General features: G+C 67.9%; 27 protein-coding genes (2 of these 27 cut by a window edge). 19 read left to right on the plus strand and 8 right to left on the minus strand.

Annotated elements, in window-relative coordinates; all coding sequences use genetic code 11:
* Nucleotides 1-1417, minus strand: partial view of an ABC transporter substrate-binding protein gene (locus FHR38_RS12795; RefSeq protein WP_312882080.1) — the 5' portion only. Its footprint begins 209 nt before the window's first position; the window shows 1417 of its 1626 coding nt (coding positions 1-1417); the start codon lies at nt 1415-1417; the stop codon falls past the left edge of the window.
* A 141-nt stretch (nt 1418-1558) separates the two neighbouring features.
* On the opposite strand from FHR38_RS12795, the gene FHR38_RS12800 reads away from it, so the two are divergent.
* Nucleotides 1559-2290, plus strand: a complete 732-nt coding sequence (locus tag FHR38_RS12800; RefSeq protein WP_184534881.1) for a FadR/GntR family transcriptional regulator — start codon at nt 1559-1561, stop codon at nt 2288-2290.
* 170 nt (nt 2291-2460) lie between these two features.
* Here FHR38_RS12800 and FHR38_RS12805 read toward each other — a convergent pair whose 3' ends face one another.
* Together FHR38_RS12805 and FHR38_RS12810 are read right to left on the minus strand one after the other, a co-directional pair.
* On the minus strand, nt 2461-4719 hold the full coding sequence (locus tag FHR38_RS12805) for a hypothetical protein (protein WP_184534882.1): 2259 nt from the start codon (nt 4717-4719) through the stop codon (nt 2461-2463).
* 340 nt (nt 4720-5059) lie between these two features.
* Complete coding sequence (locus FHR38_RS12810; RefSeq protein ID WP_184534883.1) at nt 5060-6688, minus strand: hypothetical protein; 1629 nt, start codon at nt 6686-6688, stop codon at nt 5060-5062.
* A gap of 258 nt (nt 6689-6946) precedes the next feature.
* Between FHR38_RS12810 and FHR38_RS12815 the strand changes: the two genes are divergently transcribed.
* The 4 genes from FHR38_RS12815 (at nt 6947) to FHR38_RS33755 (ending at nt 11498) form a co-directional block, all read left to right on the plus strand.
* On the plus strand, nt 6947-7891 hold the full coding sequence (locus FHR38_RS12815; RefSeq protein WP_184534884.1) for a hypothetical protein: 945 nt from the start codon (nt 6947-6949) through the stop codon (nt 7889-7891).
* 89 nt (nt 7892-7980) lie between these two features.
* Nucleotides 7981-8538 carry a sigma-70 family RNA polymerase sigma factor gene (locus tag FHR38_RS12820; RefSeq protein WP_184534885.1) on the plus strand — a complete coding sequence of 186 codons (558 nt, stop codon included), beginning with the start codon at nt 7981-7983 and terminating at the stop codon, nt 8536-8538.
* 228 nt (nt 8539-8766) lie between these two features.
* Nucleotides 8767-10371, plus strand: coding sequence for a S8 family serine peptidase (locus FHR38_RS12825; RefSeq protein ID WP_184534886.1), 1605 nt, complete (start codon nt 8767-8769; stop codon nt 10369-10371).
* A gap of 188 nt (nt 10372-10559) precedes the next feature.
* On the plus strand, nt 10560-11498 hold the full coding sequence (locus FHR38_RS33755; protein ID WP_184534887.1) for a zf-HC2 domain-containing protein: 939 nt from the start codon (nt 10560-10562) through the stop codon (nt 11496-11498).
* Nucleotides 11499-11814: 316 nt separating this feature from the next.
* On the opposite strand, the gene FHR38_RS12835 is transcribed toward FHR38_RS33755, so the two are convergent.
* Nucleotides 11815-12918: a CE1758 family FMN-dependent luciferase-like monooxygenase gene (locus tag FHR38_RS12835; RefSeq protein WP_184534888.1), complete on the minus strand. Its 1104-nt coding sequence runs from the start codon at nt 12916-12918 to the stop codon at nt 11815-11817.
* Between the two features lie 324 nt (nt 12919-13242).
* On the opposite strand from FHR38_RS12835, the gene FHR38_RS12840 reads away from it, so the two are divergent.
* Genes FHR38_RS12840 through FHR38_RS12860 form a run of 5 tightly spaced genes read left to right on the plus strand, consistent with a single transcriptional unit; the run spans nt 13243 to nt 24228 of the window.
* Nucleotides 13243-15234 carry a S8 family serine peptidase gene (locus tag FHR38_RS12840; RefSeq protein WP_184534889.1) on the plus strand — a complete coding sequence of 664 codons (1992 nt, stop codon included), beginning with the start codon at nt 13243-13245 and terminating at the stop codon, nt 15232-15234.
* On the plus strand, nt 15227-16021 hold the full coding sequence (locus FHR38_RS12845; protein WP_184534890.1) for a hypothetical protein: 795 nt from the start codon (nt 15227-15229) through the stop codon (nt 16019-16021). Before FHR38_RS12840 ends, FHR38_RS12845 begins: the two co-directional genes overlap by 8 nt.
* Nucleotides 16011-18785 (plus strand): right-handed parallel beta-helix repeat-containing protein, encoded by a 2775-nt coding sequence (locus FHR38_RS12850; RefSeq protein ID WP_184534891.1) that lies wholly within the window; start codon nt 16011-16013, stop codon nt 18783-18785. The genes FHR38_RS12845 and FHR38_RS12850 overlap by 11 nt, the downstream gene beginning before the upstream one ends.
* Nucleotides 18786-18794: 9 nt before the next feature.
* Entirely contained in the window at nt 18795-22817 is a 4023-nt protein-coding gene (gene eccCb, locus FHR38_RS12855) for a type VII secretion protein EccCb (protein ID WP_184534892.1), read from the plus strand.
* A 31-nt stretch (nt 22818-22848) separates the two neighbouring features.
* Nucleotides 22849-24228, plus strand: coding sequence for an EsaB/YukD family protein (locus FHR38_RS12860; protein WP_184534893.1), 1380 nt, complete (start codon nt 22849-22851; stop codon nt 24226-24228).
* A 55-nt stretch (nt 24229-24283) separates the two neighbouring features.
* Here the strand turns inward: FHR38_RS12860 and FHR38_RS12865 are convergent, their stop codons facing one another.
* A complete protein-coding gene (locus FHR38_RS12865; RefSeq protein WP_184534894.1) occupies nt 24284-24847 on the minus strand; it encodes a response regulator transcription factor in 564 nt (187 codons plus the stop codon).
* A 259-nt stretch (nt 24848-25106) separates the two neighbouring features.
* On the opposite strand from FHR38_RS12865, the gene FHR38_RS33205 reads away from it, so the two are divergent.
* From FHR38_RS33205 to FHR38_RS12880, 3 genes are all read left to right on the plus strand, one after another.
* Nucleotides 25107-29888, plus strand: coding sequence for a WXG100 family type VII secretion target (locus FHR38_RS33205; RefSeq protein ID WP_184534895.1), 4782 nt, complete (start codon nt 25107-25109; stop codon nt 29886-29888).
* Nucleotides 29889-30053: 165 nt separating this feature from the next.
* Complete coding sequence (locus FHR38_RS12875; RefSeq protein ID WP_184534896.1) at nt 30054-30374, plus strand: WXG100 family type VII secretion target; 321 nt, start codon at nt 30054-30056, stop codon at nt 30372-30374.
* Between the two features lie 30 nt (nt 30375-30404).
* Complete coding sequence (locus tag FHR38_RS12880) at nt 30405-30725, plus strand: WXG100 family type VII secretion target (protein WP_184534897.1); 321 nt, start codon at nt 30405-30407, stop codon at nt 30723-30725.
* An 82-nt stretch (nt 30726-30807) separates the two neighbouring features.
* Here FHR38_RS12880 and FHR38_RS12885 read toward each other — a convergent pair whose 3' ends face one another.
* Complete coding sequence (locus FHR38_RS12885; RefSeq protein ID WP_184534898.1) at nt 30808-31461, minus strand: hypothetical protein; 654 nt, start codon at nt 31459-31461, stop codon at nt 30808-30810.
* Nucleotides 31462-31670: 209 nt separating this feature from the next.
* On the opposite strand from FHR38_RS12885, the gene FHR38_RS12890 reads away from it, so the two are divergent.
* Nucleotides 31671-32009, plus strand: coding sequence for a WXG100 family type VII secretion target (locus tag FHR38_RS12890; protein WP_184534899.1), 339 nt, complete (start codon nt 31671-31673; stop codon nt 32007-32009).
* An 82-nt stretch (nt 32010-32091) separates the two neighbouring features.
* On the opposite strand, the gene FHR38_RS12895 is transcribed toward FHR38_RS12890, so the two are convergent.
* Nucleotides 32092-32739 (minus strand): hypothetical protein, encoded by a 648-nt coding sequence (locus FHR38_RS12895; protein ID WP_184534900.1) that lies wholly within the window; start codon nt 32737-32739, stop codon nt 32092-32094.
* A 233-nt stretch (nt 32740-32972) separates the two neighbouring features.
* On the opposite strand from FHR38_RS12895, the gene FHR38_RS12900 reads away from it, so the two are divergent.
* The 5 genes from FHR38_RS12900 to FHR38_RS12920 all read left to right on the plus strand — a co-directional run bounded on the left by FHR38_RS12900 (nt 32973) and on the right by FHR38_RS12920 (nt 49138).
* The gene (locus tag FHR38_RS12900; RefSeq protein ID WP_184534901.1) at nt 32973-33470 is read left to right on the plus strand and encodes a hypothetical protein; all 498 of its coding nucleotides are present in this window, start codon (nt 32973-32975) and stop codon (nt 33468-33470) included.
* Nucleotides 33471-33476: 6 nt separating this feature from the next.
* Entirely contained in the window at nt 33477-45254 is an 11778-nt protein-coding gene (locus tag FHR38_RS12905; protein WP_184534902.1) for a WXG100-like domain-containing protein, read from the plus strand.
* Between the two features lie 71 nt (nt 45255-45325).
* Nucleotides 45326-45649, plus strand: a complete 324-nt coding sequence (locus FHR38_RS12910; RefSeq protein WP_184534903.1) for a YbaB/EbfC family nucleoid-associated protein — start codon at nt 45326-45328, stop codon at nt 45647-45649.
* 92 nt (nt 45650-45741) lie between these two features.
* Complete coding sequence (locus FHR38_RS12915; RefSeq protein WP_184534904.1) at nt 45742-46878, plus strand: hypothetical protein; 1137 nt, start codon at nt 45742-45744, stop codon at nt 46876-46878.
* Between the two features lies 1 nt (nt 46879).
* Nucleotides 46880-49138, plus strand: coding sequence for a hypothetical protein (locus FHR38_RS12920; RefSeq protein WP_184534905.1), 2259 nt, complete (start codon nt 46880-46882; stop codon nt 49136-49138).
* 100 nt (nt 49139-49238) lie between these two features.
* On the opposite strand, the gene FHR38_RS12925 is transcribed toward FHR38_RS12920, so the two are convergent.
* Nucleotides 49239-57671: the 3' portion of a hypothetical protein gene (locus tag FHR38_RS12925; RefSeq protein WP_184534906.1), read on the minus strand. It continues 570 nt past the right edge of the window; only the last 8433 of its 9003 coding nucleotides appear in the window; its start codon lies beyond the right edge, outside the window — the gene reads right to left on this strand; the stop codon is at nt 49239-49241.

The following is a 57671-nucleotide window of genomic DNA, read 5'->3' on the forward strand; positions in this document are numbered from 1 at the left end:
CGGCCATGGCCTTGCGATCCGTGTCGGACCAGCGGTAACGCTGCCCCGGCCAGGTCTCGCCGTAGTAGAACCAGCGCATCAGCAGGTCGGTGTCGGTGCCGAAGACGCTCGGGTCACCGGTGGCCATCAGCACCCGGAAGGTGTCCTTCGGGACGAGGTCGCCGTAGATGGCCGAGGAGGGCACCGTGTTGAGGGTGGCGTTGACGCCGATCTTCTTCCACTGCTCGATGACCAGCGGAGCGACGTCCTTGACGACCGAGTTGTCCGTGGTGTCGAGCTGGAAGGACAGGTTCGTGACCCCGGCCTCCTGGAGCAGGGCCTTGGCCTTCTCGATGTTGTGGTCGTAGACCGTCGCGGCCTTCTGGTAGTCCTTGTTGCCCTCGTCGAGGTAGCTGGTCGCCGCGCTGCCGTACCCGTTGAGGGCCGTCTTGATGACCGCGTCCTTGTCGATGGCGTAGTGCAGGGCCTGGCGTACCCGCTTGTCGCTGAACGGCTTGGCCTCGGTGTTGAACATGAGGAAGACCTGGTTGAAGGCCTGCTTCACGTCGACGGTGTACTTGCCCTTGAGCGAGTCGACGTTGAGGTACGGCACCGACTCGATGGCCTGGACCCGGCCACCCTGGAGGTCCGACACCCGAGCCGCCGCCTCCGAGGTGGTGTTCCACGTCATCGTGTCGACCTTGGCCGGGCGGGGGCCGTTGTAGTTCGGGTTCCGGCTCAGCTTGATGCCGGACTCCTTCGACGCGCTGTCCAGCTTGAAGGGGCCGGAGCCGATCGGTGCGGTGTCGAAGGCCTTCGCGGCGGCGGCGTCGCCGGTCTTCGCCTTAGGGACGATCTTGATGACCGAGATCCGCTCCTTGAACAGGGCGAACGCGTACTTCAGCTTGAACTCGGTCGTCGTCGTGTCCGTGGCGGTGACCGAGTCGATGAACGGGATGAAGCCCTGCATCAGTGGCGGCGCGGCGGAGTCTGCCGGCTTCAGCACCCGGGTGAAGGACCAGGCGACGTCCTCGGCTGTGACCGGGGTGCCGTCGGAGAACTTGGCACCGTCACGCAGGGTCACCGTGTACGTGAGCCCGTCCGAGCTGGCGACCGGGTCGGCCTTGGCCAGCGCGAGGTACGACTCGCGGGTGATCGGGTCCAGGTCGACGAGACCCTCGGAGATGTGCTGGTTGACCGCGGTCGCCACCGCCGACGAGGCGTTCGCCGGGTCGAAGCCGCTGGAGAGGGTGAAGGCCAGCGTCGCCTCGATCGACGTCTTCCCGTCGCCGCCGCCGACGGCGTTGGTCGAGGCCGGGCCGCCACTGCACGCCGCCAGCCCCAGCGCCAGGGCCGACGCGGTAGCCATCATGGTCAGCGAACGGACCCGGCGCGGCGCGCCGATGCGTCTCCCTGACCGCTTGTGGGTGGTGCTCACGTAACTGCCTCCATAGGCTCTTCATGCGCTCCGCGTGACCGCTCAGCGCTGCGGGGGTTTCGAGTGTATGGGGTACGACGTCTGATGTCTGATGTCAGTAGGCTGAGCGTTGCAGATCTGTGAACGAAGGGCAAGGGCCAGATGACGACGATTGACGCGAGTCCGCTACGCGGGCAGGCGCGCCCGGGTCCCCGCCGGCAGGAGGTCGTGGCACGGATCAAGGAGTACGTCCTGCGCAATCGCCTCAAACCGGGTGACCTGCTGCCCACCGAGGTGGAACTCTGCGAAGCCGTCGGAGCCAGTCGCTCCAGCGTCCGGGAAGCGGTGAAGATCCTCTCTGCCCTCGACATCGTCGAGGTACGCCACGGGCACGGCACGTTCGTCGGCCGGATGTCCCTCAACGCGCTCGTGGAAAGCCTGGCCTTCCGTGGGCTACTGAGCGGTGAGGAGGACCACCACGTGTTGGGGCAGGTCGTGGACGTCCGGCAGACACTCGAACAGGGGCTGGCCGCCGAGATCATCGAGGTCCTCGACGCCGACCACCGATCGGACCTCGCCGCACTCGCCGACCAGATGGCCGAGTTGGCGGCTCGGGGTGAGGACTTCCTCGCAGTCGACCGGGCATTCCACCTGAAACTAATGGAGCCGTTGGGCAACGACCTGATCCTCCAGCTGACCGAGGCGTTCTGGCAGGTGCAGGCGATCGTCGCCCCCACGCTGCGCACGGACCCCGAGGACCGGGCCATCACCGTCCAGCGACACCGGGCAATCGTGGACGCCGTCACCGGCGGGGACCCGGCAGTCCTGCGGGCCGCCCTGGCCGAGCACTACGCGCCCGTACGGGCGAGCCTCGCCCGCGCCGTCCGGGGGTGATGACAACCATCACATCGACAGCACCACGCCCGGACATCGGTGACGGTCCCACAGACATCGGTCACGACACCGGCCACTCGGCACCTGCCGACGATCATGTAGCTCAGCGGGATCGGAGCTGGCCGCAGCGACGTTGACCGGTCAGTTTCGAAGTCGGGCCGAGTCGGCCATCACCGGCGTCCCGGCTCGATCAGACTCGACAGCGGCAGGTCGATGTGCTTGGCCCGTTCCCGCCAGGTGCCCTCGTCGGCGAAGAGCACCCGGTTGACGGTGGTCCGCTCGAAGGAGCGCCGGGGCAGCAGCATCGACACGCCGTTCGCCAGCAGCTCAGGAAGCCGGGACCGCACCGAGGTGAAGCCGGCCAGCCCGGCTGCGCTCGCGGCCACGTCGATGGCCCGGTTCGTGCCGACGTGCAGTTGCACCAGACGCTGTCCCGGCACCACGGGTGGCCGGCGCTGATGGAGCGTTAGGTAGTCGCCGTCCAACGCGGCCGGCGACTCCGGAATCACCGCCCAGGCCCGGGCACCCCGGGCGGTACGCGGCCAACGCACCACCTCGTTCGGCAGGCCGTCCGTGCCGTGCCGCGCCCCGGTGCAGCGCAGCGTCAGCGGTGTGCCCGGCAGTTCGGCGTACTGCTGCGGATGGCCCGCCTCGTCGACCAGGTAGCCCGCTTGTAGACGCGCCTGGTCGAGCCAGCCGGCCGGCAGTAGAAAAGTCTCGGACGAGGTGACCAGATGCCGCAGGTCGGCCGGAATATCGACATCGGCCTGGCTGAGGTCCACCGCGCCGCCGGCCTCGACCCGTAGGCAGATCAGGTGGCGCAGTGGATGGCTGCGGGCCAGCCGCTCACCGTCCAGGATCCCGAGAAGGAACAGGTCAGCAGCCGGTGCACCCTCCGCCGCGACCCGCTGCGGGGACCACTCGCTGATAATCCACAGCCGGATTGGTTCGGCGTTCACGCCCGGACGCTCGGGCAGCCAGCGCACACCGTGCGGCCGGGTGTTCCGGGCCGGGCTGACCAGTGCCGGACGGGGACTCGCCGGGGGCAGCACTGTGGTGTCCGGTGGGGGTAGCGACGTGGTCGGTACGGCTGGTGGTGTCGGTACCGGCAGCAACGTGGGGGCGTCTGGACGCCTCGGGATCAGCCAGCCGTCGTCGTTGCGCCAACGAGGTTTCTCATCGCCCGGCGCGATCCTTGCCCATCGTGCCGGGCGATGGTGCTCGTCGACCGCGCGCGCCAGGCCGTCCTGGGGCATCACCGTGCTACCGGGGGTCAGTGTCCAGATCTCGACGTTCAGCTCGTCGGCGAGCACGGTCAGGTGTTCCCGAAGTCCAGCAGCCCGTTCGGGGGCGACCTGGGTCAGCAACATCAGGTCCTCGCCCTGCCAGCCGGCCCGGTCGAGGTGGCCCCGGAACTCTGTCGGGCCGACGGCGAGGTAGCTGTCGTCGGTGTAACGCAGGGCCAGCCGCCCGTCCTCCAGGACGGTGAGGTCCAGCAGGAACATTCCCGGCTCGCTGGAGAGTTGCGCGTACCGGTCACGCAGCGCGTTCTCGCGGGTCCGGTCGACACTGATCAGCCTTACCTCCCCGGCGGTCTCGGTCACCGGGCCGCCCTGGGGCACCAGCCGCCCGTCCCGGTCGCTGACGAAGCGCGCCGACTCGGTCATGCCCGGCGGGCGGTACTCCCGCCACTGGTCGCCCCGACCATCCCGGTCCCGGACGCCGAGATCGAGACAACCCTTCAGCAGTACGGCCATGCCGCCCGGCGCGGGGGTCCAGATGCTGGCCCCGGTCGCCAGGGCCAATTCCTGCAACTGTTCGTCGAGCTTGGGCTGTTCGGCGGGATCATCCGGCCAACGAAGCCACAGCCGCAGATCACCACCGTAGAGGTCGATCGAGGAGAGTGCCGCCGCCACATCACGCCCGCCGCGGACGGTCTGGGATGGCCCGGTCGTGTCAGCGTCGTACACGGAAAGCAGGAAGCCACCGGACCTGCTGGCCAGGGCCGCGGTCACCAGCTCGGGATGACCCACGCCGAGCCGGGCGGCGGCGGCCCGTCGGACGACGAAGTCCTCCCGGTTGGCGAACTCCAGCCCATCAGGCAGCGGGAGGGTCACCACTCCGGTGCGGTTCAGGACCAGCCCGCCGACCAGGTCGAACCACCCGGGCAGCGAGGTACGCAGCGCGCTTGGCTGGATCAGCATCCAGTCCACGACGTTGCCGCTGGCTCGGTCGACCGGCATGACCTCCACGGCTTCGTCGCGCGCCGCACCGGCCGGGCCTCGCAAGGTGGCGCCTAACGGTGTCACCAGAATGTCGCAGCCCAGCTGGTCCGCGACGAGACCAAGCAGTGGCGCGTTGCGGGCACCGTCGTCGACGAGGATGCGCAGATCGCGGCCGATGGCACCGGAGGCCTGTGCGAGTTCCACCAGTTCATCCACGCCGAGTGCGACACCGGCTTGGGCCGGGCTGGCCAGGCCACCGTCTGCGGCGCGAACAAGCCGAAGGTCACACAGCCCTTCGACGGGCAGTGGAGCATCCCGCGCGAACTCCTGATGCGCGGACCCCTGATGCGCGGACCCCTGATGCGCGGACCCCTGATCGCCGGCTGGCTCGTTCGAGGCGACCCCGGACGCACGGCTGGCTCGCAACGTTCCTCGCATTCCATCCGTCGGCTCCGGCCACCCACGGCCGATGGAACAATTCTGCGCGTACCTCTCGGCCCCGGCTACCTCTGTCGACGAATCCGCCCCAGGGGTGCGACCGGTGTCACTGTTCCACGGATGCCGTTGCTGCCGCCGACGCCGCCGCTGCCGGCTCGCCTAGCCGGAGCGACCACCGTGCGGCGGGGCCGTCTCCGATGACCACCGGGACGAGATGCTCCTGGGACGGTCGCGCCGACCGGCGCACCCGCCGCAGTGCGGCCACCTCGGCGGGCGCACACACCAGTACCCGAATGCCGGCCACCGGGCGGTCCGCCGCCAGGTCCGCCACCGCTGCGATTCGGCGTACTCCGGCGGGGAGCGTCTCCCCCAGCACATCGCCGGCCACCACCACATCCGCTCCGGACCGGCGCAGTTGGGTAAGCAGCGCAGCACCCTGCCGGCGTACGGCGGCCGGATCGCCGCCGATGGTCAGCGCGTCGGGGGCCAGCGCCAGGTCGACCCACAGCCGGCGCTCCTGGTGCTCACCGAGTACCAGGGGAACACCGGACGGCGGCGGCTCATCCTGCGGACCGAGCCACCCGTACGCCGATCCCCATCGGAGGGCTCGGGTGCCGATCAGTCGTACGGTTGCCCGTTCGGAGCCGCAGGTCAGCTCGGCATCGAGGATCGGAAACCAGTTGGGGCTCGACGGTGCTTCATGCCCACCCGCACTGGCGTCCCGGCCCGCCGCGAGCGCGGGCAGCGAGATCGCGATCGTGGGGGACGCAACCCGCAGAGCGGCGTAGGCGGCTTTCTCAGTAACCGCTTTCTCAGTCGCTGCCGAACCATCTGCCGCCTTCTCAGTCGCCGCTTTCTCAGTCGCTGCCTTCTCGGTCGCTGCCTTCTCGGTCGCTGCTTTCTCAGTCGCTGCTTTCTCAGTCGCTCCCGAACCCGCTGCTGGTGCGGCCGGGGCCACCGCTGTTGCGGGCACCGTCATCGCCGATCCTGCCGCAGATGTCGATGTCCCAGGAGGAGCCGGCACCGGTCCCTTGCGCCCGGCGCTGGTGGTGGCGGTGGCCGTGGCGGCGGTGCTGACGGTGGCCGTGGACAAGGTCTCGGATACCGCCTGCTTGGCCCCGACGATGGTGGGGGTTGCCGTTGCCGCCGGGGCGGATTCGTGCGCCGATCCAGGTTGCTGGGCCGGCACCGTGGCCAACCGGTGGCTGCGTCGTGAGCGCAGCGTCAGCGGACCGCCGAGCAGCATCAGGACGGCCAGCGCGAGCACCGCGAGCCAGAGCTCAGCCGACGTCCAGAGCCGCGACAGCGCTGCTGTCGAGCCGCCGTCGTCAGCCAACCCTCCGGACGGACGCAGACTGCTGGTTGTGGCGTCCGTGGACGGGGACGGTTGCACCGAGGTTGGCGACACGGTTGGTAACGGCCCACTTACCACGCCGGATCCCTTGGCGTCCTTCGGCAGCGCGAGAAGCCATCCCGGCTCCACAGTGGTTGGGCTGGTCATGCGCTGGCCGTCCGGCTGTAGTCGGCCCTCGTTGAGTTCGAAAATCTCCATGTAGCGCCTACCGTCGCCCAGGGTGGTGGCGGCGATGGCGAAGAGATACTCCCGCTGGCCGTTGACCGGCGGGCCGACCACGTAGTACTTGCCCGTCCCCTCCTCGGCGGCTTGCGCCGGCGCGGGCGCAGCCACCAGGAACAGGGCGGCGACGAGGCCGAGCACCGCCATGAGTCGTGTCATCGTGTGATCGTCCTTCACCGAGGGAACCGAGGGCTTGCCGACGCCGCACTGAGAAGTTCGATCTGGGTTTCAATCCGGCGGGCGTGAACCAGGGTCCGGACCTCCTCGTTCAAGTGGTGTTCTCGCGAGCGATGGAGGCGAAATGAGGCAAGTCTTCCCCGTCTCCGCGCCGCGTTGTCGAGACCGCCGACGCTGCCGATTGAGGGACATCGGAATGTTGACACGTCACACCAGGCGACCGCCCGGGTTACGCCCGGAATGAGTCTTCCCACCTGCGGCGACCCACCCATGCGGACCATGGTCGGCTTCCTCGTGCTCGACCGACTCTCCGACAGCGAACGTAGCACCGTCGAGTTCCACTTGGACAGTTGCCAGTCCTGCCGGACGGAACGGGATGCCGCAGACCGCGTCGTCGCGGCACTGAGCCTGTTGACCCCCGAGGACGCTCGAGCGCTCATTGACGAGTTCGCCGTCGACCCGGCTGCCGCACCGTCCACCGCCGTGATGACGGACCACCTGTTCACCGCTCCAGGAGCGGAACCCGCCGTGCCCACCCAGGCCACCGCCGCGCCGTCGCCAGCGGTGACTCCCGATGGCCGCAGGCCGCGCCGCTCACCGGCGGTCGACCGGGCGGAGGACCGAAAGCCGCACGGCGCCGACCGCCACCGCTCGCCGCGCGTCGCAGTGGGCTTCCTGCCACCCCGGCCGACTACTGGCCCACTCTCCCGGGGCCCGCACACCCATCGATCCCGGCGGAGCCGCCGTACGGTACGAGCGGCACTCGCGGCCATCGGCATGGCGATCGTCATTGGCGCTGGCTTCCTCTTCGTACCGACCGACTCGATCAGGCACCCGGCCCCGAGTCCCGTAGTGGCGGTCGCCTCCACTCAGGACGTGCTATCCGGAATCCAACTGACGGCAGTCATATATGGCGGCGAGGAAGGAGCCCGCGTCCGACTCACCGTGACTGGGCTTGGCATATACACTCCCTGCCAACTGTTTGCCGTCACCACCGGCGATGTGGAACTGGCCCTCGGCGAGCTGACTGGCGGAGACGACATTGCACAGTATGTGGGCATCGTCACCATCCCGGTCGACCGTCTCCGGTCGTTCAGTGTCAGGCAACTGGACGGCACCGTCGTGGTGGAGGCTGACGTCGTACATGGCTCACCCAGCGCATCCAGAGACCCGGCACCCGAGTGAGCCGCACCGACATGCGAAGATCAACTTGCACTTCGGAAAAGTCCTGTCGACTGGTGAATTTCGCCGCCAGAACGGCCATCATCGTTTCCATGGATCCGGCCACGGGGTACACGGTGCCTGAGGAGTTGTCGCCCACTCCCACCGATGAGCAGGCCCTGCGGCTCGCCTACCAACAACACGGTCCGGTCCTACTCAACTACCTGCTGCGACTGACCAAGGGAAACCGCGGCATGGCAGAGGACATCGTGCAGGAAACACTGGTCCGAGCCTGGAGCCACCCGGAGGCACGCACCAACGACGGCCAGTGGAGCCGAGCCTGGTTGTTCACCGTGGCCCGACGCATCGCCATCGACCACATCAGAGCGGCGCAGCGGCGGCCCGTCGAGATGCCCGACGAGCGAATCGATGACCATCAGAGCTTGGACGACGACATCGAGCGGCTGCTCAACGCCCAGGAGGTCCGCGAGGCGGTGGCCAGGCTGCCCGAGCGCCTGCGCAGCGCTCTGATTGAGATCTACTTCCAGGAGCACTCGGCCGCCGAGGCGGCGGAGAATCTGTCCGTTCCGATCGGCACGGTGAAGTCGCGCACCTTCTACGCGCTACGCGCCCTACACAAGGCGCTGATCGAACGGGGCTTTACGTTTTGACCGGCACCGGTCACCCGACAAGTGGCGCGGCCATCTGCGCCACCCCCGACGCGGTCGTGAACTCGGCACCCGACGTCGTCCTTCGCGGCACCCCCGGGTCGGGAGGAAGCAACCAACCATGACTAGGGCATCGACGATGACGGCTGGCAACACTTCACAACGCACTCGCGAAGGCCTGACGAGGCTTGTGTACGACTACGCGGAGGACCAGAAGTGGTCGGTGATCCGATGAGTGCCAGAATCCGGCGTACGGTGCGGGTACGACATGGCATCCTTGCTGCCCTGCTGGTGGCGTTGGGAATAGTCACGGCAGCCCCCACCCCGGCTGTCGCAGCCGACGAGTACCTCAAGTACTACACCGTCAAGGCTGAGTATCAGGGTGCTCCGGAGAACCTTCGCGCAATCGCGATGCGGCTCCTGGGCAGCGCGAACCGGGGCATGGAGATCTTCAACCTCAACGTCGGACGCACCCAGCCCGACGGTGCGGCCCTGTCCGATCCGACGGTGCTACGCCCCGGCTGGCACCTCGTCCTCCCCTGGGACGCCGTCGGCACCGAAGTGCAGTACGGCCTCCTGCCGAAGACCACGCCGGGGTCGGCCCCCGGCGGCACACCGGCGCCTGGCACGAGCGCCTCCGCGAGTCCTGGCCAACAACCCGGGACGACCGGTGGAAGCCCAACGCCCTCCGGTGGGTCGACGCCAAGCGGGCGCAACTGCGTCAAGGCGACTGCGGCCAGTGATTCGTCCAACTGGGCAATGGTGCGGCTCGCTCCCGAGCAGGCATGGACGCGCAGCCGTGGCCGGGGGCAACTGGTCGCGATCATCGACTCCGGGGTCGACGGCACCCTCGAACAACTGCGCGGCCGGGTCTCGGTCGGTGCGAACATCGTGACCGGCGGCCACGGCAACGCCGACTGTCTGGGATCCGGCACGGCGATGGCAGGGCTCATCGCAGCTCAGTCGGCCGGCAACGGTGGCCCCGCCGGTGTTGCGCCTGAGGCGGTCGTCATGCCGGTACGTGTGGCGACGGACTCTCCCAAGGTGAGTGCGGCCAACCAGGCCACCGCGATCGAGGTGGCGGTCTCCGCGGGTGCGACCGTACTCGCTCTCGGGGCGTACCTCGACCCCGACGACCCCACCGTCGCGCAAGCGATCAAGTTCGCGGTCGACCAGGGCGTCGTCGTGGTGGCCGGAGCACCGGTGACCGGCACGACGAATGAGCGGGCGGGCCTCCCCGACGAGGTGATCCGGGTGGCCGGGGTAGGAGTTGACGGCAGGCCTGCCGACAACTACGTGACCGGAGCGATCGACGTCGTAGCGCCGGGGGTCAACGTGACCAGCGTCGGCATCGCTGGCACCAAGGGGTTCGTCGGCAGCGGAACCCAGTACGCGGTCGCGCTGGTGGCAGGCGAGGCGGCTCTGGTGCGCTCCGCGTACCCGGATCTCAGCCCCGCCCAAGTCGCGAGCCGCATCGAGATGACCGCCGATTCCATGGGCGAAGCCCAGCCGGACGGACGGTACGGATACGGAATGATCAATCCGGCGACGTCGGTGACGAGGGAGCTACCCGCAGAGGCGCAGTCGACCACCTCGGGGGGTCAGTCTTCGACGGACCCCGATGGTTCCACCGATAGCAAGCGTCTGCTGTTCCTGTTTCCGATATTCGCTGTGCTCGCCCTGGCCGCCCTGCTTGCCTTCCGGTTGCGGCGAGTACTGCACGGAAAACGCGGTGGCGACGACCAGGTACCTGACGAAACTGAAGACACACCCGCTCCGGTCTCCGCCGGGCAGCAGCCATCTGATTCGGACGAGGAGGGTAAATCGCGCTCATGATCGGCATGTCGACCGGCTTGATCGAGCTGAAGCGAACCTTCGAGAACCGACCGTGGCGAGCCGACTGCGCTTCGCGGGATCTCGCGGTCCCCAGCTCATGACTTGGACCAATAGACTACGCGCATCCGTCCTGACGACACGCGGGATAGTCGCACGGCGGGCGGGGCGGATTTGAGGACTGGTGTGTCGTGGATGACTCCGAGGACAACGAGCAGCATGTCCGGTCCTCACTCGGCCTGTATCTGGCGGGCGCGGTATCTGGCGACGAACAGACGCGCATCGAGGCACACCTGACCGACTGCGAAGAGTGTCTGGGCGAGGCCGACGAGCTTAGCCAGGTGGTGGCCGCACTGGCGCTGCTGACCGAAACGGATCGGCGGGAGTTGGTCGCGCAGTTCGGTACGCACAAGTCGCGGGAGGCACCGGCGGGCCCGGCAGGTCCTCCGTCCAGTAGCCCGCAGCCCGGGGTTGGGTCGTCCCCATCCTCGCCGCAGCCATCGACCGGCTCAGGCCACCACCCGACCAGCTCAGGCCACCACCCGACCAGCTCAGGCCACCACCCGACCAGCTCAGGTCCCCGCCCGACCAGCTCAGGCCACCGCCCGACCAGCTCAGGTCCCCGACGGCAACCGGCGGCGCGAACCGGTCCGCCCCGGGGTCCCAGCTCAACCGGCCGCAGACGATCCCGCTATTTGCTCGTCCTCGCGGGAGTGGCGATACTTCTACTGCTGTCGATCGGCATATGGGGTCGGTCCGCCCTCGACAAACCGCCACCCTTGCCCAACGAAGTCACGCTTGTCGCTGACGCCGCCGACCGGTCTACTGGTGCCTCGCTGTCGGTGGTCGTCGTCGACGACGGGCAGAGCGACCGGGCCGCTGTCCGTGCCACCGTCATGGGTCTGCGGCCGGGACAGCTTTACCGGCTCTACGCGACCGACCGGGACGGTCGGATATGGGAGTTGGCCGTGCTGACGGGTAGTGACGGACCGCAGGAGGTCGAAGCCAACTGCCCGGTTCCGCTCGACGCACTGGCTCGATTCAGCGTTAGCGGGCACGACGGTGCGCTCGCCGTGCAGGCCGATGTCGTCGACCCCGCATCGCCGTCACCAGCAGAGGCCCCCCGCTGAGCGGACCCGGTACGGGCTGGGTCTGCAGCGACACCTGATTGGCGGCTGCCCACCCGTCGGGTCGTGATCGTAGCGCTGGCTACACCAGCAGTTTCCAGTACAGGGATCGATAGTTCGCCCTTTTGGGGACATGCTGGGACACGTCCGTTTCCTCACCGCGCTGCTTGGCGGCGAGCTACTCAAGCCCGAACAGCTGAAACAGATGCAGACGGCCGAACGCGTTACTGAAGGCCGATCATCCAGCAGGGGAACCAACTGTAGGGACCATGGGGCTCAGAACACTTTCCGTTCTGGGCCCCATCAGGCCGTACCCTGCTCAGCCGGTGTTTCCTCGGGTGCGCGACGGCGCCCCGATGATGGCGGTGACCGCCGGGTGCCGCGGGGTGTCCGGAACGTGTGCCGGGCGACTGGTTGCGAACTCGGCCCGCAGCACTGGAAGTACCTCCGCGCCGAGCAGTTCGAGCTGCTCCAGCACCGTGCCCAACGGCAGGCCGGCATGGTCGATCAGTAACAGCTGACGCTGGTAGTCGCCGACGTACTCCCGGAAGCCGAGCACCCGGTCGATGATCTGCTGCGGGCTGCCCACCGTCAGCGGCGTGGTGGAGCAGTATTCCTCAAGGGACGGGCCGCGACCGTACACGGGTGCTCGGTCGAAGTAGGGCCGGAACTCACGGATCGCGTCCTGCGAGTTGCGGCGGACGAAGACCTGCCCACCCAGGCCGACAATCGCCTGGTCGGCATCGCCGTGGCCGTGAGCCGCGAAGCGCTCCCGATACAGTGCGACCATCCGACGGGTGTGCTCCGGTGGCCAGAAGATGTGGTTGGCGAAGAACCCATCCCCGTACATCGCCGCCTGCTCTGCGGTTTCCGGACTGGTCACCGCTCCATGCCAGACGAAGGGCGGCACCCCGTGCAGAGGACGCGGCACGGAGGTGAAGTCGGTCAGCGGAGTGCGATACTCACCGGACCACGTCACCGACTCCTCGCGCCAGAGCCGGCGCAGCAGGGCATAGTTCTCGGCGGCCAGCGGTTGGCTGTCCTCGGGCCTCTTGCCGAACCGGGGAAAGACCGCGCCAGAGTTTCCGCGCCCCATCATGAGGTCGACCCGGCCGCCCGCGAGGTGTTGCAGGACGGCGTACTCCTCGGCCACCCGGACCGGGTCATTGGTGGTGATCAGGGTGGTGGCCGTACTCAGCGTCAGCCGGTGGGTCCGGGCGGCGATGGCCGCCAACAGAACCGCCGGAGCTGACGACACAAATGGCGGATTGTGGTGCTCGCCGGTGGCGAACACGTCGAAGCCGGTCTCCTCGGCGCGGACCGCGATCGCGGTAATGGCGGCGATCCGCTCGTGTTCGGCGGGCCCGCGTCCAGTGGTCGGATCAGGTGTGATGTCACCGACGCTGTAAACCCCAAATTCCATGTGCCCTCCCGGGACGAACTCCGCCTCAGCGATAGAACGGCCGGCGGGGTGCGCCGGTTCAGCGGATCCGATGTGCTCCTCGGCAGAGTTCGGAGCGGGCATGGCACCGGAATTGGCGGGACGAAGCGTGAACCAAGCCGTCGTCCGCCCCGTCTCTAGCGAGACGGCCGTTGGCGACCATAAAGGTGAGAGACGCGTATGTCCTGGATCAGACGAACGACACGACGTGTCGCCCTCGCCGCTGGGGTAGCCGCGGCACTGCTGGGCCTGTCTGTCCCATCGGCATCCGGGAAAGCCGGCGGAGAGTACGTCAAGTACTACGCCGTGACCTCGAGCGACCGGAATCTCACCGGGATCGCGGATCGTTTGCTCGGCGACGGTTCCCGGTCCGGAGAACTGTTCAACCTCAACGCCGGCCGTAGACAACCGGACGGCATGGCGCTGACAAACCCGGCACGACTGAACGCCGGCTGGCTGCTGGTGCTGCCGTGGGACGCCGTCGGTGCCGGCGTCCAGTACGGTCTCCTGCCCGACCAGCCCCCGGTGACCGCGAAGCCCAGCACGACGCCAAAGGCCAGCACGTCACCGAAGACCGGTACGACCAAGCCCGACCCATCCCAGTCCAGCACCCCGCCAAAGACCGACAACCCGGCCAAGGCGGGAGGGTGCACTACCGCTGCGGCGTCTACTTCCGGTTCGAACTGGGCCAGCCTGCGGCTCGCCGCTGAACAGGCGTGGCCGCAGAGCCGGGGAGCGGGCCAGCTCATCGCGGTGATCGATTCCGGCGTCGACGGTGCCCTACCGCAACTGACCGGCCGCGTCGAGGGGGGAATGGACATCCTCACCGGCAGTGGCCGCGGTGACACCGACTGCCTCGGCTCTGGCACCGCCATGGCCGGCCTGATCGTCGCACAGCCGACCAAGGGCGGCGCGGTGGCGGGCATCGCTCCCGACTCCATCGTGCTGCCCTTGCGCGTCGTCGACAAGGACGCCCAGGCTCGGCCCGCCGATGGCGCTGCGGCCATCGAGGCGGCGGTGGCCGCCGGGGCAACCGTCATCGCGATCGGCCCGCACGTCGATCTCAACCAGGTGGAGGTGGCCAAGGCCGCCAACGCCGCGGTCGAGAAGGGCGTGGTGGTGGTGGTCGGAGCCGCGCTCAGCTCGGTCCCGGTCAACCCGGCCGCCCGGCTCGGCGAGGGCGTGCTGCGTGTCGGCGGAATCGGGATAGATGGCCAGGTGGCCGACAACTACCGACGGGGTGGCATTGATGTGGTGGCCCCCGGGGTCAACGTCAGCAGCATCGGTATCACCGGTACCGGGCCGATAGCCGGCAGCGGCACGCACTACGCCGTCGCCTTCGTCGCGGGCGAGGTGGCCCTGGTCCGGACGGCCTACCCGGGGCTCACCCCGCAACAGGTAGCGCACCGGGTGCGGAAGACCGCCAAAAGCCTGGGCAACGGCGTCGTCCCCGACGACCAGTACGGCTGGGGCCTCATCGACCCGGCCGCGTCGGTTTCCACGGTGCTGCCCGAGGAAACCCACACCGAACCGGCGGGCGGGGACGCGAGCGCAGCCGGTCCGACCACACCGAGCGGCCAGACCACGCTACTGGTGATCGTCACGCTGGTCGCCCTCGCGGCCGTGGTCCTGCTGCTCTTCCGGATCCGGCGGCTGGTGGGGGCCAACAAGCCCGATGATCCGGCCGGCGGGATCCCACGGCGCACGACCGAGCCAGTCATCGACCGATCCGACGACGTGCCGCCGGCCGGCCCGCCAGCCCCGCCAGGCCGGCCCATTCCGGCCGTCAAAACCGAACAGGCCGTCAAGACCGACCAAGCCAACCAGACCGACCAAGCCAACCAGACCGACCAGGCCGTCAAGACCAACCAGGCCAACCAAGCCAACCAGACCGACCAGGCCAACCAAGCCAACCAGACCGACCAGACCGGTCGGCCGACAGTCAGCCTGGCGGCCAGGCCCAGCGGCGGCTTGTCCCGGCCGTCCACGGACGCCCGTGCCTCCGTGGACGAGCCGACCGGGCGAGCCCGAGCGAAGGACACCGAGGCCATGATGGCCGGCCAGCCCGCCGGGGCCGATACCGCAACCGGCACCCCCGCCACCGCTGCGGCGGCAACCCCCGCCACCACCACCGCTGCCGCAGGCAAGTCGACCAGCGCAGCCCCCGCCACCGCTGCGGCGGCAGCCCCCGCCCCCGCTGCCGCAGACAAGTCGACCAGCGCGGACAAGGCGACGATCGCTGACAAGGCGACCGCTGGCGCCAAGTCGTCCGCCCCGGCCCGGTCCACCGATGAGTGACCGGAGCCGGGGCAGCGGCACCTCGGTCGTCATGCCCACGCCCGACGAGGCCAGTGCCCCAGCGGCGATCGCGCAGCGCAGTGAGTTCGTCCGCGCCTTCGTGGAGCACGCTGGCGACCCACCAGCCAGCGAGCGGCTCACCGTACGGTGGCCCACCCTCATCACCGTCAGCGCCCTGGTCTGCCTGGGCACCCTCGTGGTCGGCGTGTTCTGGGGCCTGCTCCGGCCCATGCCGGACGCGGAGAAGGAGGCTGCCCGGCGGGCGGCCTCCGGCCCGAACGGAGCACCGTCGGCCGGTGCGCCCACCACCTGGACCGCCGTGGCCGGGTGGGACTGTGCTGCGGCAACCGACCGCGGCTTCGACGCCCAGGGTCGGTCGGCGGGCTGGCAGACGATGCCGTCCGGCGGGTGGGCCGGCGACGGATGTCACGGCACCTTCGCGATCCTGCCGATCCCGGACAAGAAAGAGAACGGGACGCCACAGTCGGCGAACTGGTGGTTCACCCCACCCTCGGGTATGAACAGCTGCCGGGTCTCCATCCACGTACCGGGAGCCGGCTACCCCTCCGCGAAGACGGTGCGCTACTCGATGCGGGCCGGCGGCAACGGCACACCGTACGCGGTCTTCACCGTCAACCAGGCCGAAAACCTCGGCAAGTGGGTCGACGTCGGCTCGTACCCGGTCCACCAGAACCAGATTGCGATATCCCTCGATCCAACGGACGCCAGCGGAGCGCGTGCCAGTCGCGTCGTCCTCGGCCAGATAAGAGTGCACTGTGGTCACTGACAGTAGCGTGGCGCCGTCAGGCGGCGGCCGGACCGCGCCCTCGACGAGTGCCCGGGTCGAACGGGTCTCGACGCGGGCGTGGAGCCGGCACAAGACCATCGGGTCGGCGGTCCGCGCGGCCCGGGAGGGCAGCGTCATCTCCGTCGCCGCGGGCGTATACCGGGAACGGCTGGTGCTCGACCGCGCGGTCACCATCGTGGCCGAGGAAGACACCGGCAGTGTCGAACTCGTCTGCGCGGAAGGCCCCGCCCTGGCCGTACGCTTCGGCGGGGTCACGGTCCGAGGCCTGATCATTCGCGGGCCCCGACGCGGGCCTGCGGTCAGCGTCACCGCGGGCAGTCTCGCCCTGGAGTCTGCGCTGATCACGGCTGGCAGCGTCGAGGTCGGCGGCAGCGCCACCGCGACGCTACGGCAGTGCGCGATCGAGGACACCGACGGTCCCGCCCTGGTCGCCGCCGACGGTGCCCAGGTCGAGGCCGCAGATCTGCGGCTGGAACGCATCGCGGGGATCGGGGCCCGGGCCAACGATGCCGCCCGGCTGGTGCTGACCGGGGCCCGCTTCTCGGCACTGTCCGGTGCCGGCGTCAGTGTCGGCGGGGCCGCCACCGCGATGCTGGAGAACTGCGACATCGGCCATGCCGCAGTAGCCGGGGTGGACGTGTCGGAGTCCGGCTCGGCACGACTGCGGGACTGCGTGATCCACGACATCGCCGGCAGCGGAGTGCAGGTGCTCGGTAGCGCCGCTCTGTCCTCCGGGTGGTGGCCGGCAATGCAGCCCGGCCGGGTCGCCTCCGTCGAGACTGGCGAATCCGGTGACGCCGGAGGTGTGGTGCTGGACCGATGCACGATCAGCCGGACCCAGGCGTCCGGCCTGCTAGTTGGCGGGCTGGCCCAGGCGCAGCTCACCGACTCGACGGTGGAGCGGGCCGGTACGGCCGGCTTGCTGGCCATAGCGGAAAGCCGCGTCGCACTGGTCGGTACCCGCATCGTCGATACGGCCAAGACCGGCCTCGCGGTGCACGACGACGCGCAGGTCCGGTGCACCGGTGGCACGATCGCCGACTCCGCCGCCAACGGCCTTTACGCTGCCGGCGGGCAGGTCCTGCTCAGTGGATGCGAGATCCGTGGCAGCGGGCTCACCGCCGTGCACCTCGACGGCACCGCCTCGGCCGTGCTGCTCGACTGCGTGGTCGCGAACACCCCGGAGATCGGCATCCGGGCCGGAGAGCGCGCCCTGCTGCACGTCCGGGGCGGCGTGATCGAAGCTGCCGGCCTGCACGGCGTACGCATCGAAGGCACTGCCGACGCGGTGCTGCGCGACGTTGCGCTCACCGGCGGCCGGATCGGGGTGCACGTCGACACGCCGCACCGTCCGCTGATCGAGAACTGCCGGATCACCGACGTCGCACAGACCGGCATCGAGATCGCTGCCCGAGCCACCCCCACCGTGCTGGGCACGACCGTCTCCGGGTGCGGAGCGGCGGGTGTGTTCATCGACGAGGGCGCCGCCCCGGTGCTGGAGGACTGCGAGATCACCGGGGCCGGTGGCAGCGGCCTCGCCGTCTGGCAGGATGCGAGCCCGCAGATCCGCAACCTGCGAGTCAGCAGGTGCCGCAAGAACGGGTTGTACTTCGCGCCGGGCGGGCATGGGCGCATCATCGACAGCGAGGTCTCGCACACCGAATACCCGGCGATCTACCTCGGTGCCGCCGCCGATCCGTCCTTCGTCCGGTGCCAGGTACGCAACGCCGACGAAGACGTCAGTGCCGACGACAGCGCCGACGCCGCGTACGAGGACTGCTGGAGCACCGATGTCGCCGCCGCGGTCTGGCCAGCCAACCGGCAGACGCCGGCCAACCGGCAGATGCCGGCCGACGGACGGCGGGTGGGCGGCCTGCCCAGCGCGAAGCCGGGCATCACCCCGGCGGGCGACGCCGGCGGCGACCTTGACGGCCTGCTCGCCCAGCTGAACGCCCTGGTCGGCCTGACCCGGGTCAAGCAGGACGTCAGCTCCATGGTCAAGTTGATGCAGATGGTCAAGCGGCGCCGCGAGGCCGGTCTCTCCCCGCCGCCCATGTCCCGGCACCTGGTCTTCGCCGGCAACCCGGGCACCGGCAAGACGACCGTCGCCCGACTGTACGGACAACTGCTCGCCGCGCTCGGCATGCTCGGCAGCGGCCACCTCGTCGAGGTCGACCGGGGCACCCTGGTCGGCGAATACGTCGGGCATACCGCCCCGAAGACGCAGGCCGCGTTCCGCCGCGCGCTGGGTGGGGTCCTGTTCATCGACGAGGCGTACGCCCTGGTGCCCGAGGGGCAGAGCACCGACTTCGGCCAGGAGGCCATCTCCACGCTGGTCAAGCTGATGGAGGACCACCGGGACGAGGTGGTGGTCATCGTCGCGGGTTATCCGGACCAGATGCAGCACTTCATCGCGGCCAACCCGGGTCTGTCCTCGCGGTTCTCCCGCACCCTGACCTTCGACGACTACTCGGCGGCCGAACTCGTCGGAATCGTCGACAACCAGGCTGAACAGCACCAGTACCGGGTGTCCGACACCGCCCGTGCCGCGCTCGCCGAATACTTCGACACCGTCTACCGCGGCGAGGGCTTCGGCAACGGTCGGTTCGCCCGGAAGGTGTTCCAGCAGATGACCGAGCAGCACGCCAGCCGGGTCACCGAACTGCCCGACCCGACCACCGAGCAGTTGAGCACCCTGGAGGCTGACGATCTCGCCGGCATCGACCTCGACGTACGCGGCTGAGGAGGCCCGATGACCAAGCTCGCCTTCCACCGTCCGGCCCGGTTCCTGCTGCCCGAGCTGCCCAACGAGAGCGTCACGCTGCCCACGCCGCCGGAACCGCCCAAGGAGAACGGCGCCTCCAACGTGTGGAGCCTGGTGATGCCCCTGCTGAGCAGCGTGGGTATGGCCGCCTACATGGTCACCTTCGGCCGGCCCACTCTGATCATCATCGGTGTCCTGTTCTTCGTCACCTCAGTGGGTGCCGTGATCGCGCTTCGGATGCAACAGCGCAGCACGGCCGGCAAGCAGCTCCGCAGGCAGCGGACCCGCTATCGCGGCCACCTCAAACTGTCCCGGGCCCGCGCCCGCGAGGTGGCCACCGCGCAGCGCACCGTCGCCGCTCTGGCCAACCCGGAACCGGCGCGACTCTGGTCGATCGCCACCACCCGGATGCGGGTATGGGAGCGACGCCAGCACGACAGCGACTTCCTGCGCATCCGCGTCGGCTGCGGGTCCGTACGTCTGGCCACACCGATGCAGATGGACGGTCAGATGGACCCACTGACCGAGTACGACTGGGATTCCGCCCAGGCTGCGCACCTGCTCATCGAACGGATGGGCCGGGTCGACCGGCAGCCCATGGTGATCGACATCGGTGCCGCCGGAGTGGTCAGCCTGGTCGGCGGCACGGCCCGCACCGAGCCGTTGCTGCGCGCGATGCTCTGCCAGATCGCCGTGCTACACGCGCCGGACGACGTGACCATCGCCATCGAAACCTCCGGGGCGTCGCAGTGGGAATGGGCCAAGTGGCTGCCACACACGTTCGAGCCGAAGGCCCGCAGCGAGGCCGGCACCGTATCGCTCGTCTCGCCCCAGCCCGAACTCCTCGGCCCGTACCTGCATCAGGAACTGGTCAGGCGAGCCGAGGAGCAGAGCAACCGCCGCAGCGCGCTGGAGCAGGGCAAGGCACCCCGCCAGCGTCGGCTGATCGTCGTCTTCACCGGATTCGCCCCGGTCTCCGAATGGGGCCGCTCCGAGCTGATGAACGCGCTGCTCGGCGCCGCCGGCCCGGACCTCGGCCTCACCCTGATCTTCCTCGCTGACCACGATCCGGACGAGCCGGGCCGGGTGGACCTGCGCATCCGGGTAGGCGGCGACGGCCGGGTCGTCACCGAGGGACGCACCGAACTGGTGACCACCCCCGCGGTGGGCTGCGTGCCGGACGCGATCACCCCGGACTTCGCCGAACTGATCGCCCGCAGCCTCGCACCACTGCGCCTCAGCGACGAACGCGAGCAGGTCCTGTCCCGGGTCACCTCCCTGGCTGAGATGGTTCTCGGCGCCGAGCCGTTCGACGGCGACCTGACCCGCCGTTGGGTGGGTGCTGGCGATTCGCGGATGCTGCGCACGCCGATCGGAACGAACGGCGAGGGCGAGACGGTGGTCCTCGACATCAAGGAGTCGGCGCAGGGCGGATCCGGCCCCCACGGGCTGATCGTGGGTGCCACCGGATCCGGCAAGAGCGAGCTGCTGCGAACCCTGGTCACCGGGCTCGCCCTGACCCACTCGCCGGAACTACTCAGCTTCGTACTGATCGACTTCAAGGGTGGTGCGGCGTTCGCGCCGCTGGCCGGGCTCCCCCACACGGCCGGGCTGATCACCAACCTGGTCGACGACAGCGCCATGATCGACCGGGTGCTCGCCGCGCTCATCGGCGAGCAGCAGCGTCGCCAGCAGATGCTGCGCGACGCGGGCAACCTGGACACGATCCGGGAGTACCAGATGCGCCGCAGTGCCGGCGCCACCAAGTCGAACGGCGAGCCGCTGGAGCCGCTGCCGTACCTGTTGATCATCGTGGACGAGTTCGGGGAACTGCTGACCGGCCGACCCGAGTTCAGCGACCTGTTCGTACAGATCGGCCGGCTCGGCCGCAGCCTCGGCATGCACCTGCTCCTGGCCACCCAACGCCTCGAGGAGGGCCGGCTTCGCGGGCTGGACTCCCACCTGTCGTACCGGATCTGCCTGCGCACGTTCAGCGCCTCCGAGAGCCGTACCGTGATCGGCACTCCGGACGCGTACAAGCTGCCCCCGATTCCCGGCTCCGCCTACCTGAAGGTCGACGAGTCCATCTACACCCGGCTGCGCGTCGCGCACGTCTCCGCCCGCCACGTCAGCTCCGCCGAACGTGACGCGGCGGCGGGGCGCGCCACCGGCGGGCTGGTGCCGTTCGAGATCCGCACGACTGCGGACATCGTCGAGCCGGAACCCGAGGAGCCCGATCTGAGCGTCGGCACCGGACCGACCGAGCTACAGATCGTCGTGGACCGGCTCAGCTCGGTCACCGCACCGGCACACCAGGTGTGGCTGCCACCGCTGCCCGCCGCCCTCGCCCTCGACCACCTCATCGGCCGTCCCGCCGTACAGTCCGGCCGTGGCTACTCGTCCCGGCTGTGGCCGTACAACGGCAAGCTGGCCGTACCGCTCGGCCTGCTGGACCTGCCGGTCCGGCAGGAACAGGAAACCTTGGTGATGGACTTCGGCGGGGCGCACGGGCACCTCGCCGCCGTCGGCGCGCCACGAACCGGCCGCAGCACACTACTGCGCACCATCATGTTGTCCACGATGCTCACCCACACACCGGAGGAGGCGCAGTTCTACTGCATCGACTACGGCGGCGGAACCCTGCACCCGTTCGCGCAGGCACCGCACGTCGGCTCGGTGGCCGGGCGCACCGACCGGGAGTTGGTGAGCCGGACGCTCGCCGAGATCCGTCAGCTCATCGCGGAACGGGAACGGCTGATGCGACAACTCGGCGTCGACTCGATCAGCGACTTCCGGGAACGCCGCGCAGCCGGGCGACTACCCGGCACCCTGCGCAGCGCCGACGTCTTCCTGATGATCGACAACTGGGGGGCGTTCCGGGCCGAGTTCGAGAACGCCGACGCGATCCTCTCCGACATCGCGAGCCGCGGACTCGGTGTGGGCGTCCACGTGGTGATGACCAGCGGCCGTTGGAACGACATCCGGCCCCAGTTGCGCGACAGCATCGGCACCCGGATGGAGCTGCGGCTCAACGACCCCACCGAGTCCGAGGTGCACCGCCGGCTCGCCGCACGGGTACCCAACGACGTCGCCGGCCGGGGCATCAGCCCGCCGGGTGCGTTCTTCCAACTGGTGCTGCCGCGCCTGGACGGCCGGGACAGCATCGACGGGCTCCGGGAGGCCCAGGAGGAGATGCTGGCCAAGATTGTCTCCGGCTGGACCGGGCACACCGCACCGCCCATCCGGTTGCTGCCACACCGCGTCGAGGTGCGGGAGCTGACCAGCAAGCCGGACACCAGCGCCGTACCGATCGGGTTGGCCGAGGACAACCTACAGACAGTCACGATCGACCTCACCGACGAAAACCCACACTTCCTGGTGTACGGCGACGCCGGATCGGGCAAGTCGACCCTGCTCAAGACCTGGCTGACCGGACTCACCGACCGCAAGTCGGCCTACGACATCCGGGTGGTCTTGTTCGACTACCGGCACAGCCTGCTCGATGTCGTACCCGAGGAGCACCTCGGCGCGTACGCCGGCGACGCCACCACCGCCCAGGTGTACGTCCAGCAGGTGGTGGAGAAGCTCAAGGAACGCATCCCCCCGATCGGCATCACCCAGGCGCAACTGCGAGCCCGGGACTGGTGGGAGGGGGCCGAACTGTACGTCGTCGTCGACGACTACGACCTGCTGGCCGGCGGTGCGGGGGCTCCACTGAACCCCCTCGCCGCGTTCATCCCGCAGTCCCGTGAGGTCGGCCTGCACGTGGTCCTCGCCCGGCGGGTGGCCGGCATGTCCCGCAGTCTCGGCGATCCGCTCGCCGCCCGGATCCGCGACATGGGCACCGGCGGCCTGATCCTCTCCGGTGACCAGCGCGAAGGCGTCGTGCTCGGCGACGAACGGGCCGCCCAGCGCCCGCCCGGTCGCGGCGTGCTGGTACAGCGCGGCCGCCCGAACCGGCTGATCCAGGTGGCCACCACCGCCGAGGCACCCGCCCCGACCTCCTCCTGACGACCCGCGTGACCCTCGAAAGGCAACATCGATGGCCAACGAACAGAGCCGAATCACCGTCGTCGGCACGCACCGCCGGGTCGACATCGCCGTGCCGTCCGCCACCCCGATCGGTGAGTACGCACCCCGGCTGGCAGAACTGTGTGGCCAGAAGGAAGCCGGCATCATGCCGCCGGCCTGGTCGCTGGCACCCCCCGAAGACGCCGCCTACCCACTCGACGCGACCCTGCGGGACCTGGGCATCGTCGACGGTCAGGTGCTCTACCTGCGCGACCTCGCCCAGGAACCCGGTGATGCGCCCGTTGTCAAGGACATCGACGAGGTGGTCGCCGACGAGTCGGCACAGCAGCGCCGCCAACGCATGCACGCCGGACCGGCAGTCGTGGCGTTCGGCCTGGTCTGGCTGCTGGCCGCCACCGTGCTGACAGCGTGGCGGACCGGCCTTGGCGTCGGTGCTCTGGCGATGCTCGTGCTAGCCGGGGTCACGCTGCTCGGTGCCAGCTGGGGGCTCGGGCAGCGGCAAACGGCGGTGCCCGGCGGCCTGCTGCCGGTCATCTCCCTCGCTGCGGTGCCCTGCTTCGCGGTCGCCGGGATGTTCGTCGCCGACGGGCTGGGCGGCCCGGACTACCGCTGGGCCGGTGCCATCGTCGGCGCAAACCTAGCCACCCTCATGGCCCTCGCGATCGGCCCCAACCTGGTCCTGATGGCCGTACAGTTCCAGCTGTTCGTGGCCGCCGTGCTCGCGTTCCTGCTTCTCGCCCTTGACGCGAACGCGCTCGAGGCCATGGCGGCGATCGCCGCCGTTTCGACCGGGCTGCTCGCCGCGGCTCGGCGGACCGCCGCCACGGTCACCGCCTGGGGCCGGGAGCGCCCCCGCGGCCGGGAGACGGCAGCCAACGCCACGGCCCAGTTGGTGGCCCAGTCCGGGCGGACTCTCGGCGTCGTCATGACCGGGCCGGCGCTGGCTCTCGTCGTGGTGCTGCCGATGCTGGCCCTGTCCGAACGAGCCTTCGCCGTCGCGGTGGCGGCCGTCGTCACCATCGCGTTGCTCACCCGGGTCCGGAGGTCCGCCTTCACCAGCGAGCTTCTGTTGATCGGCGGTGCCGCGATGGTCGGCCTTTTCAGCATGCTCCTCAAGCTGATCAGCATGATCGGGGGATCCGTGACCCTGCTGACCGTGCTGTCGCTCGGCTCCGGCCTCGCCGTCGTCGGCATCGGCGTCGCGTTGGCGGTCCTGGTCACCGGGCCTGACGACGACGATCCCGAGACGCCAGGGGGCCTCGTCCGGCCCCGCAAGCGCAGCCGCGCTGAGGGGATCGGCATGGTTGCCGGCATCGCCATCGCCCCGCTCACGATGGGCGTGTTCGGCGTCTTCAGCCACCTCGTCATGGTCGGCCGCACACTGTTCTGATGGTTGCCGGGTGCGCGGGGTAGGCCCGGCACCCGGCCCCGGCCGACCGGCATCACTACGCCGCCGGGGTGATGCGTCGCTTCTGCGCGACGTGCCCCAACTCGATCGCCATGCGGGTCAGGTCGGCCTTGTTGCTGACGTTCAGCTTCGCGCGGATCCGCTTCGCGTATGTGTTGACCGTCGCCTGCGACAGGCCCATCCGGGTGGCGATCTGCGCATGCGTCAGGCCCGACGCGATCCAGCGCAGTGTCTCAATCTCGCGCGGTGCCAGGCCGCTCTGCTCCTCCTCGGTATGCCCGGCCAACTCCACCTGGAACTGGCCGACCATACGCGGGCAGATGTAGAAGCCACCATGGGCGATGACCCGCATCGCCTCGCGGACGTCACGCTGTTCGGCAAACCGGCTGATACAGCCCCGGGCACCGGTCCGGATGGTGGCGAGCAGTGTCGGCGAGCCCTCCCACACCGAGCTGACCAGCGGAGGACCTACGGTCGCCACCTTGGCCACCGCGTCGAGCGCGGCCGTCGACAGGTGTGGCAGATCCAGCACCACCACGTCGTACGAATCCGCGCGCTGGTACAGCTCCTCGACCGACGCGACGGCCGTCACGACCCGCATCCTGGCATCGTCAGACGCCAACTTCTCCATCCCGGCGCGTGATACCGGGTGGTCCGCGACGATCGCTACTTGGTACACGGCTCCTCCATGCGGCCTCCCGCACACGCGGGAACTCGGCCCTAAGACGGGTCCGGGCACGGGTCGGTTCACAAATCACCCGACGGATGTCTGGGGTACGTCCCCGAAGGAGGTATTGCGCCCGTTCCCGGACCCGCTCCTAGCCTCGACGGGCATCCGTCCGCCTAGCGAGGAGGCCGATGTGCCGACCGACGGCACTGTCCAGACGCTCTCCGACGGCACCGTCATCACCTATGACTCAGACGGGCACCCCATCCGCCAGGTCACGCCGGACGGTTCGGTATTTGACCGGTTCACCCCTGACGGCAGGCCACTGCACGGCACGGTGCCAGGCTCAGACGGCCAGCCAGCACAGAGCGTCGACATCACCTACCAAGGCAACGCGAGTACCTGGCGCTACACCGACGGCACCACCGTCACCTACAACAACGACGGCAACGTCGTACGCCAACAACTCCCCGACGGCACCGTCTTCGACCAGTTCACTGCCGACGGCAAACCAACACACGGAATCCTGGCAGGCAACGACGGCCAGCCAGCACAGACAGTTGACATCACCTACCAAGGCAACGCGAGTACCTGGCGCTACGCCGACGGCACCACCGTCACCTACAACGACGACGGCAACGTCACACGCCAACAACTCCCCGACGGCACCGTCTTCGACCAATTCACCCCTGACGGCAGGCCACTGCACGGCACGGTGCCAGGCTCAGACGGCCAGCCAGCACAGAGCGTCGACATCACCTACCAGGGCGACGCCAGTACCTGGCGCTACACCGACGGCACCACCGTCACCTACAACGACGACGGCAACGTCGTACGCCAACAGTTGCCGGACGGCACCGTCTTCGACCAGTTCACCGCCGACGGCAAACCAACACACGGAATCCTGGCAGGCAACGACGGCCAGCCTGCGCAAGCAGTCGACATCACCTACCAGGGCGACGCGAGTACCTGGCGCTACGCCGACGGCACCACCGTCACCTACAACGACGACGGCAACGTCACACGCCAACGACTCCCCGACGGCACCGTCTTCGACCAATTCACCACCGACGGCAAACCAACACACGGGACCATCCCCCCATCAGACGGCCAACCCGCGCAAACAGTCGACATCACCTACCAAGGCGACACAAGCAGCTGGCGCTACGCCGACGGCACCACCGTCACCTACAACGACGACGGCAACGTCACACACCAACAGTTGCCGGATGGATCGGTATTTGACCGGTTCACTGCTGACGGCAGGCCAACACACGGAGTGTTGGCAGGCAACGACGGCCAGCCTGCGCAAGCAGTCGACATCACCTACCAAGGCAACGCGAGTACCTGGCGCTACGCCGACGGCACCACCGTCACCTACAACGACGACGGCAACGTCACACGCCAACGACTCCCCGACGGCACCGTCTTCGACCAATTCACCACCGACGGCAAACCAACACACGGGACCATCCCCCCATCAGACGGCCAACCCGCGCAAACAGTCGACATCACCTACCAAGGCGACACAAGCAGCTGGCGCTACGCCGACGGCACCACCGTCACCTACAACAACGACGGCAACGTCACACACCAACAGTTGCCGGATGGATCGGTATTTGACCGGTTCACTGCTGACGGCAGGCCAACACACGGAGTGTTGGCAGGCAACGACGGCCAGCCTGCGCAAGCAGTCGACATCACCTACCAAGGCAACGCGAGTACCTGGCACTACACCGACGGCACCACCGTCACCTACAACGACGACGGCAACGTCACACGCCAACAACTCCCCGACGGCACCGTCTTCGACCAATTCACCCCCGACGGCAAGCCACTGCACGGAGTGTTGGCAGGCTCAGACGGCCAGCCAGCACAGAGCGTCGACATCACCTACCAAGGCGATGCGAGCACCTGGCACTACGCCGACGGCACCACCGTCACCTACAACGACGACGGCAACGTCACACGCCAACAACTCCCCGACGGCACCGTCTTCGACCAATTCACCCCCGACGGCAAGCCACTGCACGGAGTGTTGGCAGGCTCAGACGGCCAGCCAGCACAGAGCGTCGACATCACCTACCAAGGCGACGCGAGTACCTGGCACTACACCGACGGCACCACCGTCACCTACAACAACGACGGCAACGTCACACGCCAACAACTCCCCGACGGCACCGTCTTCGACCAATTCACTGCCGACGGCAAGCCAACACACGGAATCCTGGCAGGCTCAGACGGCCAGCCAGCACAGAGCGTCGACATCACCTACCAAGGCGATGCGAGCACCTGGCACTACGCCGACGGCACCACCGTCACCTACAACAACGACGGCAACGTCACACACCAACAGTTGCCGGACGGATCGGTATTTGACCGGTTCACTGCTGACGGCAAACCAACACACGGCACGGTGCCAGGCTCAGACGGCCAACCGACGCAGAGCGTCGACATCACCTACCAAGGCGACACAAGCACCTGGCGCTACACCGACGGCACCACCGTCACCTACAACACCGACGGCAACGTCACACACCAGCAACTCCCCGACGGCACCGTCTTCGACCAATTCACTCCCGACGGCAAACCAACACACGGAGTACTGGCAGGCTCAGACGGCCAACCGCCACAAAACGCCTACATCACCTACAACGACAACGGCAGCACCTGGACCTTCGACGACGGCACCATCGTCGTCCACGACACCGCCGGCAACGTCGTTCAGCAGACCACACCCGACGGGGTCGTGTTCGACCAATTCACTGCCGACGGCAGGCCAACACACGGCACCATCCCCCCATCAGACGGCCAACCCGCACAAACCGTCGACATCACCTACAACGACAACGGCAGCACCTGGACCTTCGACGACGGCACCATCGTCGTCCACGACACCGCCGGCAACGTCGTTCAGCAGACCACACCCGACGGGGTCGTGTTCGACCAATTCACTGCCGACGGCAGGCCAACACACGGCACCATCCCCCCATCAGACGGCCAACCCGCACAAACCGTCGACATCACCTACAACGACAACGGCAGCACCTGGACCTTCGACGACGGCACCATCGTCGTCCACGACACCGCCGGCAACGTCATCCGCCAGCAACTACCCGACGGCACCGTCTTCGACCAGTTCACCGCCGACGGCAGACCAACACACGGCACCATCCCCCCATCAGACGGCCAACCCGCACAAACCGTCGACATCACCTACAACGACAACGGCAGCACCTGGACCTTCGACGACGGCACCATCGTCGTCCACGACACCGCCGGCAACGTCATCCGCCAGCAACTACCCGACGGCACCGTCTTCGACCAGTTCACCGCCGACGGCAGACCAACACACGGCACCATCCCACCGTCAGACGACAGACCAGCGCAGACCGTCGACATCACCTACGACGGAGACAACAGCACCTGGCATTACGCCGACGGCACCACGGTGGTCCGCAACAACGCCGGCGACACCGTATGGCAGAAGCTCCCCGACGGCACCGTCTACGACCAGTTCACCCCAGACGGCAAACCAACACACGGCACCATCCCACCGTCAGACGACAGACCAGCGCAGACCGTCGACATCACCTACGACGGAGACAACAGCACCTGGCATTACGCCGACGGCACCACGGTGGTCCGCAACAACGCCGGCGACACCGTATGGCAGAAGCTCCCCGACGGCACCGTCTACGACCAGTTCACCCCAGACGGCAAACCACTACACGGCACAGTGCCGGGCAAGGACGGCCAGCCGCCGCAGACGGTGACGGTGGCCTATCAGGCTGACGGGTCGTCGACGTGGACCTATCACGGCCCGGACGGAAACACGATCGTCTCGCGGGGCGCCAATGGTGCGGTGGTCTCGCAGCGGCTGCCGGACGGCACGGTCTACGACCGGTTCACCCCAGACGGCAAACCACTACACGGCACAGTCCCACCGTCGGACGGGCAGCCTGGGCAGACGGTCACGATCAACTACAACAGTGACGGCACCAGCACCTGGACCTACACCGACCCGAGCGGCAAGCCGACCTCGGCGGTCACCAAGGACGCCAACGGCGTACCGATCATTATGGTGGCCGACGGCTGGACCTTCGACGCGTTCGACGCCGGTCGCCCCACGCACGGCTTCAAGCCGGGTGAGAACGGCGCGGGGACCGAGACGGTCGATATCCGTTACAACAGCGGCGGCAGCGTCTGGACCTACACCGACCCCGACGGCGACAAGACGGTCATCACCAAGGACGCCGACGGGACAACCGTGAAGATGGAGGCCGACGGCTGGACCTACACCAAGTTCGACGCCGACGGGCGCCCCACCTACGGAACAAAGCCTGGTGCTGACGGCGGCCCCGCCGAAACTGTGCAGATCACGTACACGAGTGACGGTGGCAGCGTCTGGAAGTACGGCGACACCACGATCACTCGCGATGCTGACGGCAACGTGGTGAAGCTTGAAGCGGACGGCTGGACCTACACCAAGTTCGACGACCAGGGCCGGCCAACGTACGGCACAAAGGGGGACGAGAGCGTCCAGATCAGTTACCACGATGGTCTGATCGAGTCGACCTACTCGGACGGCACGGTCATCGTGACTGACGACAACGGACGGCCGCTGGCCCAAACCGTCGACGGCATCGCCGCCGAATACCGGGTGGAGATCCCGAAGCTGCTCGCGGCGAAGACCACGGTCGCGACGGAACGCGACAGCATCAGCCAGACCATCGGCGTGATGAAGTCGTGGTTCCACGCCATGAACTTCTACTGGAACGGTCCGGCCGCAGATCAGTACTACGCGATCTACGACGAGGTCACGAAGATCGCGAACAATTTGGAGACCGTGCTCGACGAAATGGTGACCGCGCTGGGCCAGGCGTACAACCGGTATCTAGAGGCCGAAGGAGGAAACCTCAACAACCTCACGCCGCTCTCGTACGAGGACGGTCACTGGGAGCGAACGCCGTGATCGGGCCGGGGAGCGCTGATGTCCCTCAAAGGCGGACGTCGAGGCGGGTACCGGCCACCGTCGAGTCATCCAAATCGGTTTCTGGGCTGTCCGGCCAGAGCTTGGGACGCTGGACCGAACGAGTAAATCCTCACGAGTGAATCCCAACGAGAGGGGCGCAGTGTTTTGCAGACGACACAGGTAACCCCGGAACTGGTAAGCGCGGCGGCCGCGAGTTGCGACTCCACCGCTGCTGAGATTGAGGCCGACCTGAAGGCCCTGAAGTCGTACGTGATCGACCTCCAGACGGTCTGGCAGGGTGTCGCGTCCGGCCAGTTCAACCAGCTGATGCAGGACTTCGACATCTATGGCCGGATGCTGCAGAACTCGCTGTCGGACATCGCGAGCGGCCTGCGTGGCAACGCCGTCAACTACGTCGAGTCCGAGATGGCGAACATCAACAGCCTCGTCGCGGTCAACGGCGACATCCCCGGCGCTCGGCTCTGAGCGCCAGCCAACCGAACGGAAGGACCGACAATGCCGGATCCCGCATCCAGTCATCTCCGGGTGCCGCTGGAGCTCGAACTCGCGGGTGCCGAGATCAACCGCCAGGCCGGTGTGATCGTGGACAAGCTCGAAGCGCTCAAGTCGAAGCTCACGCCGATCGCGGACACCTGGCAGGGCGACGCCAAGACCTACTACGAGGGGCTCCAGGGCGAGTGGAACCTGGCCGCCGACGGCCTGTTCGGGCAGACCGGCGTGATGGGCCAGATCGCCTCGGCGCTCAACCTGAGCTGGAACAACTACTCGGAGGCAGAGTGGATGAACCTGAAGACCTGGCTCCCGGCTGGCCGCTGACCCGCTCGCACCTTCCGCGATGCGATGCCACGCTCGGACGGATCCGGGCGTGGCATCGTCGTGCCGTGTCGGGTCCGCTCGATCAGTCTATTCCTTCGATCCACCATTCCGGTTCGTCGATCCACGCGCCCCGGTCGGCGCCAGCGTAGATCTGACCCACGTCGTTGAACACGCCCATCGCGGTGCCGACGAGGTGGATGACGCCACCGACGCTCTGGAGCAGTTGGTGGTGGCCGGTAATGATTTCGGCGGTCTGTTCCGGGTTGGGGTCCTTCTCCTTTACGTCGTAAGCTATGTTGCGACCCATCTCATTTCCGCCCTTGCCGGAGACGGCTGACACATGTTTCGTCGGATTGGCGTTCGGGGCCCAGAAGATCCAGTCCTCGTCTTTCATTACCCGGTCGCGCATCGCCTCGAAATCGGTGATCTGGGTCTCCACCTCGCCCATGATCGCCACCTGGTAATCATGGATCTCGCCGGGTGCGACCGCGAAAGCTGCCTCGTCTGGCCTGAGCGGGTCCGGCGGCGGATCGCCCTCTTTATCCGGCTTGGGTGGCTCTGGTGGCAGGGGATAGCCGTCCTTGTCGACCGGCTCTCCCTCGTCGTTGACCCAGCCGCCGTTGCCGTCGGACTCCGGCTTCTCCGGGGGTACGGAGAAGTTCTCCTGCTCGCCGTTGAGGTCCTTCGAGGTCCACTCGACCGTGAGATCGACAAGATCTTGCCCATCGGCTGCCATAGGCGCACTGTCGCGCGACTTCGATCGCCAGCGCAAGGTCCCTTTCGGGGCGATCCCGCGTCGCCAGCGGCGGTCGGCTGGCTGGGTGCACCCAGCACACGTCCCATTGGGGCGACTGATGGGGCACGAACGGGGACTGGGGCGCTGCCGGACGTGGCGGCTAGCGTCGAAAGCAGATCCAGACTGGGACAACGGGTCAAGGAGCGGTGATGGGCAGCGACTTCTCATCGAATGCGCCTGCCGTCTACCACAATCCGACGGTGCAGATCTATATGGACCCGGGCGAGGTGCACGATATCGCCCACGGGTACCTGCTGCGCTATCTAGGCATGATCAAGGACAGCTGGAGGAAGATCGCGGACACCTGGCAGGGCGACGCCAAGACCTACTACGAGGGGCTCCAGGGCGAGTGGAACCTGGCCGCCGACGGCCTGTTCGGGCAGACCGGCGTGATGGGCCAGATCGCCTCGGCGCTCAACCTGAGCTGGAACAACTACTCGGAGGCGAAGTGGATGAACCTGAAGACCTGGCTCCCGGGCGGACGCTGACCCGCTCGCACCTCCGGCGATACGATGCCACGCTCGGACGGATCCGGGCGTGGCATCGTCGTGCCGTGTCGGGTCCGCTCGATCAGTCCATTCCTTCGATCCACCATTCCGGTTCGTCGATCCACGCGCCCCGGTCGGCACCGGCGTAGATCTGACCCACGTCGTTGAACACGCCCATCGCGGTGCCGACGAGGTGGATGACGCCACCGACGCTCTGGAGCAGCTGGTGGTGGCCGGTAATGATTTCGGCGGTCTGTTCCGGGTTGGGGTCCTTCTCCAAATCGAAGTAATGGTAGGGACCGATCTCATTTGCGGGCCTGCCGGCGCCCGGCCGAACTTTTATCGGGTAGGCGTTCGGGGACCAGAAGATCCAGTCCTCATCTTTCATTACCCGGTCGCGCATCGCCTCGAAATCGGTGATCTGGGTTCCCACCTCGCCCATGATCGCCACCTGGTAATCATGGATCTCGCCGGGTGCGACCGCGAAACTCGCCTCGTCTGGCCTGAGCGGATCCGGCGGCGGATCGCCCTCTTTATCCGGCTTGGGTGGCTCTGGTGGCAGGGGATAGCCGTCCTTGTCGACCGGCTCTCCCTCGTCGTTGACCCAGCCGCCGTTGCCGTCGGACTCCGGCTTCTCCGGAGGTACGGAGAAGTTCTCCTGCTCGCCGTTGAGGTCCTTCGAGGTCCACTCGACCGTGAGATCGACAAGATCTTGCCCATCGGCTGCCATAAGTGCACTGTCGTGCCACTTCGATCGCCGGCGCAAGGTCCCTCTCCCTCTCATGGGGCCTCTTGGGGCCTCTTGGGGCGGTCCTGCGTCGCCCGGCCGGACGAAGGGCGCGTCCTGGCACACGTCCCTATTGGGGCGACTGGTTGGGCACGAACGGGGACTGGGGCGCTGCCGGACGTGGCGGCTAGCGTCAAAATCAGGTCCAGACTGGGACAACGGGTCAAGGAGCGATGATGGGCAGCGACTTTTCATCGAATGCGCCCGCCGTCTACCACGATGCGACCGTGCAGATCTTCATGGACCCCGGCAAGGTGCACGACATCGCCCACGGGGACCTGCTGCACTACCTCGGCATGATCAAGGACAGTTGGAAGAAGATCGCGGACACGCTGGAGGATCTGAAGCTCGGATGGGCTGGTGAATCCGCCGAGGCCGCCCAGGCATTCTCCGAGCGGCTGATAAACGTGCAGGCCGATGTGTTCGGGGTGTCCGAGGAGGAAGGCGACCGGGCCAAGGCCGGCATCCTGGATTTGCTTCGCTACGGCGCGGTACACGCGGCTGCCAACTTCGGTGCCGCCGAAGGAAATGCCACGGAGTACCTCAATAAATTCGCCGCTGCGCTTGAGGAAAAGGTGGAGGAGGGCGAGGACGTGCCTCAACCGGAGTCCAACCCCAACGGCCCCGTCTCGATCGAATACGGAACAGCTCTCGTGAAACCGCCGAGCGACTAGCACCCGATGTCGATCAATCCCGATCCGGCAAAAATCCGCGCGCTTGCCACGGAATGGCGTAACCAGGCGGACCGACTGAAGACCCTGCGCCAAAAGCTGGCCACCGACTTCAACGCGATGACAAAGTGGCGCGGTGCGGGGCAGGTGGCCGGCGCCCGGGTCATCACGGCCACGGCACAGAAGGTCGCCGACATGGAAGGCGCCTGCCGAAAGTGGGCCGACAATCTTGACGAAATGGCCAAAAAGGTCGAGGAGAAGATTGAGAAAGAGCGAATCGCGAGCATCGTCGCGATCTTCACTGGGATCTTCAGCATCCTGCTGATCCCGCTCTCCTTCGTACTCGGACCGCTTCTGGGCAGCCTCGCCGGCCTTCTGGTCGGCTTGGCGAACCTCGGCCGGGTGGCGTCCTACGTCGCCAACCTGGTGTTGGACCTGGCATTGGGCATCCTCGTCTACGGCACCCTCCAGCTAGGTATCGAGATGGCGGGCGAGGCTATCGCCCACCTTTCCGTCACCGGCAGCGCCAGCTTCACGCCGTCGCCGTGGATGGCCCTCAACGTCGGGCTGGCCGCCCTGCTCGGCGGCCTCTTCTCGATCCGTACCTGGAAACTGCCCCCCAAGACCACCGGCAACAACTCCACAGTCCTCGACGTCCCGGCTGTCGGTAACACCACGGTGCCGCAGCCGGAGGTCGGCGGCCTGCACGGTGCGCCACCGCCATCGTCGATGTCCGGCGGGCGAGTTAGATCGTCGTTCGACTCCACCATCGAAACCACCTCATCCGTCTCGAGGAGCGTCACCCCGCCCCGCAACATGCATACCGCCGACATCCCGTCAGTCACCTCGCCGCCGTTAACCGGGCGGCCGCCAATCGGTGGCTCGGGTCAGAATTTCGACGTCGGCGGTGGTTCACCGGCTGGTCGCGCCGCGCGCGCCCCGGATGTCGCGACGGGCGGCGACATCGTCAACGTCCCGACCGCGGTCAAGCCCACTCCGCCGGTTCGGCCCCCTGCCGAGATCCGTTCGGGCGGCACCGATCCGGCTTTGGGCGGGCCGCGCGACATCACCCCTGAGCCGGGACGCCCGTTTCCGAACGGCAGCAAGCCGGGGGGCACTCCCCCGCTGCGGCTCGAGACCAACCTCACGCATGTGAGCCCCGACCAGCTGCCAGGTGTCCCGCTCGGGGGCGGCAAGACGCCACAGGTAGAAGCCACGCCACCAACTCCCGTCCGCCCGGCAACCTCGCTGCAACATCCCGACACGACGGTGCTGCCCCAGACCGGCCGCAACGGTGTGGAACTGCCCCGGATGCAGGCCGACCAGATCACCGTCGGCGCTCCTCCCGCCTCGCCGAAGGCCGTCACGCCCCCCTCACGTCCCACCGAGATCACCCTGTCCCCGCAGGACGCTCCCCAGGTGCCCCACACCAAGGTCGGCGCGGAGGGAAAGCTGCCGTCCGTCCCGTCGAACTTTTTGAAGCCGCCGCCGAAGACGCCCGCGAACCTGCATACGCCGACACTGACCGCACCGGAGGCGGTGCCGGGTGGCGTCACCTCGCCGCACCTGACGACGGGCGGCGCTGCAAACCCGCCGTCAGTGCGGACGCCGACCGCGCTACAGGAAATGTCCGAAGTGAGCGGTGGACTACACCGCCCGGCCGGCACGGTTCGGAGTCCGGAGCCGCTGGGTACGGACATCAACGCAGGCAAGACACCGGTACGGTCAGAGCCGCTGTCGACCGGTCGGCCGGATCTGTCAACGGGCGGGATGTCACACCGTCCCGTGGCACCAGAGATGCGCAGTCCGACGGCGGAAATCCGTACACCAGGGCCCGAGGTGCGTGCCCCAGCGTCAGAAATCCGCACACCAGGGCCCGAGGTACGCACCCCAACGTCAGAGATCCGTACACCAGGGCCCGAGGTGCGTGCCCCAGCGTCAGAAATCCGCACACCAGGGCCCGAGGTACGCACCCCAGCGTCGGAAGTCCGGTCCCCTGCGGCTGATCTGCGGACACCCGGGAACCCAGATCGCACTCCCGCCCACCTCCAGCAGCGCGACCTGGGAAGCGAGGCGAGCACGCTCTCCCGTCGTCCGGTCACGCCGACCGAAAGCCCGCACACGACCGGCACCAATTCGGGCCGGACGACGCACAGCACACCACTGGAATCCGTAAACAGTCGGGCGGATCTGGCTGGTGCTGCCGGGCACGGTGGTACCGGTGGACGCGGCAGGCCAAGCGTCGAGCAACCGGCGACCGGCACCACCTCGCGAGACCTGACACCAGCGCCACCCGACAGCCCACCTGTCGGCACGACGGCGCGGGGCCGGGACGTACCGCCGACGGCGAACTTCGAGGCGGCCCGCGCCGCCCGCGCGGAACTCGACTCCGCTGTGCAGGCCGACGGTGGGGCTGCGGCGGGCAAGGGCAGCCGGGCACTCACCCCGGCGGAGGCGGCCAAGGCGCTGCGCGAGGCACAGCGCAAGGCGCTGCTGGCCGAGTTCTGGCCGTCGGTCAAGGACGGCATCATCCGGCAGTTCCGTTGGACGGCCACCGAGTACGCCACGACGGGGCACAGTCAGTTGACCCGCTTCGCGAACCACTTTGCGGCGGAGGCTGGCGTCGCCAAGGAGCTTCCGGCGATCCGCAACCTGATCGACGAGAAGTTCGCAACCCTCGTTCAGGGGGAGATGTCCCAGGCCGTACGCACCGTCGCAGCCGACATCGCCACCCGCGCCGGAATGCCCACGGCACAGGTCGCGAAGCTGACCGGTGCTCTGGTCGCCACCGAGCGGCAGGCCCTGGCTCAGGCGTTGAAGGAGTTTCGGTCCGGTCTGCGTGACTTTCGCGCGGGGCGACCGGTCGGCGAGCGGCCCGTCATGGACGAGTCACTGCGTACCGCCGAGCAGAGTCGGCTTCTCCACCAGTCGGAGAAGGACGCTGCCGCGTGGGCAAAACAGCGGGACAAGGAGTTCGGCAATCTCAGTAAGGAGATCGGCCGGCTCTACCAGCCGCTTCGGCGGCCCGCGCCGGTGGACCAGCCCCGCTTGGCGCCGGAGCCGAAGTCCGGCCTGACCGGAGCCGCCCGCGACGCCCACTGGGCCGAGGTCCGCACCGCGCTGGACGACAGCCACCGGCTGAAGGTCGCCTCCGCCGCGACCGTCGAGAAGCTGCGCCCCAACGCCGTCGCCGACTTCGACAAGGCTGTCCAGAGGTCTGCGGAGATCGCCGGGATGTCGCGGTCACGACCCGGCAGCCAGCCGCGGCTGCCATCGCTGGAGTCGCTGCCGCCCGAGGCCACTGCCGAGTTGCGCATGGTGTTTCGGGACGCCGTGGACGAGGCCTTCAACCGGATCTGGCGGCCGGTCATCGAGGCTGGCCTCGGATCGGGGAGCGCACGGTTCACGGCCACCGCCGCGCACTGGAAGTCGACGTACAACGGCATGCAGTCCCGCCTTCAGGTCGAGGGGATGGTCTTCCACGAGCTGAAGCAGCTCGAGGACGAGGTACGGGCCGTCGCCTCGGCTGTTGGTCGGAACCCGCGCGGGGCCGACATGACGGCCGTCCTGCAGGAGATCAGGTCCACGGTCCAAGCCGACATGACGGCGATGGTCAGGCAGGCAGACCTGATGAGCATCACCCGAAACGTACGGACCGAGGGCATCGAGGACCTGGTCCGGCATCGGAAGTTCGCCCGGGGCGACTGGATCACGATGGTCGACCAGCACGTGTCGGGCGGATTCACCGTCCCGCGTCCGGCCGGGCCGGTACGCCCGACGTCGGGACCGGCCGATCCGGTACTCCCGGAGCCGGGGCCGACGACCGGTTTCCGCATGGCAGACAACTCGCCGCCCGCCGCGCCGACGCACCATCCCGATCTCACCAAACAGCGGAATGCCGCCGTGGAGTCGTTCGGCCGGCTCGACTCGAAGTCGCTCGCCCAGCTACCGGAACCCGTCGCGGGCCGGCTCACCACCGCGTACGTCCAGGAACGTCTGCTCGCGTTCGACCAGATCTTCCACGGCGGTCGGGGCGTGCAGTCCGGGGATGGGCTGGTCGGCCTCGCCCGCGGTGCCGACGTCCCGCCCACCGCCGCGCCCACTCGCCTCGACCAGTACGCCCGCTTGGACGAGGTGATCACCGCCCACAACCTGGGGGCTGTCCGGGTGCCCTCCGGCATCGTCGTGCATTCCGGTGCCGCTGGAGACGGCCTGAGCAAACTGGTGAACGCCGCGCGGTCGTTCACGGAGATCCCCGGCCGCACCCGCGTGTTCCTCGGCCCGGGTGTCGAAGCGAACTTCCTCGCTGATGTGGGCTCCCGGGTCGGCCGCAACCTGGTGGTACACGCACCCCTCGTGGGTGAGTCGCAGTTGGCAGCCCTCGGTGAGCGAGTCGGACTCACCGGGGTCCTGCACGGACGCCCGGCCGCCGCCGACCTCGGTCGGGCCGTTCCGGTCGATCACGCCGGCCACCCGACCTTCCCGCACGCCGCCGTCGAATGGCACTCGCCGCGTCCCGGGTCCGCCTCCGGCACGTCGTACGACGGTCTCCCGGTCGGCCTGGAGCACTCCGGCCGGCCCGGTGCCGCCCGGCTCGCCGAAGGGTGGACGCTGGAGTGGCACAGCTGGGGTGTGTGGGCCCGGCCGCCCGACGTGTCCGCAGCCGACGCGTTGCCGATCCGCGCCGGTCAGCAGTCCGATGGTTCGACGATGGTGGTGGGCACGCCCGACGTCGTGGTGCCCCCCTCCGTGGCCGCCCAGGTGCGTGACCTGGCGCACGGGCTGCCAACCCCCGGCGGCTCCCCAGCGATCAGGTGGCTGAGTACCGAAGGACGCATAGGCGACGAGGTGGCTCGGCCGGGCCCAACCGCCGCCGAGTTCGCGGGACGCGGCCTGGATGAAAAGTACGCAGGCGCGCTGGACTTCGCCCGTACCCGTGATCTGCTCCGTAAGCAGATGGTCGATGACATCGACCAGGCGGAGCCCTTCGACTTCCGCGTCTTTGGCTCCGAAGACGGGGCGGTGGCGGTACGGCAGGGGATCGAGTCCGACGTCGACAAGCTGGTCACGACGTATCTCGGCAAGGGCGGCGCCGAGGGGTGGCACGAGTTTCCGGACGTTGCCGGGTTCGTCACCCGGTATGCCGAGCTCCGCATCCAGATGGCGTTCCGCTTCGAGGCTCGCTCGCTGATGGACGAGTGGCTGCCTCGAACGCAGGCGAAGATCGACGAGGCGTTCGCCGGCAACCGGTGGGCGCAGAACTTCGAATCGCTGCTGGGCGCAGGCGGCAGGGCCGAGGTGGGGGCGCTGCGTAACGAATTCAGTACGCGGTTCAACGAAATGTTGAGGAAGTCCGCCGACGACGTCGCCCTGGATTTCTCGGCCGGTGCTGGTCAGGCGGGCCGCGACGGAAGCGCGTTCATCCGGGCCGTTGACGAACGGCTGACGACGATGCTCCACTCCCTGCCCCAGCGCGTCGAGTACTTCATCTCCGGCAACCGGTCCATCCATTACGCAAGCGCCGCCGACGGTGTGCCGGCCAGTAACGAGGTGCGGACGGTTCTCGGCCAGCGAATCCGGCAGCAGCATGAGGAGTTGTTCGGTCGCGACGGCGAGCTGAGCATGGAGCGGTGGAAACCTGGGGCCGAGGACCCCGACGCTGCCTTCTCCGCGTACGTCGGTGACATGCTGACCCCGGACCAGGTTGGCCTCGTGATGAGCCGGTTCGATCAGGCACACGTGGGGCTGCGTGCCGCCGACCCCGCGTTCGACCTGGCGGCAACGGAGTCGGCCGCGCGAATCGTGGTCGCGGCCACCGTCGTGACCCGGGTGGAGCAGATGGTCGCGGACCGGGCGCTGGCCCGGCTGCGAGCCGGCCTGCCCGACGATCTCACTCCGCAGCAGGTCGCCGAGTTCCGCAACACCCTGATCGCCAGAGTCGACGCCGAACTGCGGACCGGAAACCGCAACGTGGCGCTTGCGGACATCGAAAACCCGCAGGCCTGGGGGGACGCCTGGCGATTGCGATTCGAGGAGTTGACCGGTCCTCGGCTAGTTGAGGAGTTGAACCTGGCCGCCCAGCCGGACCGGGTCCGGCAAGCAGTCGGCTTGTTGGAACGCGACCTCCTCGACGACATCGAACTGAACGCCGCATTCACCCTCGGCGACACCGGTCGGGTCCTCGACGTGGCGACGACCAGGCTGACTCGGGCGTATGACGAACTGCAGGCCGCCGGCCTGACCCCGAGGGAGTTCGACGCGGAGTGGAACCAGATTGTCCGGAACACGCGGGCTGGCCTGGACGACTGGCTTGAAGGGGACTTCGATGCCCAGATAAGGATGTCGCGCGCAGCGGACGACTTCCATCGGATCGAACGTGCCGACCTGACCGCGAACCGGTCCGCTCTCCCGCAGAAACAGCTGGACGATCTGGCTGCCGGCTACCGCGCCGACTACCTGGCCGAACATTCCGATCTGCCGCGACTGGGGAATCTACAGCGCTGGCTCGAGCACGAGCACCAGGCGGGCAACAAATTCTGGTCCTCGCTGCACGCGAGCCGGATTCAGGACCTGAACCGGCAACTGTCGGCGGAACTGGCCACCGTACGCAACCAGCTCGCGCCGGACCAGGACTCCTTGCCTCTCGTAACGGCGGCGAGCGCGAAGCTGGAGAGGGACTTTGCCAACGGCCTGCACACGGCGTCCCACGGTGCCGGTCGCGTCGATGGGGGATTCGTCACCCGGGCGCAGAAGAACCTCACCGACTTCACTGCCTCGCTCGAGTCCCGGCTCACCATCCAGATGCTGGAGCTGCGTGCCAGCGCTACGGTCGACCGGTTCGTCACTCAGCGTCACTCGCAGCTGTCCTCGGCCGACCAGGTACAGCGTCTGGACAAGGTCGCCAACGACGTCAAGGCGGAGCTGAGCAGCCAGTTCCGCGCCACGCTCGGCCAGCAGACCACCAAGCTGCCGCCGTCGATGGGCAGGTCGGACCAGGAACTGCTGCTGACCGAGATCGGGCGCCAGGTCGACAAGAAGTTCGCCACCGCCCCCGCGGAGATACGCAAGCTCACCGGAGACCTACGCTCCCAGGTGACACGCTCGCTGGTGCACGATCCTGTTCCGGTACGCCAGGATGCCGGGTACGACGGTCACCGCCAGCGACTCGTCACCAAACTGAACGCGGCGCTGGATCAGGAAACGGCCCAGCTACAGCACCTGGATCCCAGCGATACGAGCATTGCCGAACGAGTCAACGGATTCCGCGATGATCTGCTGGCCGACCTCGACGGCATGCACCAGAAGCAGTGGACCGTCGGCTGGGCGGCCCTCGATTGGCGATACACCGAGCTGATCGGTGGGCTCCAGGCTGACCTGCATCGTCGTGCCGTCTCCGCTAACGCCCTGCCGCAGATCGAGCGCACCGTCGACGATCACCTCGCGGAGGCGTACGGCCGTCTGGCGCTGACGGAAGCGACCAGGGCCGCGACGGAGGCTGCCGGGGCCGCGTTCCGCCAGGCCGTCATCGGCGACTTCCAGAAAATCCGTACGTCTCCGGGCCAGTCCATCGAGGACGCCGTCGAGAACTGGCGCAGCCGGTACGGCCAGCTGGCCGAAAAGCTGGACTCGTGGCTGACGGTTCGTGTGCTCCGCGATCGCATGGTCGCGCAGCCGGGTGTCGCCACGAACGTCGTCGACCAGGAGCTGAGCCGCTATCTCGACGTCTCCGGCCGGTCGGCACTGCCGGTTTCGCTGGGTGTGGATGACCAGATCCAACTGGCCAAGCAGGTGACCGCCCGCCTCGACGCCAACCGCACCCCCAGCGTCAGCCAGACCCTCGACGCCAACCGCACCCCCAGCGTCAGCCAGACCCTCGACGCCAGCGGGACCCGCGACCTGGTGCGGAACATCGCCGCCGCGCCGGTGCCGGTCCGGCGCGGTGCCGGATTCGACGGCGAGCAGCAACAGCTCGCGCACCGCATCGATGTCGCGATCGCGGCGGCCGCCGACAAGCCCGGTCAGGGTGCGGCCGCAGCCGCCTTCAAGGCCCACCTCCTGGAGGAGTTCACCTCCGTCCACCGCCAGCGGTGGGACTTCGACCGAGGTTCATGGGAGCGGACGGTGCTGGAGCCGAGGCTGGCTGACGCCTCGGACGTGATCGCCGTGGAGTCGGCGCGCCTGGGGGCCTGGGCGAAGACCGAGCGGGCGATCACCGAGCGTTTGACGGAGGTGGCGGCAACACTGTCCGGGCCGCGGCTGCAGGCTGCGGTCGACGCGTTCCGTGCGGCGGTACGGGAACAGTTCGCAGCGGACCATCCGACCTTCACCACGTTCGGCCCGGAGCAGGCACTGGCCTGGGAGTCGCGGGTGCCGGAGATGCTCACCGGGGTCCAGTCCTGGCTCGTCGTCCACCAGATGCATGCCGGGCTGGTCCTGGCGGACACGACGCTGCCGCAGGCCGACCGGCGGGCGTGGCTCGGACAACGTGAGGCAACCGACCGGAGGCTGCTGCGGTATCTCGATCTCAGCCGGCCGTCGTCGCTACCACCATCTATGGGGTTGGATGAGCAGCTCCGCCTGGCCGCAGAGGTCACCGGGAGGAAGCGGTACGGCGACACGCCAAGCTTCGAGCCGGTGCCGGTGTCGGAGCAGGCCGGGATCGTCGGTGATCGGGCCGATCTGGAGAGCCGCCTCGACGCGAGGGTCGCCGATCTGGTGGGACGGCGCGCGGACGTACCGACGATCCACACCGACGCCGAGGCGCTCCGCACATCGGTCCTCGGTGATCTGGACGATCGGTACCGGTCGGCGTGGAACTTCAACCGCGCCGCCTGGCAGCAGCACCTCACCGGCCGACTGTCGGAGCGCAGCGTCGATGCCTGGATCGATGCGCGCCTGCTGCGGGCCGAGGAACTCGATCACCTGAGTGATCGGCTCGATGTCGCCCTGGCGGGCGCGGACAACGAGGCCGCCGATGCCGTGCGCCAGGCCCTCATCCGCGAGTTCGAGCGCCGGCATCCGGGGGCCGATACCTTCAGCGCCGAGGCGAGCGAGGCGTGGCGTGGTCGAGTCGATCAGGTGCTCGCGGCGTTGGACTCCTGGTTGGCCGGTCACGCGCGGCTTCAGCAGATTCGCGACGAGATCGAATCCGCGATGGCCCTACCGCTCAGGGCCTGGTCCGATCAGCGGGTGCCCGACTGGGAACTCGATCAACTACGGACCCTGGGTGCGGAGCTGCGCACGGCGGTGATGTCGACGCAGCCGGCCATCACCGCCGCGCGGGTGCTCGGCCCGGTGGAGCTGGTGTCGCGTGTCGAGCAGACGTTGGTATCCGTCTTCGACGAGTTGACCGGCCGGGACGACATCGGTCCGGGTTTGCTTGCCCTGACACCGAGGCTGCGGGCTGCGGCAGAGGCCGCGATCGACCGGGTACGTGCCCAGTCCAAGGGGCCGGCTACGGCTGCCACCCGGTCAGCCGAGGCGTCGGGTAAGACCGAGTCCACCTCGCCTGTCGCCCGCCCGAAGCAGTGGTTCCCCATCCCTGCCGACGGTAACTGCCTGTTCCATTCGGTGGTGGACAGCGCCCTCCGTCAGGGTGTTGCGTTGCCGCCGGGCGTCAACGACATGGCCTCGTTGCGTGCCTATGCCACCAAAGCGGTGCAGGCGGACCCGGGCGAGTTGGACAGTGTGTTCAGTGTCGGTCAACTCGTGGTCGACGACCTGCGATCCGGCCGGCACATGGCTCGCTCAGACTTCGGTGTTGACGGTAACCCGTCTTGGGACGACATCAGTCAACTCATCGACGATGGGGTAGAGGACGTACTCGACAGGTTGAGGTCCCGGGCCGGAACCTTGCCGCTCGTCAAGGTCGTGCTACGTCGCCTGGACGAAACCCGGCATATGCCGACGGCCAAGGACCTGATGGTCGAGGCGATGGCTGGTCCGGCGCTGTGGAACACCTCGATCGGCGATGCCGTGCCCGAGGTGTTGGCTCGGCTGCTGGACATCAACATTGTGGTGGTCGAGGGTGACAGTGAGAGAGCACTGAATCCGGACGCCTCGCAGACGCTTTACGTGCAGCGGGTCAGCCGGAACCACTACCAGTCTGGCGGACCGGCGTCCAATACCCGTCAGGCGAGCCCGAGCCACGACATGGCCGACGAGACGAACCCGGCCTTGCCGTCGGTGGTGACCGGGCTATCGCGTCGCGAGGTGCAGGTCCTCCTGGCCGAGAACAGACCCGATTTCGCCGAAGAGCTTCGTGCCATGCCGGGTGGTCGGTCCTCGGTCGCGCTCGACGTGTTTCGGAGGCGCGCCGAGGCGCTGTGGGAGCGGCTGGGCTTGGGCCACCGCTCCCGGGCAGAGCTCGACGCAGCAATCGCCCGCTTCCGGCAGCCTTGGGTGGGCGACGGCGGGTACGGCTCGCTCCTCAAGGAATTCCAGATCCACATCACGTACGAGCAGAAGATCGCGCCGCTCCTGACCGACGACCCGCAAGCGGCCGCCCGGCAGCGGTGGTCGCGGGAGGATCCCGCACTCGTCACGCAGGCCCTCGAAGCGTTTGAGCGTGACCGTAAGGCCGCCATCCACCAGGCGTTCGCCGCGACACATCAGTGGGATTGGCAGCGTGCCGTGAGCGCGGCCGAGGTCTTCGTGCGTATCCACGCCGCTCTGGTCGGGGAGCTGGACAAGTACCTTGCCGCCGCGAAGGAGGCGGCCGCCGCGCGCAAGCACGCCGCAGAGACGTTCGCCACCGCTGTCGAACAGCGGCAGGAACAGGAAGGAACTGTCCTCGACGAAGCGGCCGTCGCGGTCGCGTGGGCCGGCTTTGAACGCTATCTGACAACGCACCCGCGTACCGGTGCGAGGCAGCCGCTAAACGAGAGGGCCCTCGCCGAGTCCGAGCCGGCCCTGCGGAACCAACTCGACATGGCGGTGGTCTTCAGCCGGTTCACGGCGGCCCTGGCCAGTTTCCAACTGCCGGTCACCATGGCTCGAACCGTGATCCGCAACGGGCTCGATGTCTACACCCGCCTCCTTGGACGGTCGCACCGGGCCGAGCCGGCTTCGGCGGCCCTGCTGCACCGTTCCTTGGACTCGATCGAGGCCGAACTGCCCGCCCGGATGCGGTTTGACCGGCAGACCGCACAGCAACTCATCCGCCTCATGGACCGGATCTCCGTACCGGAGTTGCGCAGCCACGGGCTCGAGCCCCAACAGGCGGACATCGCCCACCGTCTGCTGATCGAACAGCTGCGGACACCGGTACGGACGGCTCTGACCGAGGCTGCCGACCAGGCCGCGGTGCTGCGGTTCGCACCGGACCAGGCCGATCGTCTCGCCCGCGATCTCGGCTCCCGGTTCGACGCACTGGTGGCATCCAGCATCGAACTCGACCCCGCACCCGGGGCAGTGATACGCGACGTGGCTCTGCGGGACCTGCTGGCCTCCGACGCCGGACGGGACTACCTCGTCGAGCCGGAGCCGCACGTCCGCGATCGCGCACTCGTCGACCTGGCCGGTTCGATGGACGCCGCCGCGCTCGCGGCGCTGCCCGCGCTGGTCGGCACGCTGCCAAGGACGGACGCGCAGGAGCTGGCGCTGGCCGCGATCCTGGCCGATGTGCGGCGTTACCTGGACGGGGCCCAGGCCGCGTTGGACGACGCGCTGACGCGGGCGGCCCAGGTCCGATCGACGGCCCGCGCGACGCTGATGGAGCATGTCATGATGCTCAGTCGGACCCACCCCGAGCTGAGCGAGCTCGCCGCCCGCATCATGGACTGCTGATCGGTGGACGTGCCGCTGTCCCACACATGGAGGACTACAGACGTTCCCCAGCAGGGTGCGAAGCTGCGGCCATGACCGGTCCGAACTTGGATGATGTGCTGCAGCAGGCGAGCGCGCTGCAGGACCAGCTCGCCACGATGCGGGACAACCTGGTCGAGATCGAGGTCACCGGGACGTCGCGTGGCGGTGCGGTCGCGGTCCGGATGACGGTCGGCGGCGAATTTCAGAGCATACGGATCGATCCGGAAGTGCACGCCGACGGGCCTGAGGAGGTGGAACGGGCTGTCCTGGACGCGCTCCGTGACACGGCCTTCCAGCTGCGCCAGCACACCACCCGGCAGCTCGAAGGCCTGCAGGACCTCTTCGGGGCGTTCCAGACACCACCGACGGCGTGAGGCGACCACCACCTGATCACTCGTCGTGAACCACGACGGCCCACCAGACGTCTCAATTGCGTCAACCCACCCAGTGAGAAAGCGGTACCGGGATGGACGCATACGACGGCGCGCCGCAGGAGGCTCTCCTACACCGCCTGCTGCTGCGGGCAGCCGGCCTGATGCCCGCGCAGGACCTCGCCGATGCCCGGTTCGCGCTGGCCCGAGGTGACCTTTCGGCGCTGGCCGCCTCGGTGGTGGCCGGGCTGAGGGTGACGCGCGGGCGACTCGCCGACGACGACCTTGATCTGCTGCTGCAGGCAACCAGCGACGCTGCGACGCAGGACGCGCTGCGGGCGACCCGGGCACCGGCCGACCCGGGGCAGCCCGCTATCGACGGGCAGTCCGACGTGCCTCGGTACACCTTCGAGCCGGTCGCAACCGAGGACCTGCTGCTGCGCGACCTCTGGATCCCACCGATCGTCGACCTGACCGGTGCGCCGACGCCGTTCCGCGACGCGGCCACCGACGACATCGACTGGGCCACCGCCACAGCAGCAGCCTCCCTGCCTGGTGCGGTGGCGCTGTGGCGGACCTGGCGGACCCGGCCACCGACCGAATCGGGGCCGGCGGCGGGCAGCCCGACGCGGGTCTACCTCGTCGAGGTCGACCTGCCGGTCGCCGACCTGCCGGCGCGGACCGCAGAGGTGATGACCGCGATCGGCGCGGAGGACGACGCACCCCCGCTCGTCGAGATGCACGCCGTGGGCAGCCTGCCTTCAGCGTATTTCCTGGCCGCCCGACGTGGAGCAGCGCTGCTGTGGGCGGCCGAGGCGACCCGCCCGGTGTCGATCGCGCGGGCCTTCGACGGCGTCGACCCGATCACCGGTCCGTTCTTCGACGACACCCACCCCAGGCTGGACGACGAGGAGCGCGACGCCGTACTGCGCTACCTGGAGGACGCTCCGGTGCTGTTGACGTCCACCGAGTGGATGGTCGACATCTTCGATCCCCGTGGTGGTTCGAAGGTGTCCACGGACCACCGGACGGACGGGCTCTGGGCGTGGACCGACACCGTTCCCTACTACCTACGCACCCACGGGCTCGCGCCCGATCCGGACCTGCTCGCCGCCATCCGGGAGAGCGACTACGCCGTACCCGAGGTGACCTCGGTCGGCCGCCACCGGGCGATCGCCGCGTTGTTCATGCCGGCTGATGGGCGGCCGTCTGGTCGTGGAGTGAGGAACTGACATGGCCGGAGCCAGCATCGCCGACTGCCTCGAAGGGGCCCTGCACACCGTACTGGGCCAGGGTTTCTACCATCAGCCGGCGGCCCAACCCGATGCGGTGGACAGTCATCTCATCAACGTCGCCGAAGAGTTGTCCGTGCCCGGCGAAGTGCACCTGTTCGTCCGGCAGCACGCCGCCCGGGACGAGATGCTACGCCGTTACCTGGACCAGCTCGACCCGGCGGTCCGGGGAGAGCTGTCCGTGGTGGCGCTGGACAACAGCGGAAACGTGGTCACCGATACCGCCCAACTACGGTCCATGGCCGACTGGCTCGACCTGCCGGTGCACGCGCCGCTGACTGTCGGGCATCGCGACGGCCTCATCCCGGTGGACCAAACGGCACGTCAGACCGCACTCCCGCCGATCGCCTACCAGGTGTTGCCGAGCGGAATCGCGGCGCAACGCCAGGCTGCGCTGGAGGCGCTACGCGATACACCGCCGGCCGCTGCCAACGCGAACACGAACGTCTCCGCCGCGATGGCCAACGTGCATCGGTGGCTGGACCGGGCCGAAGCGATCCGCACCACGCTCGGCCTGTCGCCAGCCGTCGACGCGCCACTGCCCGGGGCGCGACCCACGCACACCACGATGTACGCGGTCGGCACCTACCTGGCCCGCTTTGGCAGCACCACCCTGCCCGCCCTGGTCGACCTGCTCCACCACACCGAACTGACCCCGCAGCAGGTCACCGAGGCGATCGGCGGCCCGGATGCCACCACCTCCGCCACCCCGACCGTGGTGGCCAACCACCTGCTACGCAACCCCGGGCACGCGGCTCTCGTAACCGCATCGGACCAGCTCTTCTGGCTGCTGTCCGACGCCGCCGGCGCACCCCACTGGGTCGACCCCCGGTCGGGACGTACGCCGGTGGTGTTCGACGTCGACGGTGCCCAGGACTGGCGAACCGCGGTGCTGGAGCGGAGCAGCACGCAGGTGCTCATGGTCGACGCGACCGGCCGACGTACCGAGTTGGACCGCTCCGTCCCGCAGACCCGGACGCCGACCGCGCCGATCAGCCTGCCGACGGACGCCCGCGCCGGAGAGCACGGTGTGGTGCTGATTGGCGCGTGGCCACCGGGAAACCAGACAAAGTACGGCCTCAGCAATCTCGACTCGACCAACCTGCCGGTAATCGCGGTGGACGTCCGGCAGCTACGGCAGAGCCTGGAGCCGACCCAACTGAACGCGCTCAGGAACGCGAGCCTTCGCCACTTCCTGAACAACGCCCGCCCGATCATCGTCTCGACCGCCGCAAATTCGCAGGTTGCGGAGTTGGCCAAGCAGTTCGGTGGGGCGCTCCTCTCTCGGGTGCCGACCAAGCTCGATTCCGAGTGGCAACTACACGTACCCGACGCGGGTCTCACCACCACGTTCGCCGACCCGCAGTTGACCCAGGCCATGGTCGAGCAGGCCGCCGCCGCCCTGGCCGCCCTCGGGCCGGTGCACGAGCCGCTGCCGCCGGTACTCGTCGAGCTGTTGTCTTTCAATACCTACGACGAGGCCGGGGCCCACTTCCGCGACAACTTCGAGAAACTGCGGGATCCCGTCGTCGGCGAGGCCATGCGGGTCGTCGCCGCGAGGTTTCCGCAGGACAATCCGCTTCAGGTCTTCCGGCTGGCGACCGAGATCAGCCAACGCGCGCCGTTTCTGGCCGGTGCGACCCCGCTTGAGCCGGCCGTACGAGACTCGATCAACGCCGAGCCACCGCTGGCGCCGAACCGGCCGATCGACCTGACGTTCGTCTTCGACTATCTGACCTCCCGGGGCCTGCCGGCGCAGGCCGACACACAGCCAGTCGGCGCACACCAGACCAGGCTGCTCTGGGATGGGCTGCTGTTCCAGGCCATGCTGGGGCAGCAGCTGACCCGTGCGGAGGCGGTCACGTTGGCCCGGGGAGTGGGCGAGGTGGATGCGGAACGGGCCCGGCGGGTAGCCGGCGCGCCCGAGACATCACAGGCCCACGCCATGATCTTCGATGCTCTCGGTAGCCTGGTGGAAAAGTCCGTCAAGGGCGACTTGCCGGGCGATGGCGTAGTGGGACCTAGGGTCAACTGGAAAGCACAGCTCAGCATCGCGGACTGCCTGACCGGCGCGGACAGAGTCCCGTGGCACTTCCGGATCAAGGAAGTCCTCGTGCCGCATTTCAAACAACTGGGTGTCGCCGAAGATCTCCACGAAGAGCTCACCGAAATCAGGGACGAGATCTACTTCTGCCACTGAGGGGCCGGCAAGGTCTTCATACCGAGGCGTTGGATCAGGCCGGGGCACCGATCCAACGCCGTGTCCTGTTGGCCGGGGTGGCCATTAGTTCGGTCGATGGTCAGCAGTTCAGTACGGCCTCCGACAACATCTGAAGCTCCCTCACACGACCCGGCATGGCAGAACCCAACCCAGTGATCGCATCAACCCACTGACCCCGCTCCACCACCGAAAGCTTGCCCCGATTGTCATCAATAAACTGCATGGCATCCGTAAACTTCCCCGCCCGGATATCACCAATCACCGCCAACACCGGCACCGAAATATCCCTGACACCAACACCAGCCGCGACCACCATCGCCGCCAACCGATCCGTAGTAAGACCACCACCAAGCTGCCCGACGCTCTCAAGCTGCGCCACCGAATCAAGCAACACCCTCGGACGATCCACCACCTCAGCAGCGGCATAGTCGAACACAATGTCCGACTGCCCCACCGCACCAAACTCCAACACCGGCTCAAAAACCGCCAAAGCAGGCTGATCCGGCACCCGCAGCACCATCTCCCTGACACTGGCCAAGTGAGACTTCATCTGATCAGGCGACCAACCCAACCGCCCGAACGTCGACCGCGCCGCCCCCAGGTTAGCCGCCCAAATCAGCTCACCGAGTCCGTCATCAACCCGCTTCACCGCCGCCGTCGGACGAGCAAGCCTCACCGCCGCATCCAACACCGCAGGCGTAACCCGATCCCACACATCCGACGCCCCACTAACCCCCTGAGCAGCATTCGACGCGGTAACCGTCCAATTGTTGTCCACACTCAACTTCAGCCCACCCAGGCCACCCAACCCAGCGCCAGCCGACTTCTTCAGAGTCTGGTGAACCACCGCCGCCCCATAGCGGCCAACCACACTGAGCAAATCACCACTCACACGACCCCGCGTCACCACAACAACCGACTGCCCACGCTGAGCGAACTGCTCCAAAAGAACATTCACCCCAGCCACATCACCCGACAACGCATCACGACCAGGCCCCGCCACACCAAGCACCACCACCGGACGATCCACACTCGCCCCCGCACGCAGATCAGCAATCAACCCAGCCGGCTCACCCCGCACCTGCGACGACACCACAAACACATTGCCCTCAGCAACAACCCCATCACCCAACCGCAAATCCCACGACGGTGCCTGCCCCGAACCCAACTGCTGGTCACTGGGTCCCGGGCCGCCGGACTGATAGTGGTTGCCGTTGACTCGTGGCAGGTAAAGCGCCTGCTGGCCGGCCGGGTTCAGTGGCGATTCATAGCCGTTTTCGACCACCACGATATTGAGGTTCAATATTCGAGCCAGCGCCGCCGGGACGTCGTCACCGATCGAGGTGTCCCACAGCTCCGGTCCGGCCATTGCTTTGACAAGCAGCTCCTCGGGTTCCGGAAGCGCATTGGTGCTGGCCAGCAGGTTTTGCACGAAGTTGACGAGTGGCCCAGCATTGGTCAGGCCCTTCAACCTGGCAAGTACGGCCGCGTCGCCGTCGTCAATGAGGCGGGTGATCTCGTCCCAAACCTGCTCACGATTGTAAACCTGTTCCAAGTTCCGTACGGCGTTATCGAGGTTCGGCGGTTGCCAGTCCCGCATTCTCCCGAGAAGCGCATCGATAGAAAGATCGGCTATGGGGAGCTTACGGCGCCTTGCCTCCACATATACGGCATTGTTCCTCGCGGTTCTCTGCCACTCGGCACGCTTCTCATTCGACGGTGGGGACGGACGGAAGCCCGGGTAGAGGCGCGAATCATACGATCCGGCACCCACTCCTCCTCCTCCCCGAGCCCTCAGCTCGTCTGTCACCAGCCGGCCTGTCGTCCGGCCCAGGATGTCGGCGAACTGACCGGGGCGCCTCCCCACCTCGGCGGAGGCGTAGATGCGCAGCGATGCCATGCCGGTAACGCCCGGCGGCAGCGCGACACCCTGTCGCACAGCACTTTTCGGCACCGCATCGAACAGACAGTTGCCGTCGTAAAGAACGTCGTCGTACCACTGCATTGGGCGAGCGACAGACAAAGTCGATTGGCTCCCCGCCAACGCCCCCGCCGGCCGCGCAGGAGGATCGCCAACCGACGAAAGCCGCGGCGCAGCCACCTGCTTCACCCGCTTGGCCCCGGTCACCCTGGACCTCGCCCCAGGACGATGATCCGGTGCGTTGCGGAGCGCGCGGACCACCTTCCGGTACTGCGCACCGATCTCTTCGGCGATGGGCGGCGACAGGGCGATCGGACTCTTTCTGGCCAGCGGCCGGACCGGGGTCTTCCCATCGGCACCGAACTCCTTGGCCCGCTGCTTCTCCGGTACGACGGACCGGAGGACCTCGATCGGGATGCCCAGCTGGAGTGCACCCTTCTGGTCGACGACCAGTTCGACAGCACCGGTAGTGTGGATCACCGGCTGGCCCGGGGCCTCGATTTCAAGGCCCAGCGTGCTGTAGACGAAGTAGACCGAGGTGTCGTTACGGAGCCAGGCCCGGTGTTCGATCCAGTTGGTCTGGTCGATCCCGATGGCCTTGCTGTTCTCCTTGCTGCCCGCGATTCTCAGACCGACGGATTGCCCCATTGTCACGGGGAACACGACGGTGGCCGCGCCGCTCACGCTCTTCTGTGTGTTTTGGTTATGAACGTGGGCGGCCAGGTCCGTGCCGTGGTCGTAGTTCTCCAGCTCGGCCTTTTCCATGAAGTAAAGGTGTCGCAGTGTATCGAATCGGACCCGCACTTTGAGGTCCTTATTGCGGGCCTGGAGCGCCCCGAGGGCGGTAACCACCCAGCGAAGCGGGGCACCGTCGGTGATCATGCTGGGCAGGAAGTCCCGCCGGTTCTCGAAGGTGAGCGGCTCGATAGTGCCGTGTGTCCCCTGCTCCGGCTTGGCCGTGACGGTGGCCGGGTCGTGGAGTCGAGCCAGCTGGGTGCCGACGAGCGCGTCGTAGATCGGTTGCAGGAGACTGAGCCCGAGGATGCGGTAGGTGTCCGGCATCCTGCCGTTGACGAGTTGGAATTCGAAGACGGGGGCCGGAAGACCCCGTGGCAGGGTTCCCTCGGTCGGCACACCGACCACGTGTTCAGGGGTTACCTCGAACGGCTCTTTCGCCGGTCTCGCGTGCCCCGCCCAGGTCTTGGCCTTGTCAGCGGCCTTGGCAGCCACCCCCCTGACCTCACGCACATAGCCGTAGTACCGGACGGCCTGGGTGAAGTCGGTGAGTTTGTTGGCGCGTAGACCGTTCATGAACAGCAGGTTCGACCCGCGAGTGTCCCGCTGGTCGGTCCGCTTGGTCAGGGCCCCTGACAAGGTGGCCGCAACCGGTCCACCGATGCCCAGCAGGCCCGCGCCCAGGCCGTCCGAGGAGACGTTGTTTCGACTGGCGTCCTCGGACTTGTTGCCCCGCTCGTAGAGCTTCGCGCCGGTGGCACCGGGCCGACTGTCCCGCGCCGGGCCGGCCAACTTGGCAAGCACGACCAACTCGAAGCGCCGCTTGCCCACCGAGAACTGCCACGACCCGCCACCGTCGTTCAACCGCTCCATGTATCCGCCCAAGCCGCCGGGGAGCGACTTGATCTGTGTGGCCAGCTCGGGTCCGCCGATCTTCCGAGCCACCCGGTCCAGCTGCCTCATCAGCATGCCGAAGCCGGACTGAGTATTGTCGCCGGTGAATAGCATCGGCCACACCGCAGACCAGAAGTTGCCGTCCTGGAGGGCGACCGGTGGATCGAGTTTCGTCGTCAGGGCGCGGGTCAACGCCGACGCGGGGGAGGGTAGCGGAAGGGGTTCGGTCACGTGCTCGTTGAGCAGAACATTGTTGTCGAACTCGTACCAGTTGGCGATCACCTCACTCAACGGCACGTTGACCAATATCTCGCCCGGGCTGGAGATAACTTCGCCGTTCGCCGTGGTGAGCCGGTTGATGACCGCCGTCCGGACGATCACCATCTTGGTGTCCTGGTAGATCGCCCGGTAGCTACCGACGGTGTAGAGCGAGGACTCCCCCTCCCCCTCCCCCTTGTTCCTGGTGACGGAGAGATCGAGGTTGATGTGGTCGGATCGGCCGCCGAACTGTCCCTGCCAGCCCCGCTGTCGCAGCTTGTCCCTGCCCTTTTCGCGGCCGACCTGACTTTCGACGATCTGCTGGGTATAGGGGAACCAGACCTTGACGATCTGGGGCCGACCGACCGGTCGCGTTACCAGGTCGACCTGCTGTCCTCCGATCGGGAGCGACGCGCTTGCGGAGAGGGCCCGCATCAGCGCGGTCTTGTAGACGATGGTGGTCAACCCCTGCCAGGTGTCCACCTTCGACAGTCCCGGTACGGCGGCCTCGATGAGCCGCTTCTGCATGTGCCCTACGCCCTTGGTGCCGATCGCCGTGTAGATGGCCGAGATCATGCGCTCGAGCACGGAGGACTTCCCGAGATCCGGCTCGAACGGGGGCAGCGGAACCTGGCCCTTGGTGTCGTGCAATGCGTCCGGCTGAAGCAGGGTCACCGCGCCTGGCAGCGCGTCCTTGGCCAGTCGTATGTCACCGCGCTCGGCAAACCAGCGCCAATGAAGCCGCTTGGTATAGCGGGAGCTGGGCATCTTCTGCCCGTCGGTGTCGGAGGTCACGGCGGTCGACTGGGTACGTCCGAGCTTGTCGGTCTTCGAGCCGCTGCCTTGGCGGCCGTACTGGCCGAGGACGTTGCCGTCGACCGGCAGCAGGTCCGCGGCCCCATATCCCGACAGGTCCCAGACCTTGCCGGTGGCTCGCTTGATCGTCATGGTGTCGATGCTGGTGTGGCCGTACTGGATCTGGTATTTGGTCACGCCCTGATGCGTGCTGTCGTCGGCGGCGAGCTCGGCCCACAGCCCGACGACGAGCCGCTGTTCCGGGTCCTCGGGGCGGTCCGGGTGCGGAAAGACCAGGGGCACGCCCGGCTGCCCCGCCTCCGCCCCCAGCACGTCGTCGGACAGGGCTCGCAACGCTTCCTCGGAGAGCTGGCTCAGGAGCATGCGCCAGTTGGCGTACTCCTGCCCGGCTAGGTTGGTGTCCGCGCCGGTTGGGGAGAGCTTTTGCAGGTGCTCCCACGGCGTCACGTCGCCCGGCACCGCCGCCTTCGGCAGGTAACCGGCGGTGACCAGGGTCGGGACGATGCTGTCGTACAGCTGCGGCACCCCGTCGAAGCCCTCGGGGAAGTCCATGGTCAACCCGAACCCGTCGAGGTTCCACCAGATCTTCGTGTCGTCCGGCTTGGCATCCTCGGCCAACTTGGCGTCCTCGGCGGCGTCCGCCTGCTGGTGTGCCGGCACCGTCGCCTCGGACCATTGCAGCGGCGTCGCGTTCCGCGCGTTGGGACGTGCCAGCTCGCGCAGATCGGCCGAGTGCATCATCAGATGCGCGTAGCCGGCGATCGCCACCGGATCGCGGTCGACCTGCCCGTCCCCGCCCCGATGGTCGACGTCCAACTGGACCGTGAAGTCGGCCAGGACGTACTGAAGCGTCCCGACGACCCGCTGGGCCCGGGTCAACCAGGCGCGATGGTGCCTGATTTCCTGCAGTGCCCGGCGCCACGTATACCGTCCGCTACCACCGAGTCTGAACACCCGCTTCAGCAACCGCACCGCCCCGATCAGGGTGGCCCGATGCCCCCGCGCCCGGTTGGCGCTGCGGAGGACCTTGCGAACGACCGCGTTGACCCAGTCGAAGCGGGTCTCCCCGCTCCGGCTCACCTCACTGATCTTCATGATCTTGTTGATCGGCTGTTCCTGAGCGCCGCTGGTCAGGCTGAAACTGAGGAACCTTCCGTCCCGTTCCAGCGTCTGCCGGAACACCTGCTGGTAGTTCTGCTCGTTGCGGGGCCGCAGGATGTTCTTCAGCCCCATCATCACCTGGTCGTTGGTCAGGTATGCCTCGGCCACCTGTTTCCAGAAGGCGTAGTCCGCCGGGGAGAGCTTGGCACGCAGCCCGGCCAACGCATTGTCCGCCAGCTGCACCCGGGACGCGGCGAAGTCCATCCGCCACAGCGGGAACTGCTCCGCGCTGGTGACCTGGATCTCCCGCAGATAGTCCGGGTCGGTGCCCGGCTGGCTCCGCGCCTCCGTCGCCGTGTACGGCAGCTGGAACTGCGCCACCGCGTACGTGACCGTGTCCCGCCGCAGGCCACCGGCCGGCTCCTCGAAGAAGAACCCCTGCCACCGGAGGGTCTGCCGGTCCTCCACCCGGGCCACCCAGACCACCGGCAACTGCGCGTCGCCAACCGGCTCCTTGATCCGCAACTGCTGATAGTCGGAGATCGCCGTCCCTGCCTGGGAACGCTGATCCGTCGAGCCCGACTGGCCGTACGTGCCGGAGACGTCAAATCGCGTTGAAGCAACTGTCTCCGGAATTCCGAGTTCCGCCCGATAGGCCGGGCCCAGGTCCCAGCTGAAGCTACTCGTCTCGGTCTGCGACACGGCCAGGTCGCGGTACCGATACGCCCGGTTCTCCAACTTGGCCGAACGCCGGGTGCTCCCCACCTCCTTGGCACCCAGCAGGCTGCCCGGTGCGACCTTGGGCGGGTCGGTCGACACCGGCCACAGCCGGACGTCGTACCGCTTGCTATCGATCGGAATGTTGAAACCGTCGTCGAGGCCCTGCCCGAACAGGGACATCAGCTTTCGGCGTACATCCGTCGCATCGATCGGACGGTTCGCTGCTGGGATGATCCCGTTGAGCCAGTCGGTCAACTCCGGCACGAACGGCAACTCACCGATGGCGTGAAAGGAGCTGACCAACCTGCTGTGGTCGACGTCGGCGGCCATCCCCGGCGGCATGGGACGGGTCGACGGATTGCCCTCGTGCCACTTCGCGATGACCAGTTCGGCAAGCACCTCACGCAGGCTGCGCTGGTCGATCAGGCTGCCCGGCTTGGTCAGGTCCTTCGCCAGCTCCGCCTCGGCGTCCCGGACCAGTACCGCCATCCGAACCAGCTCGTCGGCACCCGCCGTGCGGCTACTACCGAGCAATTCAAGCGTCATCGGCCGGTAGTCGGACAGGTCGGTGAACCGACGGTCACCCCGCTCGGTGAAGAACTTGCGCCGCACCCGGACCAGCCGCTCGAAGTTCGCACGGGTAAGCGGGGCCGGGGTCGCCGTCGATGCCTGGGCTGATTCTGGCGCTGACTCCGGTGTCGACACCCGGGCCGCCGAGGTGGCGCTGGTCTCTGGCGTCGCAGCGGGGTACGCCGTCCGCCACAGCAGATCCGCTTCCGCCTGACGCGCGGCCGGTGAGTCGGGCTGACCCGGCTGCTTGAGGTCGCGGCGGCGTTGCCGCTCCAGCATCGACTGGTAGCGCCCGGAGCTCTGGACCCCCGGGATCCGTACGACATGCTTGTCGAAACCCCGACGAGCCAGGGCCGCCACCTGTTTGCGGTCCCGCCACTGCTGCCGGGCCTGCGCCTCGGTCGCCACGGTTTCCAGCCGCTGCCAGGTGAGGGGTGTGCCGTCACCGAGCAACTGCTCCAGGTCATCCCACCGCAGCGGCCGGTTGGGCGTGACGCCGTCATTCTGCTTCGTATACCGGCGGTAGGCCAACTCCACGGCGTGGACGAGGATGGCCACATCGGCGTTGGCCTTGGCCTCAGCTTCGGCCTGGACTTTGACCTTGGCCGCGGGGTCGCTCATTGCCGCATCGGCTGCGGGTTCGAGTATCGTCCCCGTCGGCATTTCCCGGAACACGCCCCGGATCTCTAGTTTTCGGTCCGGGGAGAGGCCAGCATGATTCCGGTCCAGCCACTGCAGGAGCCTGCCCTCCGCCCCGCCGACGGTCGGCTGGTCGGTGGCCTGGCTGTCCGAGGTGACTGGGCTGGCCCGGTCCATGCCAAGTTCCGAACGGAGCACGGCGAACTGCTCGCGGCGTATCAACGCCGCACGGGTCACCGCCGCGCTTTCGGCAAGCAGGGTGTTGACATGCCCGCGCAGCTCTGTCAAATGCCGCTCGGTGACGGCCGAGACCGCCTCACCGAAGACCGCGCGCACCAGCGGCAGGAAGTCCTCGGGCCGCATCGCGTCCGGGGTACGCTCCAGCGCACCGGCCCAGAGCGGGAACTCGAGATACAACACCCGCTGGAGCCACTGCTCGGCTCGGTCCGTGCCGTGGGTAAGCGCCCGCTCGGCCTGCTCCTTCGACCACCGCTGCCAGTCTCGCTCCTGTTCGGGGCCGGCGTTGAGCATGCGTTCGACAACGGACTGCTCTGGAAGCCGCCCATCAATGTGTGCCTTCGCCACCGCGTCCCGGTATTTGCGGAGCGCCCTGTCCAACCCCTGGCGCTCCGCGCTGTTGGGCAGGAGTCCCTGTTTGGCATGCTCTGCTCGCTGCTCAAGTACGGGCAGCATCAGCGCGGCCCAGACCCCGTCCCGTTGCCGGGCGTCGACCGAGACCGCCGGGGTCACCGTGACAGTGCTCAACTCACCCGGCAACGCCGCCGCCACCAACCCCGACGATGTCTGCCGAACAACCGACACACCATCCGGATCACCCAACACCAAAAACTCGGAAGC

The organism is Micromonospora polyrhachis, assembly GCF_014203835.1.
Classification (GTDB): domain Bacteria; phylum Actinomycetota; class Actinomycetes; order Mycobacteriales; family Micromonosporaceae; genus Micromonospora_H; species Micromonospora_H polyrhachis.

Coding starts and splice junctions, on each gene's coding strand:
- FHR38_RS12895 (WP_184534900.1), bottom strand. CDS start 32,739: ATGGCAGCCGATGGGCAAGATCTTGTCGATCTCACGGTCGAGTGGACC.
- FHR38_RS12905 (WP_184534902.1), top strand. CDS start 33,477: ATGTCGATCAATCCCGATCCGGCAAAAATCCGCGCGCTTGCCACGGAA.
- FHR38_RS12885 (WP_184534898.1), bottom strand. CDS start 31,461: ATGGCAGCCGATGGGCAAGATCTTGTCGATCTCACGGTCGAGTGGACC.
- FHR38_RS12845 (WP_184534890.1), top strand. CDS start 15,227: ATGAGTGACCGGAGCCGGGGCAGCGGCACCTCGGTCGTCATGCCCACG.
- FHR38_RS12835 (WP_184534888.1), bottom strand. CDS start 12,918: ATGGAATTTGGGGTTTACAGCGTCGGTGACATCACACCTGATCCGACC.
- FHR38_RS12880 (WP_184534897.1), top strand. CDS start 30,405: ATGCCGGATCCCGCATCCAGTCATCTCCGGGTGCCGCTGGAGCTCGAA.
- eccCb (WP_184534892.1), top strand. CDS start 18,795: ATGACCAAGCTCGCCTTCCACCGTCCGGCCCGGTTCCTGCTGCCCGAG.
- FHR38_RS12825 (WP_184534886.1), top strand. CDS start 8,767: ATGAGTGCCAGAATCCGGCGTACGGTGCGGGTACGACATGGCATCCTT.
- FHR38_RS12920 (WP_184534905.1), top strand. CDS start 46,880: ATGGCCGGAGCCAGCATCGCCGACTGCCTCGAAGGGGCCCTGCACACC.
- FHR38_RS12810 (WP_184534883.1), bottom strand. CDS start 6,688: ATGACACGACTCATGGCGGTGCTCGGCCTCGTCGCCGCCCTGTTCCTG.
- FHR38_RS12865 (WP_184534894.1), bottom strand. CDS start 24,847: ATGCGGGTCGTGACGGCCGTCGCGTCGGTCGAGGAGCTGTACCAGCGC.
- FHR38_RS12910 (WP_184534903.1), top strand. CDS start 45,326: ATGACCGGTCCGAACTTGGATGATGTGCTGCAGCAGGCGAGCGCGCTG.
- FHR38_RS12815 (WP_184534884.1), top strand. CDS start 6,947: ATGAGTCTTCCCACCTGCGGCGACCCACCCATGCGGACCATGGTCGGC.
- FHR38_RS12820 (WP_184534885.1), top strand. CDS start 7,981: ATGGATCCGGCCACGGGGTACACGGTGCCTGAGGAGTTGTCGCCCACT.
- FHR38_RS12915 (WP_184534904.1), top strand. CDS start 45,742: ATGGACGCATACGACGGCGCGCCGCAGGAGGCTCTCCTACACCGCCTG.
- FHR38_RS12890 (WP_184534899.1), top strand. CDS start 31,671: ATGGGCAGCGACTTCTCATCGAATGCGCCTGCCGTCTACCACAATCCG.
- FHR38_RS12800 (WP_184534881.1), top strand. CDS start 1,559: ATGACGACGATTGACGCGAGTCCGCTACGCGGGCAGGCGCGCCCGGGT.
- FHR38_RS12900 (WP_184534901.1), top strand. CDS start 32,973: ATGGGCAGCGACTTTTCATCGAATGCGCCCGCCGTCTACCACGATGCG.
- FHR38_RS12860 (WP_184534893.1), top strand. CDS start 22,849: ATGGCCAACGAACAGAGCCGAATCACCGTCGTCGGCACGCACCGCCGG.